Origin of the sequence: Chryseobacterium sp. SIMBA_029, assembly GCF_046535275.1 — a bacterium.
In the GTDB taxonomy this organism is placed as follows: domain Bacteria; phylum Bacteroidota; class Bacteroidia; order Flavobacteriales; family Weeksellaceae; genus Chryseobacterium.
In genome coordinates this window covers 518,105-575,775 of the sequence record NZ_JAWRXA010000001.1, presented here as the reverse complement: position 1 = coordinate 575,775, position 57,671 = coordinate 518,105, and the positions used below count along the sequence as shown (strand labels likewise).

53 protein-coding genes (2 of these 53 running past the window's edge) are annotated in these 57,671 nt (G+C 35.1%); 34 read left to right on the top strand and 19 right to left on the bottom strand.

Annotated features, from left to right (window positions below):
• The 7 genes from SB679_RS02760 to SB679_RS02730 form a co-directional block, all read right to left on the bottom strand.
• Nucleotides 1–590, bottom strand: the 5' portion of a protein-coding gene (locus SB679_RS02760; RefSeq protein WP_410700704.1) for a polysaccharide deacetylase family protein. The gene continues 277 nt to the left of window position 1, outside the view; only the first 590 of its 867 coding nucleotides appear in the window; it begins with the start codon at nucleotides 588–590; the stop codon falls past the left edge of the window.
• A gap of 346 nt (nucleotides 591–936) precedes the next feature.
• Complete coding sequence (locus tag SB679_RS02755; RefSeq protein WP_410700703.1) at nucleotides 937–1,665, bottom strand: DUF72 domain-containing protein; 729 nt, start codon at nucleotides 1,663–1,665, stop codon at nucleotides 937–939.
• 17 nt (nucleotides 1,666–1,682) lie between these two features.
• Nucleotides 1,683–4,736, bottom strand: a complete 3,054-nt coding sequence (locus SB679_RS02750) for a heavy metal translocating P-type ATPase (RefSeq protein ID WP_410700702.1) — start codon at nucleotides 4,734–4,736, stop codon at nucleotides 1,683–1,685.
• A 111-nt stretch (nucleotides 4,737–4,847) separates the two neighbouring features.
• Entirely contained in the window at nucleotides 4,848–5,408 is a 561-nt protein-coding gene (locus SB679_RS02745; RefSeq protein WP_410700701.1) for a helix-turn-helix domain-containing protein, read from the bottom strand.
• The gene (locus SB679_RS02740) at nucleotides 5,405–5,797 is read right to left on the bottom strand and encodes an acyl-CoA thioesterase (protein WP_410700700.1); all 393 of its coding nucleotides are present in this window, start codon (nucleotides 5,795–5,797) and stop codon (nucleotides 5,405–5,407) included. Before SB679_RS02740 ends, SB679_RS02745 begins: the two co-directional genes overlap by 4 nt.
• A gap of 95 nt (nucleotides 5,798–5,892) precedes the next feature.
• Complete coding sequence (locus SB679_RS02735) at nucleotides 5,893–6,303, bottom strand: DUF6157 family protein (RefSeq protein WP_410700699.1); 411 nt, start codon at nucleotides 6,301–6,303, stop codon at nucleotides 5,893–5,895.
• A 128-nt stretch (nucleotides 6,304–6,431) separates the two neighbouring features.
• Entirely contained in the window at nucleotides 6,432–6,653 is a 222-nt protein-coding gene (locus SB679_RS02730; RefSeq protein ID WP_410700698.1) for a helix-turn-helix domain-containing protein, read from the bottom strand.
• Between the two features lie 384 nt (nucleotides 6,654–7,037).
• Between SB679_RS02730 and SB679_RS02725 the strand changes: the two genes are divergently transcribed.
• Both SB679_RS02725 and SB679_RS02720 read left to right on the top strand, forming a co-directional pair.
• The gene (locus SB679_RS02725) at nucleotides 7,038–7,406 is read left to right on the top strand and encodes an RNA recognition motif domain-containing protein (RefSeq protein WP_034714529.1); all 369 of its coding nucleotides are present in this window, start codon (nucleotides 7,038–7,040) and stop codon (nucleotides 7,404–7,406) included.
• A 129-nt stretch (nucleotides 7,407–7,535) separates the two neighbouring features.
• Nucleotides 7,536–8,282, top strand: a complete 747-nt coding sequence (locus SB679_RS02720; protein WP_410700697.1) for a hypothetical protein — start codon at nucleotides 7,536–7,538, stop codon at nucleotides 8,280–8,282.
• A 57-nt stretch (nucleotides 8,283–8,339) separates the two neighbouring features.
• On the opposite strand, the gene SB679_RS02715 is transcribed toward SB679_RS02720, so the two are convergent.
• Complete coding sequence (locus SB679_RS02715) at nucleotides 8,340–8,825, bottom strand: BlaI/MecI/CopY family transcriptional regulator (protein ID WP_317739611.1); 486 nt, start codon at nucleotides 8,823–8,825, stop codon at nucleotides 8,340–8,342.
• A gap of 7 nt (nucleotides 8,826–8,832) precedes the next feature.
• Nucleotides 8,833–9,435, bottom strand: a complete 603-nt coding sequence (locus SB679_RS02710; RefSeq protein WP_410700696.1) for a phosphatase PAP2 family protein — start codon at nucleotides 9,433–9,435, stop codon at nucleotides 8,833–8,835.
• Between the two features lie 125 nt (nucleotides 9,436–9,560).
• Between SB679_RS02710 and pdhA the strand changes: the two genes are divergently transcribed.
• From pdhA to SB679_RS02665, 9 genes are all read left to right on the top strand, one after another.
• A complete protein-coding gene (gene pdhA / locus SB679_RS02705) occupies nucleotides 9,561–10,562 on the top strand; it encodes a pyruvate dehydrogenase (acetyl-transferring) E1 component subunit alpha (protein WP_317739613.1) in 1,002 nt (333 codons plus the stop codon).
• Nucleotides 10,563–10,678: 116 nt separating this feature from the next.
• Nucleotides 10,679–12,295, top strand: a complete 1,617-nt coding sequence (locus tag SB679_RS02700) for a 2-oxo acid dehydrogenase subunit E2 (protein ID WP_410700695.1) — start codon at nucleotides 10,679–10,681, stop codon at nucleotides 12,293–12,295.
• Between the two features lie 130 nt (nucleotides 12,296–12,425).
• A complete protein-coding gene (locus SB679_RS02695) occupies nucleotides 12,426–13,094 on the top strand; it encodes an ABC transporter ATP-binding protein (protein WP_410700694.1) in 669 nt (222 codons plus the stop codon).
• A gap of 14 nt (nucleotides 13,095–13,108) precedes the next feature.
• Nucleotides 13,109–13,687 carry a murein L,D-transpeptidase catalytic domain-containing protein gene (locus tag SB679_RS02690; RefSeq protein WP_410700693.1) on the top strand — a complete coding sequence of 193 codons (579 nt, stop codon included), beginning with the start codon at nucleotides 13,109–13,111 and terminating at the stop codon, nucleotides 13,685–13,687.
• 32 nt (nucleotides 13,688–13,719) lie between these two features.
• Nucleotides 13,720–14,397, top strand: a complete 678-nt coding sequence (radC, locus tag SB679_RS02685) for a RadC family protein (protein WP_410700692.1) — start codon at nucleotides 13,720–13,722, stop codon at nucleotides 14,395–14,397.
• Complete coding sequence (locus SB679_RS02680) at nucleotides 14,394–15,308, top strand: hypothetical protein (RefSeq protein ID WP_410700691.1); 915 nt, start codon at nucleotides 14,394–14,396, stop codon at nucleotides 15,306–15,308. The genes radC and SB679_RS02680 overlap by 4 nt, the downstream gene beginning before the upstream one ends.
• Before the next feature lie 23 nt (nucleotides 15,309–15,331).
• Nucleotides 15,332–16,264, top strand: coding sequence for a phytanoyl-CoA dioxygenase family protein (locus SB679_RS02675; protein ID WP_410700690.1), 933 nt, complete (start codon nucleotides 15,332–15,334; stop codon nucleotides 16,262–16,264).
• A gap of 34 nt (nucleotides 16,265–16,298) precedes the next feature.
• Nucleotides 16,299–16,811, top strand: a complete 513-nt coding sequence (locus tag SB679_RS02670) for a hypothetical protein (protein WP_034714541.1) — start codon at nucleotides 16,299–16,301, stop codon at nucleotides 16,809–16,811.
• Nucleotides 16,812–16,827: 16 nt separating this feature from the next.
• Entirely contained in the window at nucleotides 16,828–17,439 is a 612-nt protein-coding gene (locus SB679_RS02665; protein WP_410700689.1) for an inorganic pyrophosphatase, read from the top strand.
• A gap of 79 nt (nucleotides 17,440–17,518) precedes the next feature.
• Here SB679_RS02665 and SB679_RS02660 read toward each other — a convergent pair whose 3' ends face one another.
• Together SB679_RS02660 and SB679_RS02655 are read right to left on the bottom strand one after the other, a co-directional pair.
• On the bottom strand, nucleotides 17,519–18,478 hold the full coding sequence (locus SB679_RS02660; RefSeq protein WP_410700688.1) for a transporter: 960 nt from the start codon (nucleotides 18,476–18,478) through the stop codon (nucleotides 17,519–17,521).
• A 74-nt stretch (nucleotides 18,479–18,552) separates the two neighbouring features.
• Nucleotides 18,553–20,277: an amidohydrolase gene (locus SB679_RS02655; RefSeq protein ID WP_410700687.1), complete on the bottom strand. Its 1,725-nt coding sequence runs from the start codon at nucleotides 20,275–20,277 to the stop codon at nucleotides 18,553–18,555.
• 127 nt (nucleotides 20,278–20,404) lie between these two features.
• Here SB679_RS02655 and SB679_RS02650 point away from each other — a divergent pair, with 127 nt between their 5' ends.
• The gene (locus SB679_RS02650; protein WP_410700686.1) at nucleotides 20,405–23,131 is read left to right on the top strand and encodes a sodium-translocating pyrophosphatase; all 2,727 of its coding nucleotides are present in this window, start codon (nucleotides 20,405–20,407) and stop codon (nucleotides 23,129–23,131) included.
• A 66-nt stretch (nucleotides 23,132–23,197) separates the two neighbouring features.
• Here the strand turns inward: SB679_RS02650 and SB679_RS02645 are convergent, their stop codons facing one another.
• The gene (locus SB679_RS02645) at nucleotides 23,198–24,337 is read right to left on the bottom strand and encodes an aminotransferase class I/II-fold pyridoxal phosphate-dependent enzyme (protein WP_410700685.1); all 1,140 of its coding nucleotides are present in this window, start codon (nucleotides 24,335–24,337) and stop codon (nucleotides 23,198–23,200) included.
• Between the two features lie 88 nt (nucleotides 24,338–24,425).
• Here SB679_RS02645 and SB679_RS02640 point away from each other — a divergent pair, with 88 nt between their 5' ends.
• The 10 genes from SB679_RS02640 to SB679_RS02595 all read left to right on the top strand — a co-directional run bounded on the left by SB679_RS02640 (nucleotide 24,426) and on the right by SB679_RS02595 (nucleotide 34,152).
• Nucleotides 24,426–25,469 (top strand): M28 family metallopeptidase, encoded by a 1,044-nt coding sequence (locus tag SB679_RS02640; RefSeq protein ID WP_410700684.1) that lies wholly within the window; start codon nucleotides 24,426–24,428, stop codon nucleotides 25,467–25,469.
• A gap of 141 nt (nucleotides 25,470–25,610) precedes the next feature.
• The gene (locus SB679_RS02635) at nucleotides 25,611–26,054 is read left to right on the top strand and encodes a GNAT family N-acetyltransferase (RefSeq protein WP_410700683.1); all 444 of its coding nucleotides are present in this window, start codon (nucleotides 25,611–25,613) and stop codon (nucleotides 26,052–26,054) included.
• Nucleotides 26,051–26,419, top strand: a complete 369-nt coding sequence (locus SB679_RS02630) for a glyoxalase (protein WP_410700682.1) — start codon at nucleotides 26,051–26,053, stop codon at nucleotides 26,417–26,419. Before SB679_RS02635 ends, SB679_RS02630 begins: the two co-directional genes overlap by 4 nt.
• Nucleotides 26,420–26,479: 60 nt before the next feature.
• Nucleotides 26,480–26,926, top strand: coding sequence for an endonuclease V (locus SB679_RS02625; RefSeq protein ID WP_410700786.1), 447 nt, complete (start codon nucleotides 26,480–26,482; stop codon nucleotides 26,924–26,926).
• 186 nt (nucleotides 26,927–27,112) lie between these two features.
• Nucleotides 27,113–28,291, top strand: coding sequence for an acetyl-CoA C-acyltransferase (locus tag SB679_RS02620; protein WP_410700681.1), 1,179 nt, complete (start codon nucleotides 27,113–27,115; stop codon nucleotides 28,289–28,291).
• A gap of 20 nt (nucleotides 28,292–28,311) precedes the next feature.
• A complete protein-coding gene (gene lpdA, locus SB679_RS02615; RefSeq protein ID WP_410700680.1) occupies nucleotides 28,312–29,715 on the top strand; it encodes a dihydrolipoyl dehydrogenase in 1,404 nt (467 codons plus the stop codon).
• A gap of 101 nt (nucleotides 29,716–29,816) precedes the next feature.
• On the top strand, nucleotides 29,817–30,209 hold the full coding sequence (locus SB679_RS02610) for a VOC family protein (RefSeq protein WP_410700679.1): 393 nt from the start codon (nucleotides 29,817–29,819) through the stop codon (nucleotides 30,207–30,209).
• A gap of 363 nt (nucleotides 30,210–30,572) precedes the next feature.
• On the top strand, nucleotides 30,573–31,871 hold the full coding sequence (locus SB679_RS02605) for a GEVED domain-containing protein (RefSeq protein ID WP_410700678.1): 1,299 nt from the start codon (nucleotides 30,573–30,575) through the stop codon (nucleotides 31,869–31,871).
• A 273-nt stretch (nucleotides 31,872–32,144) separates the two neighbouring features.
• Nucleotides 32,145–33,317 carry a carboxypeptidase-like regulatory domain-containing protein gene (locus SB679_RS02600; protein ID WP_410700677.1) on the top strand — a complete coding sequence of 391 codons (1,173 nt, stop codon included), beginning with the start codon at nucleotides 32,145–32,147 and terminating at the stop codon, nucleotides 33,315–33,317.
• 4 nt (nucleotides 33,318–33,321) lie between these two features.
• Nucleotides 33,322–34,152 carry a GLPGLI family protein gene (locus SB679_RS02595; RefSeq protein ID WP_410700676.1) on the top strand — a complete coding sequence of 277 codons (831 nt, stop codon included), beginning with the start codon at nucleotides 33,322–33,324 and terminating at the stop codon, nucleotides 34,150–34,152.
• A 49-nt stretch (nucleotides 34,153–34,201) separates the two neighbouring features.
• Here the strand turns inward: SB679_RS02595 and SB679_RS02590 are convergent, their stop codons facing one another.
• A complete protein-coding gene (locus tag SB679_RS02590) occupies nucleotides 34,202–37,534 on the bottom strand; it encodes a DEAD/DEAH box helicase (RefSeq protein ID WP_410700675.1) in 3,333 nt (1,110 codons plus the stop codon).
• Nucleotides 37,535–37,714: 180 nt separating this feature from the next.
• Between SB679_RS02590 and SB679_RS02585 the strand changes: the two genes are divergently transcribed.
• The 3 genes from SB679_RS02585 to SB679_RS02575 all read left to right on the top strand — a co-directional run bounded on the left by SB679_RS02585 (nucleotide 37,715) and on the right by SB679_RS02575 (nucleotide 40,770).
• Entirely contained in the window at nucleotides 37,715–38,254 is a 540-nt protein-coding gene (locus SB679_RS02585; protein ID WP_410700674.1) for a helix-turn-helix domain-containing protein, read from the top strand.
• An 87-nt stretch (nucleotides 38,255–38,341) separates the two neighbouring features.
• The gene (locus SB679_RS02580; RefSeq protein ID WP_410700673.1) at nucleotides 38,342–39,256 is read left to right on the top strand and encodes a hypothetical protein; all 915 of its coding nucleotides are present in this window, start codon (nucleotides 38,342–38,344) and stop codon (nucleotides 39,254–39,256) included.
• A 623-nt stretch (nucleotides 39,257–39,879) separates the two neighbouring features.
• The gene (locus tag SB679_RS02575; RefSeq protein WP_410700672.1) at nucleotides 39,880–40,770 is read left to right on the top strand and encodes a GNAT family N-acetyltransferase; all 891 of its coding nucleotides are present in this window, start codon (nucleotides 39,880–39,882) and stop codon (nucleotides 40,768–40,770) included.
• A 195-nt stretch (nucleotides 40,771–40,965) separates the two neighbouring features.
• Here SB679_RS02575 and SB679_RS02570 read toward each other — a convergent pair whose 3' ends face one another.
• The 6 genes from SB679_RS02570 to SB679_RS02545 all read right to left on the bottom strand — a co-directional run bounded on the left by SB679_RS02570 (nucleotide 40,966) and on the right by SB679_RS02545 (nucleotide 48,079).
• Complete coding sequence (locus SB679_RS02570) at nucleotides 40,966–43,299, bottom strand: mechanosensitive ion channel domain-containing protein (RefSeq protein ID WP_410700671.1); 2,334 nt, start codon at nucleotides 43,297–43,299, stop codon at nucleotides 40,966–40,968.
• A 315-nt stretch (nucleotides 43,300–43,614) separates the two neighbouring features.
• On the bottom strand, nucleotides 43,615–43,833 hold the full coding sequence (locus SB679_RS02565; protein ID WP_410700670.1) for a hypothetical protein: 219 nt from the start codon (nucleotides 43,831–43,833) through the stop codon (nucleotides 43,615–43,617).
• Nucleotides 43,834–43,866: 33 nt separating this feature from the next.
• Nucleotides 43,867–44,217: a helix-turn-helix domain-containing protein gene (locus SB679_RS02560; RefSeq protein ID WP_410700669.1), complete on the bottom strand. Its 351-nt coding sequence runs from the start codon at nucleotides 44,215–44,217 to the stop codon at nucleotides 43,867–43,869.
• Between the two features lie 36 nt (nucleotides 44,218–44,253).
• Nucleotides 44,254–44,697, bottom strand: coding sequence for a transposase (locus SB679_RS02555; RefSeq protein ID WP_410700668.1), 444 nt, complete (start codon nucleotides 44,695–44,697; stop codon nucleotides 44,254–44,256).
• A gap of 173 nt (nucleotides 44,698–44,870) precedes the next feature.
• Nucleotides 44,871–46,391, bottom strand: a complete 1,521-nt coding sequence (locus tag SB679_RS02550) for a hypothetical protein (RefSeq protein ID WP_410700667.1) — start codon at nucleotides 46,389–46,391, stop codon at nucleotides 44,871–44,873.
• A gap of 188 nt (nucleotides 46,392–46,579) precedes the next feature.
• A complete protein-coding gene (locus SB679_RS02545; protein ID WP_410700666.1) occupies nucleotides 46,580–48,079 on the bottom strand; it encodes a tetratricopeptide repeat protein in 1,500 nt (499 codons plus the stop codon).
• A gap of 515 nt (nucleotides 48,080–48,594) precedes the next feature.
• On the opposite strand from SB679_RS02545, the gene SB679_RS02540 reads away from it, so the two are divergent.
• From SB679_RS02540 to SB679_RS02500, 9 genes are all read left to right on the top strand, one after another.
• Nucleotides 48,595–49,656 (top strand): sensor histidine kinase, encoded by a 1,062-nt coding sequence (locus SB679_RS02540; protein WP_410700665.1) that lies wholly within the window; start codon nucleotides 48,595–48,597, stop codon nucleotides 49,654–49,656.
• Complete coding sequence (locus SB679_RS02535; protein ID WP_410700664.1) at nucleotides 49,653–50,372, top strand: LytR/AlgR family response regulator transcription factor; 720 nt, start codon at nucleotides 49,653–49,655, stop codon at nucleotides 50,370–50,372. The genes SB679_RS02540 and SB679_RS02535 overlap by 4 nt, the downstream gene beginning before the upstream one ends.
• Nucleotides 50,373–50,399: 27 nt before the next feature.
• Nucleotides 50,400–52,145: a CocE/NonD family hydrolase gene (locus SB679_RS02530; RefSeq protein ID WP_410700663.1), complete on the top strand. Its 1,746-nt coding sequence runs from the start codon at nucleotides 50,400–50,402 to the stop codon at nucleotides 52,143–52,145.
• Nucleotides 52,146–52,336: 191 nt separating this feature from the next.
• A complete protein-coding gene (locus SB679_RS02525) occupies nucleotides 52,337–52,855 on the top strand; it encodes an SRPBCC family protein (protein ID WP_410700662.1) in 519 nt (172 codons plus the stop codon).
• Between the two features lie 155 nt (nucleotides 52,856–53,010).
• Nucleotides 53,011–53,475, top strand: a complete 465-nt coding sequence (locus SB679_RS02520) for a hypothetical protein (RefSeq protein WP_410700661.1) — start codon at nucleotides 53,011–53,013, stop codon at nucleotides 53,473–53,475.
• Between the two features lie 129 nt (nucleotides 53,476–53,604).
• Nucleotides 53,605–54,063: a carboxymuconolactone decarboxylase family protein gene (locus SB679_RS02515; protein ID WP_410700660.1), complete on the top strand. Its 459-nt coding sequence runs from the start codon at nucleotides 53,605–53,607 to the stop codon at nucleotides 54,061–54,063.
• Nucleotides 54,064–54,238: 175 nt separating this feature from the next.
• Complete coding sequence (locus tag SB679_RS02510) at nucleotides 54,239–54,853, top strand: hypothetical protein (RefSeq protein WP_410700659.1); 615 nt, start codon at nucleotides 54,239–54,241, stop codon at nucleotides 54,851–54,853.
• Between the two features lie 739 nt (nucleotides 54,854–55,592).
• Complete coding sequence (locus SB679_RS02505; RefSeq protein WP_410700658.1) at nucleotides 55,593–56,975, top strand: helix-turn-helix domain-containing protein; 1,383 nt, start codon at nucleotides 55,593–55,595, stop codon at nucleotides 56,973–56,975.
• Nucleotides 56,976–57,609: 634 nt separating this feature from the next.
• A protein-coding gene (locus SB679_RS02500; RefSeq protein ID WP_410700657.1) for a hypothetical protein crosses the window boundary here: on the top strand, nucleotides 57,610–57,671 show its start. It continues 2,281 nt past the right edge of the window; 62 of the gene's 2,343 nt are visible here — the first part of the coding sequence; its start codon is at nucleotides 57,610–57,612; its stop codon lies beyond the right edge, outside the window.

The window sequence follows — 57,671 nt, the reverse complement described above, 5'->3', positions numbered from 1 at the left end:
CCTGCTTTTTTAAGGCTGTTGGCTGCATTGGTAGAGCTTTTAATATCAGTTGCATTGATATTATTCAATCTCCAGATGTTTCTTCCGGGAGTTCTTGCGATTTTATCCGCCAATTTCAGGCTGTCTTTGGCAATATCAAAGTCACGGACTACCGCATTCGAATCTTTATAAAACTCTGTGTATTTATTGTGGGCGTGGGAAAAACTGTGGTTAGCCAGTTCAATCAGGGGATTTTGTCTTAAAAGCTCAAGATCATTTTTCTGCTTTTTACTTCCATAAACATGTTTTCCTACCAGGAAAGCAGTAGCGCAAACATTTTTTTTACTTAAAACTTTCATAAGATTTTCGGTACCTTGATTAGGGCCGTCATCGAATGTAAGATAAATAACTCTTTTATCTGTTTCTACATTTTCATTATCAATACTGGAGGCTGGTTTTGCGTCGGGATATTCTTGCGAAATCATCTTTTCAGATTCTTTCTTATCTTTTACATCATGGCAACTGTTGAATGAAATTGAAGCTGCACTCATCAATGCAAGCATCCCAAGAAAAGTCATGTTTTTTGACTTTCCCGCAAAATTTTTTCTCATAGTAAGGTAATGGGAATTTAAATAGTTAAAAATAGTTAAAATTTACGGATTAATGTTAACAAAATTTATGCCATTGCCTGATGTATTTTTGCTTTTTAAGGAGATTTTAATAAGCTTATTATTAGGCTTTTTTTCAAGTTGGTAAGGGTTGGTTAAATATGATTTTGATTTTTCATATCTTAACACTTATAAATGTAGAAAAATTCTTTTTTTAAGTTTTTCATTGCATTTATTTTTATTTTACAAAGCGGAATTTATTTTTAATTTTATTCCCGTCATATTGAAATATTTGTTATTTATTCTCCATGTAGGAGAATTATATGGCATTATATTGTAAATATTAATATCACTTCAAAATACTTTTTAAATACATTGCGTTTTTAATCGCTGCAGTTCCCCAGGTATTATTGAAGAATATAAAAGTTTTCTTGTGTGACGTCCTGATCTTTTCTGCCAATGCATTAATAAATTCCTCAGAATATTCTGATTTGTAAAGAACAGGTTTTCCGTGGAGTCTGTAATAGAGTATTTCCGAATGATTGATGATTACCTCTTCAGGGAGGTTTCCCGGAAAGCTGACTCCGGAGAAAACGATGTTATTAGGTTGTAAGACTTCAAAAATTTCACTGCGCCACCATGATTCATGACGGAACTCTACGACATTCAAAAAATTGAAATCCATATTGCTCAAAACCCGTTCAAGATTTTCGTCCGTATTTTTAAAAGATGGAGGCAGTTGGTATAAGAATCCGGCTAATTTTTTTTTGAGATGGGAATGAATATGCCCGCAAAATTCTGTGATTTCCTCTTTGCAGTTTTCAAGACGCTTTTCATGGGAAATCGCCTTCGGTATTTTAATGAAAAACTTAAAATCATCCGGAGTATCATCATGCCATTTTAAAAGGGTTTTGGCAGTAGGCTTCCTGTAAAATGTAGAATTGATTTCCACCGAGTTGAATTCCCGGGAATATAACGTAAGAAAGTCCTTACTCTGAGCTTCCGGAGGGTATAAAGACCCTTTCCAGTCAGTATTATAAAATCCCGAGCACCCAATGTAAAGACTTTCTTTTATCATAACTTTTGTTTATCTGATTATCGTATATTCAAATCCACAGAATTTAATCTGAGTGAATTTAAAATCACAGATAATGAGCTTACACTCATGGCAGCAGCTGCAATCATCGGTGATAATAAAATTCCAAAAAATGGATACAATAATCCTGCCGCAATAGGAATTCCCAGCACATTATAGATGAATGCGAAAAAGAGATTTTCCTTAATGTTTTTCAGCAGTTTTTCACTAAGAAGTTTTGCTTTGGCAACGCCTAAAATATCTCCTTTTAATAAAGTGATAGCAGCACTTTCAATGGCAACATCCGTTCCGGTTCCCATGGCAATTCCTACATTGGCTTGTGCCAGAGCAGGGGAGTCGTTGATTCCATCTCCGGTCATGGCTACAATTTTGCCTTCTTTCTGAAGTTTTTTTACTTCATTGAGTTTATCTTCCGGAAGACAGTTGGCTTTATAATGACGTATTCCTAATTCATCAGCTACGGCTTTTGCGGTATGCTCATTATCGCCGGTCATCATAACGATATCAATTCCGTCCGTCATCAGATGTTCAACTGCTTTTTTAGAACTTTCTTTAATTTTATCAGTAAAACTGATGAATCCTAAAACCGTATTATCCTGAGCGATATAAGAGATCGTATGGGCCTTAGATTGTACTTCAACTGCTTTTTGTTTTATATGGTCAGGGATTGATATCTGGTGGGAAGACAGCAGGCTTTCATTTCCTACATACACTGTTTTCCCATTAATATTTCCTTTAACACCTTTTCCTGAGATATTTTCAAAATCCGTGACTTTTTCACCGGATAGCTTCTGTTCTTTGGCTTTTTTGATCACCGCATTGGATAAAGGATGTTCAGAATTTTGGTTCAATGAAAAAGCTAACTGCAACATCAGGTTCTGGTCTGCTCCATCCACTGATTCTATGTGTTCCAGCGAAGTCTTTCCTTCTGTGAGGGTTCCTGTTTTGTCTGTAATCAGCACATTCACTTTGTGCATTTCTTCAAGCGCTTCTGCATTTTTAATAAGGATGCCGTTTTTGGCACCTTTTCCGATCCCAACCATTAATGACATTGGAGTCGCTAAGCCAAGGGCACAGGGACAGGCTACAATTAAAACAGCTACGGCATTGATGAAAGCAAATAATGATTTTTTACCTTCAGGACCGAATAGCTGCCATGAAATAAAGGTAAGAATGGCAATAACAATTACTGTAGGTACAAAAACTTTAGCAACTTTATCCGTTAACTTTTGAATCGGTGCTCTGCTTCGGCTGGCTTCATTCACCATCTTGATGATTTTCGAAAGCAGGGTTTCATCACCTACTTTTTCAGCCTTCATTATAAAGACCTGATTTCCGTTAATCGTTCCGGAAGAAACTTTATCATCAACATTTTTCTCCACCGGAATAGGTTCTCCGGTAATCATGCTTTCGTCTACGACTGAGTTTCCTTCAATAATCTTTCCGTCAACCGGAATTTTTTCGCCCGGTTTTACTTTTAATAGATCTCCGATTTTAACCTGGGAAAGCAGTACTTTTTTTTCTTCTCCATTGACGATAAGATTGGCTTCATCAGGAGAAAGGTTCATTAATTCCTTGATGGCATTCCCTGTTTTCTTATGAGCTGCAGCCTCCATAAGCTGTCCTAAAATGACAAGGGTCAAAATCACACATATGGCCTCAAAATACAGAGGTATTTCGTGGTTATGTCCTCTGATTTCATGCGGAATGAGATCAGGAAAAACCAGTGCGGTAAGGCTGAATATAAATGCAGCAGCAACTCCCAGAGCAATCAGACTAAACATATTCAGGTTCCATGTTTTGAATGAAATCCAGCCTCTTTTAAGCAAAAACCAGCCGGAAAAAAACAAAACAGGAAGGGTTAAAGCTAATTCAATGATTCCTTGTATGTTGTGAGAGAATGGGAAATTAATAAACATTCCTCCCATAGAAAGAATAAAAACAGGGATCGTAAACGCTAAGGAAATAATGAATTTTCGTTTTAAAATAGAGTATGTTTCATCTTCTTCTTCGCCTTCACTGTCGGGCATTCTTACCAGATCCATTCCACAGATCGGACAGTCTCCCGGTTCATCTCTAATGATTTCCGGATGCATGGGACAGCTGTATTTTGCGGTTTTCTTTTCGGGATATTTTACAAGATCCATTCCGCAGACAGGACAACCTACGTTGCTGTCATATGTTTTGTCGCCTTCGCAATACATAGGGCAGTAATATTTTCCGGCCATATCATCAGTAACTTTAGGCGCTTCATGATGATGGCTGTGGTCATGGGAATGATGTTGGTGTGTTGCAGCGTTTTTAGCCAGATCTTCGGTGATTTCTTCTAGGTGCATATGACAGACCGGACAATCTCCTTTTTCGTCATATACTGTATCTCCTTCACAGAACATCGGACAGTAATATTTTCCAATACTGTCTTTAAAATTTTCTGGAAGGTGGGTTGAAGAAAATGTGGGTTTGTGATTGGGATCTTTCGCCTGTTTTTCCTCAATCGGAACTAAATACATATTACAGACAGGGCATCTTTCGCCTTGCTTAAAATAGACTTTATCCCCTTCACACTCCATGGGACAATAATACACTGAAGACGGAGAAACACGGTCCTGAGGCTTTATGAAAGTTTTTTCGGGAGTATTAGGGTCTTCTAATCTGTATTTTCCAATTTCTTCTAACGCTTTATTAAGAACATTTATTTCTATTGCTTTATCTGAAGTGATTCTTGCCGTGTTGTGTTCCAGGTTTATATCGGCTTTTATCCCTTGAATGCTGTTCAGTTTTTCGGAAATTTTCTTTTGACAGCCAGAGCAGGTCATCCCCAGTACTTTAAAAGTTTTTTCATGGCTGTTGGGATCTTCCAATCTGTATTTCCCAATTTCTGATAAAGCTTTATTAAGAGCACTTACTTCTACTTCTTTGTCGGAGATGATTGTTGCAGTGCTGTTTTCCAGATTAATATCGGCTTTTAAACCTTCAATGCTATTCAGTTTCTCAGAAATTTTCTTCTGACAACCGGAGCAGGTCATTCCGAGTATATTATATTGACGTTCCATAATCCTAAATTTATACTACAAATTTCATCAATGAAAATGTAAGGCTGTTATAAATTTAAGGATAATAGTTATAGAATTTGGTTGGTAGGCTAATTGAACGCCAGAAAGGATTTAAAGACTGTCTAAAGGTTTTCTGTTGTGGATCTTCAGCTTTTTAAATTCAGTAGGAGTGAAGCCTGTGCTGTTTTTGAACTGTGAAGAAAGGTGCTGAACACTTTTATAACCTAATTTCCCTGCAATTTCAGTAAGGGTGAATTCATTATACAAAAGCAATTCTTTTACTTTTTCAATCTTTTGAAGGATGAAAAATTGTTCTAAAGTAATGTTTTCATTCTGTGAGAACAGTTTTGAAAGCGAGCTGTAATCTTTGTGAAGCTTTGACGTTAAAAATTCAGAAAGCAAAAAGTTTTCATCAATATCCTGTTCGGTTATTTTCAGGATGATCAGATTTTTAATTTTTTCAATAAGCTGATGGGAAGAATCTTTTATTCTTTCAAAACCGGTTTCTTCCAATTGTTTTTCGATGGCTAGAAGGTGATTTTCAGAAATTTCGGATTCGAGTTCTACTTCACCCAGACGGATGGATTTTACTTTGATATCAGCTTCGCTGAAAATATTTTCAACAGCCGAAATGCATCTGCCGCAGACCATATTTTTTATAAAGAGTTTCATAATTTATTGAGTCTGTCTTTCACAAATTCAACCTGTGTTTTCCCATGAGGAGCTGGGTTTCCTTCTTCATCTAGATTAACCATAACGATTTTATCAACCGTGATAATGCTTTGATGGGTCATTTTATTTCTGACGTCACATTGTAACGTAATAGAACTAGAACCAAACTTAGAGACTTCGATTCCTATCTCAATAATGTCGCCCTGTTTGGCTGAACTTACGAAATTGATTTCAGAAATAAATTTTGTAACCACTTTCGTGTTTTCCAGTTGAATAATAGCATAAAGCGCGGCTTCTTCGTCAATCCATTGTAAAAGTCTTCCTCCGAAAAGCGAATGGTTGGGATTTAAATCTTCTGGCTTTACCCATTTTCTAGTATGGTAATTCATGTGTTGATTATTTGTGATGCAAATTTAGCGTTTAAAACTGGCTTTATCAAAGGAATGCTATTTAGTTATTTGAAGAAGATTATTTATTTTCTCAATCATTTTCTTTTGGACCGCATGGCTTTTACTTTGGTTATAAAACTGTTTTTCAGAAATTTTTGATATTCTTCGCTTTCAACAGGAAAAACGGCCACTTTTCCTTCGGAATTATGATGAAATCCAAAACCATATCTTTTAGCAAGCGGGGAAGCACGGAAGCATGCCTGTCCTTTGGAAAAGAATTTTTCTCTCGCTTCTTGTTTCTCAGTTCCAGTAATATCATGTTTTATCGCAAACCATTCAAAAATAATATCATCGGATGAAAAAGCGTAAGGATTTTTAATGATCTTTTCATACTGAAAACCAGCTAATGTCTTTACCTCCTTTTCGGGTGGTATCTGTGCTTTGGAGACAGGGCAGTCTTCTGCTACTTCAATAAAAGTGTTGGTATAATTCGTGGTATGCTTCATGAAGTTGCTTTAGTGTTATATATTTATATTAAGGATAGGGATTTTGTGTTTGGTTTTTAGTTCTGCTATACCTTAATGCATTTGTTTTTAAAATTAATATTATTTTGGCAATTTCAGAATTAATCTCTTTACAGATTGTTGGCCTCTTCTTTTTTATATTCTAAGATATCACCAGGTTGGCAGTCTAAAGCTTTACATATAGCTTCAAGCGTACTGAAACGAACCGCTTTTGCTTTCCCTGTTTTCAATACGGAAAGATTGGAAAGGGTAAGATCCACTTTTTCGGAGAGTTGGTTCAGTGACATTTTTCTTTTTGCCATGATCACATCCAGATTTACTATAATTGGCATAATTGATAAGTTAGTGGGTTTTTCTTTGAAAAATAAGAGAACTGGAAAGCGGAAGGCCGAATACTAAGCTCTGTAAATATAATCCGGGATGAGTATTGGCTATGTTCAGGAGGTGTTGGGAGTATATTTGCATGTTAAATTTTTCTTAATTATTTTACAAATATCAGTAAATATTTACTGATAAACGATTAATATTTATTTTTTTCCAATTTAATCATTTAATAAGAGTTTAAAAGGTCGTAAATACTTAAAAAAAATATTTTGATTTGATATTTTTAATTGTATCTTGCATACGTTTATATTTGGAATCAATATTTGTTCATTAATTTATGTTGCTTTTCTTTTATATACCAAATTTTTATTAATTTTTTAATTTTATTCAAAATGAACATTTTTGTTTCAAACATCAATTACGCAACTAAAGAATATGAGTTGCATGATCTATTCGCAGAATTTGGAGACGTATCATCAGCTAAAATCGTTACAGACAGAGAGACTGGTCGTTCCAGAGGATTTGGTTTTGTAGAAATGGGTGATGAAGAAGGAAAACAAGCTATTGAAGCTCTTAACGAAAAAGAATTCAACGGTAAGACACTTAACGTTTCTGAGGCTAAGCCAAGAGAAGAAAAACCAAGAAGAAGCTTCGACAACAACAGAAGTGGAGGTGGAAGTTATGGAAACAACCGTGGTGGCAACAACGGTGGCGGAGGTTACGGTAACAACCGTGGAAACGGCGGTGGAAATCGTTGGTAGAAAATATGAAGCGGCTTTTAAGCCGCTTTTTTTATGTAGTTATATTTCATTGACTTGTAAGAAATGTTAAAAATGTACTGTATTTTGGCATACTTTTAGGAATAATTTTAATTGTTAAATTGAATTACAATGAGAAAACTTTTATTAGCAATATTTGCAGTATTTGGCGGAGTGTTTTTGTTTGCACAGAATATTTATACAGGCCAGAATTTAGAGCAAAACAGAAAATATTGGGCAAGTAACAGACAATATTATGTTACTTTTCAAAATGACGGAAACTTAGTCTTCAGCGACAGATCAGGAAGTTCATTATGGGATTCCCGTACCTCAAACAAAGGTTCTAGGGCAGTATTCCAGGATGACGGAAATTTGGTAGTATATGGATCCGGAAACAACGTGGTGTTCAGCACCAATACCAGTGGAAGAAGAGGTGATAAATTAACCGTTCAGGATGATGGTAATTTGGTAATCTATAGCGGTTCAAACCCGTTATGGTCTTCAAAAAGCAGTCCTTACAGCAATAACGGTTCATCTTCCAGAAGCGGTTCTGTAAATACCGGATATCAATTCAACAGAGGAAATAAAGTTTTCTCTTCTGATGGAAGATTTTACATTACATTCCAACGTGACGGAAACCTTGTTTTATGCAGAAGTAATGGTGATCCTATATGGAGCAGCAGAACAGATAATAAAGGAAGTAGAGCAGAATTCCAGAACGATGGTAATCTTGTTGTGTATGATTCTTACAACAGAGCATTATGGAGTTCAAACACTGTTAATAGAGGTGCTACAAAACTTACCGTTCAAAATGATGGAAATTTGGTAATTTATGACAGATATTCATCTGCAATTTGGAGCTCAAACAGTCAGCAATAATTTAAGCTTACTATAAAATACAAAAGCATTACAGAACGTAATGCTTTTTTTATATTGTTATTCTTTCTTCTTTTTCTTCTTCTTTTCTTTTTTCTCTTTGACTTCTTTAGGCTTTTTATCCTTTTTCGGATTTAGAATTTCTTCGGCAATTTCCAGCTTAGGAGCTTTTGCTTTTACAGGCTTTACTTCAATTTTGAGGTCAAAATAGCTTTTTAAATCATCCTGGGAAATTAATTTCTCATTGATTAAAAAAGTCAGAATCTCTTTACCCGAGTTGTCGAAAAAATTGTGGGAAAGTTCTCTCAATAAAAATTTTCTGTATTCCTGAAAGGGAACAATGACGGTATATTTAAAGATTCTTCCTTCTTTCTCAGTGGATAAATAACCTTTTTCAACAAGTATTTTCAGATAGGTAGATACGGTGTTCTGGTGTGGTTTCGGTTCGGGATGCTGCTCCATAATGTCCTTTAAATAAAAGGAATCCAGCTTCCAAAACAGCTTCATAAAATTTTCTTCCGCTGCGGTAAGATGATTAATTTTCATATAGTTCTTAATGTTGAAATTGTATATTGCAATAAAGATAGATAAAAGATACCAGAAAAGCTATTCCGGCGCCCATAAATACTTCTTTTACGGTATGTCTTTTTAAAATAATCCGGGTAATTCCTACTAAGGCTGCAATACCTAGCCAGATAAGTCCCATTTTCCAGTCTAGGGCAAAAAAGAGGGCAGCTACGAATACATTAAACGCAGTATGCATGGAACTTTTAATAAAAAAATTGCTGATCTGTAAGGCAAAGAGTAAAATTAATATAAACAGCATCACAAAATCAATGTATCCATTTTTGATATAATTAAAAGTAATGTAACCGATAACACAAGCGGCAATAAACAGGTACAAGGTCTTTCTCTGAATACGGTTGGAAACATCCATATTGGTATATCTTCCGGTTTTCACATTCCAAATCAGCCAGACTATAACAGGAACAATAACGATCAATAATATAGGCAGAAAATAGACCAGGGAATCTTTCAAGGAGTATTTCTGAACGCTCATATAAGCGAAAAATATAAATAAAGAAGTCAACGGATTAAAAAAGTCGGAGATGATTTTTGAAATTTTATGTATGATTGAAGGGTGTTTTTCTTCCATGTTTAAGTTTAAAATTCAAATATAACACTATAACCAAAAAAACAATTGGTATGTATACAATAAAAACGAAGTTTTTTTTATAATTTTGCTCAACTATTTCATAATAAATAAGCAAGAGCTAACACATGAAAGAATTTTCTAAAGAGGTATACCTGAAGTGGTATGAAGATATGACAATGTGGAGAAGGTTTGAAGATAAATGCCGTTCTCTTTATTTAAAACAAAAAATCAGAGGTTTTTTACATTTGTATAATGGACAGGAGGCTATACCTGCTGGTTTTACGCATGCAATGGATTTAACTAAGGACAGTATGATTACTGCTTACCGATGCCATATACATCCAATGGCAATGGGAGTAGACCCTAAGAGAATCATGGCAGAACTTTGCGGAAAAGCAACAGGAACATCTGGAGGTATGGGTGGTTCTATGCACATTTTCAGTAAAGAACACCGTTTCTATGGAGGTCATGGTATTGTAGGAGGACAAATTCCTTTAGGAGCTGGTATTGCTTTTGCAGATAAATTTTTCGACAGAAAAGCCGTAAATATCTGTTTCTTCGGAGATGGTGCAGCAAGACAAGGTTCTTTACATGAAACGTTTAACATGGCAATGAACTGGAAACTTCCGGTAGTATTTGTTGTAGAAAACAATCAGTATGCTATGGGAACTTCTGTAAAAAGAACTGCTAACCACGAAGATATCTATAAATTAGGATTAGGTTATGAAATGCCTTGTCTTGCAGTAGATGCAATGGATCCTGAAAAAGTGGCTGAAGCTGCTTATGAGGCTATTGAAAGAGCAAGAAGAGGAGATGGACCTACATTCATAGAAGCAAGAACGTACCGTTACAGAGGACACTCTATGTCTGATGCAGAACCGTACAGATCAAAAGAAGAAGTAGCTGTTCATAAAAATGATGACCCTATGGAATTGGTAAAATCAAGAATTTTAGCAAACAACTGGGCTACTGAACAAGAATTGGAAGCTATGGATAACAAATCAAGAGATTTCGTTGACGAATGTATTGAATTCATGGAAAACTCACCGTATCCAGATGCAGAGAAGGTATATGAGTATGTATATTCTCAGGAAAACTACCCATTCTTAGACAAATTAGAAAACTAAAAATAATATGAGATAGTGTGGTAATGTGCTAATTAGTTAATTAACATGTTCATTTCATTATCAGATTATCCAATTAATTCATTATCAAATTAACTCATTATCATATTAAATAAATTATGGCAGAAGTAATTACAATGCCTCGCCTTTCCGATACTATGACGGAAGGTAAAGTGGCGAAATGGCACAAGAAAATAGGAGATAAAGTAAAAGAAGGAGATATTTTAGCTGAAATTGAAACAGATAAAGCTGTTCAGGATTTCGAGTCTGAGATCGAAGGAACTCTTTTATACGTAGGTGTAGAAGAAGGCGCTGCAGCTGCTGTGGATTCTATTTTGGCAATCATTGGTAATGAAGGAGAAGATATTTCAGCATTGAAAGGAGGAAGTGCTCCGGCTGCTGGAGGTTCTGAAGAAAAAAAATCTGAAGAAGAATCCAAAACAGAAAATAATGCACCAAGTGCAGAACAAACAACTGCGGAAGTACCCGCAGGTGTAGAAGTGATTACAATGCCAAGACTTTCTGATACCATGACAGAAGGTAAAGTAGCAAAATGGCATAAAAATGTAGGCGATACCGTAAAAGAAGGGGATCTTCTTGCTGAGATCGAAACAGATAAAGCAGTTCAGGATTTCGAATCTGAATTTAATGGAGTATTATTGAAGCAAGGTGTTGAAGAGGGTGATGGTGCTCCGGTAGATTCAGTATTAGCTATCATAGGACCTGCAGGAACAGATGTTTCGGCGGTAGGTTCTGCAAAACCTGCGGCTCAGGCTGCAGAAAAACCGGCTGAACAAAAAGCTGAAGCTAAAACAGCAGAAAAGTCTGATGCTCAGGCAGTAAGTGCTTCATCTTCTGACAGAGTAGCAATTTCTCCTCTGGCTAAAAAAATAGCTCAGGAAAAAGGAGTTGATATTCATGGAATTCAAGGTTCTGGTGAAAACGGAAGAATTGTGAAGAAAGATATTGAAAACTATCAGCCTTCTCAAGCAACTCCTACCGCAGCTGCTCCGGCAGCAAGTGCAGCAGCACAGGTTGCCGTTAATTTCGTTCAGGGTCAGGATACAGAAAGCCAAAACTCTCAGGTAAGAAATATCATTGCAAAACGTCTTGCTGAAAGTAAATTCTCTGCTCCACATTACTACCTGATGGTAGAAATCAATATGGATAAAGCGATTGTGGCAAGAAAAGAAATCAATTCATTACCGGATACTAAAATTTCTTTTAATGATATGATTATTAAAGCGACAGCCGTTGCTTTAAGAAAACATCCACAGGTGAACTCTAGCTGGGCTGGAGACAAAATCATCCACAGAGGAAACATTAATGTTGGTGTAGCAGTAGCAATTCCTGACGGATTGGTAGTCCCTGTACTTAAAAATACAGATCAGATGAACTATACCCAGATCTCTGCTGCGGTTAAAGATATGGCTGGAAGAGCTAAATCTAAAGGCCTTAAAGCAAATGAAATGGAAGGTTCTACATTCTCAATCTCTAACCTGGGAATGTTCGGAATTGAAACTTTCACAAGTATCATCAATCAGCCGAACTCAGCTATCCTATCTGTAGGCGCTATTATTGAAAAGCCTATCGTGAAAGATGGACAGATTGTAGTTGGAAACATCATGAAGCTTTCATTAGCTTGTGACCATAGAGTAGTAGATGGAGCAACAGGAGCTCAGTTCTTACAAACTTTAAAAACATATCTGGAAAATCCTTTAACTTTGTTACTGTGATTATCTAGTATATAGAATATTAGAACCTCTCATTTTGAGAGGTTTTTTGTTTTTACAGCACTAAATTATATGCGAAATGTTTAGTTGGAAACATTTTGTATACATCATCTATATTCACTATTTTTGATTTATGATTAAAGCAAAAAATGTCCATAAGTTTTATGGGAATTTAGAAGTATTAAAAGGTGTTGATATCCATATCAAAACAGGAGAAGTTGTTTCAATTGTTGGAGAATCAGGAGCTGGTAAATCTACGCTTTTACAGATTTTGGGTACCCTGGATCTTCCCAGTAATTCCAATAAATATGGAACAGAGCTTGAAATAGCTGGAGAATCATTTATTAATATGAATGATAAACAGCTTTCTAAATTCAGAAACCAGAATATCGGTTTTGTATTTCAGTTTCACCAGCTGCTTCCGGAATTTACTGCGATGGAAAATGTATTGCTGCCTACCAAGATAGGTGGAGCCAACGAAAAAGAAGCGATTGAAAAAGCATATGCTTTGTTTGAGGATCTAAAGATTGAACAAAGACTTCACCATAAACCGAATCAGTTATCAGGAGGAGAGGCACAGCGTGTAGCAGTGGCAAGGGCATTGATTAATTCTCCGAAAATTATCTTTGCGGATGAACCGACAGGTAACCTTGATTCAAAAAATGCTGATGATCTTCACAGACTGTTTTTTGATTTAAGAGATAAATATGACCAGACTTTTGTCATTGTAACGCACAATCCAAATCTTGCAGAAATTACGGATAGAAAACTTATAATGAAAGACGGGATGATCGTTGAATAAACACAGCTTTACCCATGATGAAACAATGTATCCTTCTGTTCCTGTTTATTATATCCTGTACTAAAGTTGAGTCACAGAATATACTTGTTTTAGATATTCCTAAGACCAAAATTTTAGAAATTAAGGATTATTTAAAAGGAAAAAATTATAATCAGGATATAGCTGTTTTTATCAATTTTAAAGTACCATCAGGAAAGTACCGTTATTTTGTCTATGATTTAAAAAATGATAAAATTCTGCAAAAAGCAGTCGTTTCACATGGTTCAGGTTCGGTAATTCCCCATTCAAATGCACTTGCATTTAGCAATATTGAAGGCTCCTATCAATCTTCCTTAGGGAAATATGAAATCAGGGAAAGTTATGTGGGGAAATTTGGCAAATCATATCGGCTGAATGGGCTGGATCCGACCAATAACAATGCGATGGACCGAGCAATTATCCTTCATTCCTATAGCTGCATTCCAGATAAAGAAAGCGAAGCTCCGGCTTGTTTAAGTTTAGGATGTCCCATGCTTTCTACCAATGCTTTTACCCAAACGGCAAAATACATAGATCAGTCAAAGCTGCCTATTATTTTATATGCTTTTTATTAAAAAATCTATTTTCCAACCTATAATTCAAGAAAATGTCGATAAAATTTTTAGCAGAAGACGACCGGCCAAGAGAAAAATTTTTACAGAAAGGTAAGAATTCACTTTCTGATTCCGAATTATTGGCTATCATCATGGGAAGTGGAAACAAAGAAGAAACGGCAGTAGAATTAGCCAGAAAAATTTTGACTTCTGTAAATAACAGCTGGCATCATCTGAGCCTGCTTTCAGCAAAAGATCTTATGAAGTTTAAAGGAATAGGAGAGGTAAAAGCCATTTCTATTGCCGTTGCACTGGAAATTGGAAGAAGAAGGGCTAGCCAGGAAATTCCTGAAAAATCATTAATAGCAAATAGTAACGATGCCTATGCAATTCTTAAAAACCATTTATCCGACCTCAGAACGGAAGAATTTTGGGCTATTTTCCTGAACCAGAGCAATAAAGTGATTCATATTTCCCAATTGACTCATGGTGGTATAAGCCAATCTATCGTGGATGTAAGAATTCTCTTTAAAACAGCATTGGATCATTTTTCGACAGGAATTATCATTGCACATAATCATCCTTCGGGAGGTTTAAAACCAAGCAAAGAAGACCTGAGCATTACCCAAAAAATTAAAGAAGGAGGAAAAACATTGAGTATCCAGCTGCTAGATCATCTCATTGTTACACAGGACTCATATTTTAGTTTCTCAGATGAAGGATTATTATGATTAGAAGATTGAAATACCATGAAATTGATTTTCTTAAGTATCAAAAAACGTTGTCCGAGGCATGCCAGCTTTCAGATTTTGCTCAAAAAGAATTTTTGGACATTGTTTCAGGTAAAAACTGGGGACTACTTGTATATAGAGATTATGAAGCTGTAATGCCTGTTGCGTGGTCAAATAATTTTGGAATCAAGATTGTACAAATGCCAATTCTCTGTCACCAATTGGGAGTTTTTTCCAAAGAAGACAATATTGAAATCAATCATCAGTTTTATCTGTTCTTAATGAAGAATTTCGCGGTTTCATATTATGCTTTTAATAAAGATAATAGCTTCCCGATTGACCTTCAACAGAAAAAATCCTACAAAATTGGTAAGGATACTTATGAAAATGTTAAGAAAAACTATCATATCCACAGGCGAAGAAATGTAAGACATACAGCAGATATTAAAGAATATGCTGATTTTAAAAAAAATATAATTCCCGGGAAAAAGATAGAAGATTTTTTTCTTGAAAATATAAAGGGAATTAAAAGCTTATCACTAAGGAAAAAATATTGGGAAGTTATAAAAAAACTGATTGAAGCAGAGCTTTTAAGAACGTGCCAATTGACCTATAAAGATGAGCTAAAGTCTTTTGCTGCGATCTATAGTTCTGAACATGCCAATTACCTAAGCATTTTTATCAGTGCTGGAAAACTGGAGAATAAAAATATCCCTTCTATTATCGTAGATGATGAGTTGCAGCATTCCATAGCAGATAAAGATTTTGATTTTATGGGAAGTAACGTTCCCAATGTAGCAGCTTTTAATGAAAGATTTGGGGCAGAAGTATATTACTTTTCAATTTTTGCCAGTAAAAAACTGAATGTTATCAGTAAAGTCATTAGGCTATACTTCAGAAAAAACAGGTAATTTTATATCAAAAATAATCAATCATGCTAAAATTTATTAGAAATTACAAGCTTCCCTATATTGTTTATAATTACTTCCATAAAGATAAACTAAAGCACAATATTCCTCTTTATAAAAAATATGAGGTAGATAAAAAATATTATTCTCCCATTTCAAGTTCAGACTTTTCTCATCTTCCTGATTCTGAAAGAAAAATAGATCAAAATAAGCTCACTGATACAGAATTTTTTAAAAACTTATCAAAAGAAAATCAGGAAAGTACTCTTCATTATGATGAAAATGGATATTTGGTTCTCAGAAATTTTTTACGTCCTGAAGAAGCTGATAAAATCAATGAAGAAGTAGATAAATTAGTGAAAGACGGCATATTGAAGTTCCAGTACGGCGGAAAATTGATGTTTGCCATCCATCATTCCGAAATCATCAAAAGAATTGGAGCCGACAAAAAACTACTGGATTTTTTATCCGTTTTGCTGGATGGAAAGGCTAAACTTTTTCAAAGTATTAATTTCATTAATGGAAGCCAGCAAAAAACCCATTCAGACAGTATCCATATGACCACTTATCCTCTGGGAGGACTTTTAGGGGTGTGGATTGCTTTGGAAGATGTTGATGAAAATAATGGGGCTCTTCACTACATTCCTAAAAGCCATAAATTACCCTATTTTTTGAATTCTGATTATGATAATGAAGGAAATGCTTTTAGGATTGGAAAAAAGAGCTATAAAGCATACGAAGAATTTCTTGAGAATAAAGTAAAAGAGTTAGGACTTAAGAAAGAAATTTTTAAAGCCAAAAAAGGAGATTTGTTGATTTGGCATGCCAATATCTTACATGGAGGAGAACCTCATTTAGACAAGAACAGGACGAGAAAAAGCCTCGTATATCACATTTTCGATGAAAACAGTGTTTGTTATCATGAAGTAACACAAAGACCTGCTTTATTTGAGTTGTAATTCAGAAAATATTAGTAATTTTGCCACCTAAATTATGGCAAATTTTTCAGAATATCTACCGTATGCTTTTGCATTGATTATCGCAATCCCTTTCCTGGTTTTGCTGAGACAGTTTGTACATTCGTATATTACCCTTAAAAATCAGGAGATCAAGCTACTTTCGGTAAAATCAAATTCTGAAAATAAAACACATTCCTACGAAAGGATGACTCTTTTTCTGGAACGGATGAAACCATCCAACCTTATCCAGAATTTTGATAAAAAGCTGGCCGTACACGAATTTATTTTCTTAACCGAAAAGACGATCAATGAAGAATTTGATTACAATTCTTCACAACAGCTTTACATCACCAAAAATTCATGGAAAAATATTGTAGATTCTAAAAATGCCATCATAGATCTGCTTCATTCAACCTACGAAGAACTTAATAACAATCCTGATCTGGAGGAATTTAAGACTGTTTTTATCATGGGGTATATGAATGGAGATGATTATATTGCCGCAACGATAGAAGATTTAAGAAGAGAAATTTTAATAATAACATAAAAATAACAAATAAATAATGATTCCAAATTTTAAAGCACATCCATGGCATGGAGTTTCTGCAGGAGAAGATGCGCCAAATGTTGTTAACGTATTCGTGGAAATCGTTCCTTCTGATACTATCAAATATGAAGTAGATAAAGAAACAGGATATTTAAAGGTAGACAGACCACAAAAATTTTCAAATATTATTCCGGCATTATACGGTTTTGTTCCAAGAACATATTGTGATAATGAAGTAATGAAGCTGGCTGTTGAAAGTGGTGCAACTGATGTGACGACAGGAGATCATGATCCATTGGATATCTGTGTTTTAAGTTCTCACAATATTCACGGAGGAGGTTTGTTTATGGAAGCTATTCCAATCGGTGGTTTCAAAATGATCGATGGTGGTGAAGCAGATGATAAGATCGTTGCCGTTATGGTAGGAGATCACGCTTTTGGACACTTCAGAGATATCGCTGAATTACCAGATGCTGAAGTAAAAAGATTGATGCACTATTTCTTAACATACAAAAACTTACCGGATGAGCCTGCAAAATGCAGAATTCAGGAAGTGTACGGAGTAGAACATGCTAAGAAAGTAATCAAAGCATCTCAGAAAGATTACGCAGACAAGTTCGGAGGATAAAATCCCCGTATACAGATAATAAAAAGACAGATGAAATTCATCTGTCTTTTTTGTCTTTAAGTTTTTTGATAATAAGATTTTAATGGCCACCGGAAGGAATTAAAAAATTTACACCTACCTGAATAGCAATTCCTGCAAATCGGTTTTCAGCGGCGAAGTTTTGGGTAATTCTGCCCATAAGACCAATTTTCATGGGAATGATCCAGTAAGAGCCAAAGGCTCCGATTCCTGCAATCTGATCAGAGACAAAGCCTCCGTTTGTACCTTTATCGTCACTCACCTGGGTGCTGTAATGCCCGAACATTCCTATTTCATCACCTCGTGTGTCCAATACATAAGATCCGCCGGCATCCACTGTGAAATGGCTGCCTTCTTTAAAATCAGTATCTTTCTGCCATTGGTTGATTTCCAGAGTGGTAGCAATGCTAATATTGGTCTTAGAAGTGGGCTTTACTTTACCTGCAATCCGGATATTATGCGACCAATAGCCATGTCCGCCATTGTCCAGATCATTGGGTTTGTACTTTCCGGTAGGCGCCCAAACCCCATAATTTAAAGCATAACTGAATTTTCCTTTTGTCCAGGACAGCCATACAGGCTGAATGTACATATCACCGATTCCAATGCTTTTATTGGTAAAAACATAGCTTCCGGAACCTGTTTGGCTAGAATAATAATCTAAAGCAATATCGGCGGTTGGACTGTTTAGGGTTGGAATAATCATCATGCCCCAATTGGCTCCTAAAATTTTGCCCTTACCGCCATAAATAGCCATAAGGATGAAAGAATGGGTTTTCACATTTTGTTTAAGGGTAAGCTCGGTAGGATTTCCGGGAGTAGGATTGATCAGCTGATCTGATTTTTTACCCGAAGCATTATGATAATTCATATCTGCATATCCATACCAGACAGGAATAATCCATCCTGGATGGGGTGCAAAATAATCATTGGGATTAAATGAGGAACCGTTATAATGCCCCTGGGCAGAAATAGCTGTTCCCAGCAATAGCCCTGCCAATAAAGTAATCTTTTTTTTCATATTGTATGTTTTTGTGTGGTGTATAAATAGACTAAGGGTTCATTTCTGGTGTTCATGTCAACAAAAAAGTATGTTTATTTTCTTTTGTAGACAGAGACTCCTTCTTTTATCGTTTCCAAAACAACAATGCTCCTGATTTGTTCAGGATCTATCGTTAATGGATTTTTATCAAGAATAACAAGATCAGCAAGCTTTCCGGCTTTAATAGATCCTTTTGTTTTTTCCTCTTGCAGCTGATAAGCTGCATTAATTGTTATTGCTTTTAAAGCTTCAAGAGGTGATATTCTTTCATTAGGTCCCAAAATCATTCCCGAACGTGTTTTTCGGTTAACAGCTGCATAGATGGCTGTAATTAAATCTGGCGGAGTTACTGGAGCATCATGATGGATAGTGAAAATGATTCCGGCTTGCAGTGCAGAATGGGCAGGACTGATAAATGAAGCTCTTTCCGGACCGAAAACACTTGAATAATGCCAATCTCCCCATAAGTAAGCATGTGTTGAAAAATAAGAAGGAATAAGCCCCAGTTTTTTTATTTTCTGAATATGATCGGGACGGCTGTTTTGAACATGAATAAGGGTAACCCTGAGTTCAGGTCTATAGATTTTTTCATCCTTTAGTTTTTCAATCACCCGTAATGCCTGATCAATAGCAGCATCGCCGTTAACATGAAGTTGTGCCGTAATATTATTTTGAAACAACGTTTTCAGGTCATCATATAAAACTTCATCTGTAAAAATAGGAAAGCCTTTATAATCAGCCGACTGACCTTCCGGTGGAACCAAATAAGGCTGGGTAAGCCAGGCTGTTTTTCCTTGCGGAGAACCGTCATCAGAAAACTTGAACCCTCCAAGTTTAAGATGATTATTGTACTTCATATATTTTGGCTTAAAAGTATTCAGATCTTTTTTGAAATATTCATAATCGGGAAAATAGACTACATCTGCTTTGAAGAGATGTTCAGAAGCTGCTTTTTCTAACAGGTGAACACTTTCTCCCATGGTTCGGCCATCACAAATAGTGGTTTGTCCGTAGCTGAGCCATTCATCCTGAGCTTTCATAAGATTCTTTAAAGCCAAAGTCTGGGGATCTGCAATTTCCTTATTCATTTTTTCAGTAAGAGCTAATAGAGCTAAAAAACTGGCATTTTCCTCTAATTTTCCGGTGAGTTTTCCTGTTTTTTTATCACGTCCGTAATGTCCGCCATCAGGATCTTTTGAAGAATCAGATATCCCAAGCAGTTGCAGCATAGCAGTATTGGCAACACTTGCGTGCCCTGAAGTGTGGATAACAATAATAGGATTGGTTGTACTGACAGCATCCAGTTCTTCTTTAGTCGGATGCCTGTGCTCTTTCATAATGGCATCATCATAGCCGTTCCCAATAACCGATTGATTGTTGGATATTTTATAATCTTTAATGAAATTTTTCAGGGTGTTTTGAAGCTCCTGGATCGAATTCACGGCCCCATAAGGTTCCGGGAAAAGATCAACCGCCTGCATCATGCCTGCGCGGGAGGTAAGGTGGCTATGAACATCAATAAATCCGGGTAATAAAACATTTCCTTTAAGATCAATCATTTTCGTATGAGAATCGGTATAATGATCAGCCTCGGATTTTTTTCCTGTAAAAAGGATCTTACCATTTTTTATAACAAGAGCTTCAGCTTGTGGTGCCTGGTCTTCCATGGTTAAAATGGGGCCTCCAAAATATAGGATTTCAGCTTTTTCTGTGGGAATTCTGGTTTGACAGCTATTAAAGAATAATGCTGAGAGAATTAAATAAATTAATGCTTTCATGATTTGTGATTTTGTGGTGTCAATAAATATACAATAAAATATAATATTCTCACCTCTATAAAGCATTTGGAAATTTTGTTATATTTATAAAACTAATTACAATTCATTAATATAAAAATAATAAACTATGGGTTTGTTCTATTTAATTCCAATATTTGGTGTTGTTGCTTTGCTGTATACTTTTTTTCAAAGTAAATGGGTAAGCAGGCAAAATGCCGGAAACGAGAGAATGAAAGTAATCAGCGGACATATCGCTGACGGTGCTATGGCTTTTCTAAAAGCCGAGTACAAAATTTTGACGTATTTCGTAGTGATCGTAGCCGTTCTGTTAATTATAATGGGAATGAGCAATGCTAATTCACACTGGAGCATAGGAATTGCTTTTATTGTAGGCGCTATATTTTCCGCGTTGGCTGGTTTTATCGGAATGAAAATAGCCACTAAGGCCAATGTAAGAACCGCAGAAGCAGCACGAACTTCCCTTGCCAAAGCATTAAAAGTTTCTTTTAACGGAGGAACCGTAATGGGAATGGGAGTTGCCGGATTAGCTGTTTTAGGATTGGGAACCCTGTTTTTGGTGATTAAGCAGATTTTTGCCCCGAATGCTACAGTGGATTCCCTTGAAATGGAAAGGACTATTGAAATCCTTACCGGATTTTCCTTAGGTGCTGAATCTATCGCTCTTTTTGCAAGGGTAGGCGGCGGAATTTACACCAAAGCAGCAGATGTAGGAGCCGATCTGGTAGGAAAAGTAGAAGCCGGAATTCCTGAAGATGATCCGCGAAACCCTGCAACCATTGCAGATAACGTGGGAGATAACGTAGGCGATGTGGCAGGAATGGGAGCGGATTTATTCGGTTCTTATGTGGCCACTGTTCTTGCCACAATGGTTTTGGGAAGAGAAACAATTTCTGTAGATTCTTTCGGAGGCTTTGCACCGATCCTTCTGCCGATGCTTATTGCCGGAACAGGAATTATCTTTTCAATGATAGGAACCTTATTTGTAAGGATTAATGATAGTGAAGGACCATCAACGTCAAGCGTTCAGAATGCTTTAAATCTGGGAAATTGGGGAAGCATTGTCATTACTGCAGTAGCTTCTTATTTCCTTGTAAATTATATTCTTCCCGATAAAATGATTCTCAGGGGGCTTGAATTCACGAAAATGGGCGTATTTGGAGCAATTATGGTAGGTTTGCTTGTGGGAACGTTAATGAGCATCATCACAGAATATTATACGGCAATGGGTAAAAGACCTGTTTCCAGTATTGTAAGACAGTCTTCCACCGGCCATGCAACCAATATTATTGGCGGACTTTCTGTAGGAATGGAATCTACATTTCTTCCCATCCTTGTGTTAGCGGGAGGGATTTACGGGTCTTATTTATGTGCCGGGTTATATGGGGTTGCGATTGCCGCTGCCGGAATGATGGCAACCACTGCAATGCAGCTTGCTATTGATGCTTTTGGACCTATTGCAGACAATGCGGGAGGAATTGCAGAAATGAGTGAACTGCCAAAAGAAGTTCGCGAAAAAACAGACATTCTGGATGCTGTAGGAAACACTACTGCAGCCACAGGGAAAGGTTTTGCGATTGCTTCTGCAGCTTTAACAGCTTTGGCCTTATTTGCAGCCTTCGTGGGCATTGCAGGCATCGACGGAATTGATATTTACAGAGCTGATGTCCTTGCAGGATTATTTGTAGGAGGAATGATTCCATTTATCTTTTCATCATTAGCCATCACCGCTGTAGGACAGGCTGCCATGGCGATGGTAGAAGAAGTAAGAAGACAGTTCCGTGAGATTCCAGGGATTTTAGAAGGAAAAGCAGAACCGGAATATGAAAAATGTGTAGCCATTTCTACCGATGCATCCATTAGAAAAATGATGTTGCCGGGTGCTATTGCGATTATTTCACCGTTACTGATGGGATTTATTTTTGGCCCTGAAGTATTAGGAGGGTTTTTAGCAGGAGCTACAGTAACCGGAGTGTTAATGGGGATGTTCCAGAATAACGCAGGAGGCGCCTGGGATAATGCCAAAAAATCTTTTGAAAAAGGAGTTAATATTAACGGACAGACTTATTATAAAGGTTCAGAACCTCATAAAGCTTCCGTGACAGGAGATACCGTGGGAGATCCGTTTAAAGATACATCAGGGCCGTCCATGAATATTCTGATTAAGCTTATGTCTATTGTTTCACTGGTTATTGCGCCTACACTGGCGGTTTTACATAAAGATAAAATTGAAGCCAACAGAAAAGCTAAAATCGAAAGCCTGATGGGTAAAACTATTGCAGTAGGTTCAGGTACAGAACTTAAAAAGATTTCAGGCTCAAAAGAAGTGGTAGGACATCTGAATGAAAGTGGAGATTTCGTGTATGAAACAGGAACTGTTGAAGAAATACAGTTAAATTCCGGAAAGATAATTTCTTTAGGTCAGGGAAGTCACCTTTATCAGATGTATGAAGCTGTGAAGAAAAAAGATCAGGCGTTATTGGATTCCAATAATTGGTTTACCATTCAGAATCTGTACTTTGAAACGGGATCAAGTGATCTGAAAGCAGGTTCGGAAATACAACTGAATAACCTGGCGGAAATTTTAAATGCTTATCCGGATCTAAAAATAAAATTAGGCGGATACACTGACAATACAGGCAGCGAAGAAACCAATCAGAAACTATCCAATCTTAGAGCACAAACTGCTAAACTGAAACTGTTGGAAATGGGAATTGCCTCAGACAGAGTAGAAGCAGAAGGCTATGGTTCACAATATCCGGTGTGTCCGGCGAATGACACGGATGAATGTAAAGCCGAAAACAGAAGGATTGATGTAAGGGTTCTTTCTTTATAGAACTCAATTACAATAAACATATAAAAAGCACTGCAGAACGCAGTGCTTTTGTTTTATACAGAGTAATTATAAATGCTTTTTCAAATGCTCCATAGCTTGAATAATCACATCATCCTTTTTAGCAAAACTAAACCGGATATAATCAGAATTATGTCGTGAATTGTAAAATGCGGAAAGGGGCAGACAAGCTGTCTTTTTTTCAATAGTCAGCCATTTGGAAAATTCAACGTCGGTCATTGTTTTGGAAACATTTCTGAAATTAACTGTTTGAAATACACTTCCTTCCGCTTTCTTTTCCACCTGTAGCGGCGTGTCTTTTATTAATTCATTGAAAATATTCCGCTTGTGTTCCATGATCTTCTGACTTTCAGTTGGATCGAACACTTCAAGATATTTTGCAATGGCATATTGAGCAGGTGCATTAGCGCTGTAAGAAATGTACTGCTGATGACATCTGAATCGTGCCGTAAGGTTTTCAGAAGCAAGCATGTAGCTTACTTTCCAGCCTGTAGTGTGAAACATTTTACCGAAAGAAAAAATGCAGAATGTTCTCTTCCTTAACTCAGGATGCAGGAATGAGCTGTAATGCTCAACTCCGTCATAGCAATAGGTATCATAGATTTCTTCAGAAATTACATAGACTTCCTGGTCTTTAATCATGTCGTACAGTTGTTCCCATTCTGTCTGAGTCCATATTTTTCCTGTTGGATTCTGGGGAGAATTCACAATAATCGCCTTTGTTTTTTCGGAAAGACATTCTTGAAGTTTTTCCCAGTCAATGGCGAAATCATTATCAAGATCATAATATACCGGAGTTCCTCCATTTAGTACAACGGATGGTCCATAAGTATAATAAGATGGCTGAATAATAATCACCTCATCATGTTGATTTAAAATAGATTTAAGGGCAGTATGTAAAGCAAAGGTTGCACAAGGAACAATGCTTACTTCATTTTGAGTAATATGTATCGGATTTTTTCGCTTTCGATTGTAATTGATAATATTTTCAATGAGAAAAGGATTTCCCGCAAGAGGCTCATAATTATGGCAGTTAAGGTCTGCAGATTCCCTTAAAAAGCTTCTTAGCCGCTCATCAATATCAAAATCAGGAATGCCTAAAGAGAGGTCAAAGCTCTTATGCTGTACCGCAAGCTCAGACATCTCCGTGAAAAAAGAGTAATGGGTAAATCCGTAAATATTTTCCATCAATTTTGCATTTATATCAAATATAAGAAAAAATGCAATCCGGTAAAGATTAAATAAAAATTGTTATTTTTAGGCAAATTATTAAAGCATGAAAAAATTACTCATTCCACTATTTTTTATCGCTGTGCTGGCAAGCTGCGGAACCTCTAAAGTATCTGAGAATGCCCCAAAATCTTCTTCTGTAGCTAAAGGAGATAAAGCATTTCTGGCTGCATATAAAACAATTACAGCAGATGATCTAAAGAAAAACTTATACGTAATCGCCTCTGATGAAATGGAAGGAAGAGATACCGGAAGCCCGGGACAGAAAAAAGCGGGAGAGTACATGATTAACTATTATAAAAGCTTAGGAATTTCCTATCCAAAGTTCCTTGGATCTTACTATCAGAAGGTTCCTGCAGATTTTATGAAAAAAAGAGGTGGTGGAAACCTGCCGGATTCTGAAAATATTCTGGCCTTTATAGAAGGATCGGAAAAACCGGAAGAAATTGTGGTTGTTTCTGCTCATTACGACCATGTAGGTGTTAAAAATGGGGTGGTATATAACGGGGCGGACGATGATGGAAGTGGCACGGTAGCAGTAATGGAAATTGCAAAAGCATTTCAAAGTGCTAAAAAAGCCGGAAACGGCCCAAAAAGATCCATTCTATTCCTGCATGTAACTGGAGAGGAACACGGCTTGTTTGGCTCGGAATACTACACGGAAAACCCGGTATTTCCGCTTGCCAACACTGTAGTGGACTTGAATATTGACATGATAGGACGTGATGACCTCGCCAACAGAGGAAAACAATATGTATACGTTATCGGATCTGAAATGCTGAGTTCCCAGCTCAAAGTCATCAATGAAGCGGCTAATAAGAGAACTAACAATCTGGAACTGAATTACAAATATGACGATCCAAGCGATCCGGACAGATTATATTACAGATCTGACCACTATAATTTTGCTAAAAATAATGTGCCGGTAGCATTCTTCTTTGATGGAATTCATGAAGATTATCATAAACCTACAGATGATGTAGAGAAAATTGATTATCCATTACTGCAAAAAAGAGCACAGCTTGTCTTTGCAACGGCCTGGGAAATTGCCAATAGAGCTGAGAGAATTGTAGTAGATAAAAAGCAATAATATTGAATTCAAAGAAAGATGCTGTAAAACTTTTGAAGTGAAATTGGCATCTTTGTAATTATAAGTAATTATAAAAATAAGCACATAACAGTTTTAAAAATAAATTGTTATGTGTTTTTACTAAAGTTTTAATTAAAGATCATGATTATTCGTGAAGCCAGACCGGAAGATATTCCGGGCATCCAGTTCGTAAGAAATTCGGTAAAAGAAAATACCTTATCCGACCCTAATCTTGTGACCGATAAAGACTGTGAAGAGTTTTTGTTTGAAAGAGGAAAAGGCTGGGTATGTGAAATTGATGATAAGGTGGTTGGCTTCTCCATTGTAGATCTGGCAGAAAATAATATATGGGCGCTCTTCCTGCATCCGGATTTTGAAAAACGGGGAATTGGAAGAAAACTTCATGATGTTATGCTCAACTGGTATTTTGAGCAAACAAAAGAAAAGGTATGGCTGGGAACTTCTCCCGGTACAAGAGCGGAAATGTTCTATAAACAATCAGGCTGGAAAGAAATCGGAACTCATGGAAAGAATGAGATCAAATTTGAAATGACTTTTGATGACTGGAAAAATAAACATTCATGAAACAACCAATGAAATCAATCAGACCCTTTATTGGCTCTAAAGACTTTGAAATCAGCAGAAATTTTTATAAAGATTTAGGATTCGAAGAAGTGATTCTTGAGCCTAAACTGTCCTTGTTTAGAAAACAGGAAATCGGGTTTTATCTTCAGGATTATTATGCAAAAGACTGGATTGATAATACCATGATTTTTATCGAAGTCAGCAGTGCCGATGACTGCTGGGAAGAACTTCTATCTTTGCACCTTACTGAAAAATATAAAGAGGTGAGGCTCGTTCCTGTGAGAACAATGGATTGGGGAAAAGAATGCTTTGTGCATGATCCCTCCGGGATTCTATGGCATTTTGGAGAATTTTACACCCGATAATTGAAGATGATTTACGCTTTTGATACCTATTATTACTAAGATTACGCCAATACAGTCTGTATTGCATTCGAAGACTGGACTTCTGAAAAGGAATCTGAGATCTTTACCGAAAAAACAGCAATAACTTCTGCCTATGAAAGCGGTGCCTTTTACAAAAGAGAACTGCCGTGCATCATAAGTTTGTTACAGAAAATCCCTCTGAAAAATGGGGATCTTATTATTGTAGATGGTTATGTGACGCTTAATGATGAAGGTAAAGCAGGACTTGGAGGCTATTTGTATGAAGCCCTTGATCAGAAATATCCTGTCGTAGGAATTGCTAAAAATGAATTTAATGCTCCGGATTCCCAAAGAAGGAGTGTATATCGCGGAGAAAGTAAAACAGCTCTTTTTCTTACGGCTAAAGGCGCTGATGTAGATGATATACACCTAAAAGTAGAGCAGATGCATGGATCTTTCAGAATGCCGGCACTACTGAAGAAACTGGATCAGCTAAGCAGAGCATAAGTCCATCAATCTCACTTAAAACCTTCAATTTTTAATTAAAATAAAAATATAGAAAATTCATTGTAATGAATATACCGATTGGTATTTTTTAAGTATCTTTGTCAGAAATACTTTTGGAAATTAAAGTAAGGGAATAAAATTTTTTAAACAATAATATACCGATCGGTATATAAAAACATATAGAATATGAAAGACGTATTTATTGTTGCAGCAAAACGTACTCCCATCGGTGGATTTATGGGAAGTCTGTCAGAATTTACCGCAACACAGCTTGGCGCAATTGCTATTCAGAGTGCATATGAAAGCTTATCACTTTCTCCTGAATATGTTGACAGCGTTTACATGGGTAATGTATTAAGTGCCGGAATAGGACAATCGCCGGCAAGGCAGGCTGCTATTTTTTCAAAAATTCCGGTTGATAAAGATGCTACCACCATCAATAAGGTTTGTGCTTCAGGAATGAAAGCTGCAATGTTGGGAGCGCAGCAGATCCAGCTGGGACAGGAACATATTGTCGTTACAGGAGGCATGGAGAGTATGAGTAATGTTCCTCATCATACCCATCTCCGGAATGGTAAAAAGCTTGGAGATACCGTTCTTACAGACGGACTGATAAAAGACGGTTTATGGGATGTTTATCATGATTTCCATATGGGAAGTGCTGCTGAACTGGGAGTGAAGAAATATGGTCATACCAGAAAGGAATTAGATGATTATGCCTTGTTTTCTTACAAAAAGGCGCAGGAAGCTTCAGCTAATGATAAGTTTATAAATGAAATCATCCCGATACGAATAGAAGGGAAAAAAGGAACAGTAGTTATTGATAAAGATGAAGATATCGACAAGCTTATTCCTGGAAAAGTATCCCAATTAAAACCTGCTTTTGAAAAAGACGGCTTTTTGACAGCTGCCAATTCGAGTAACCTTAACGACGGAGCTGCAGCAATTATTCTGGCATCTGAAGAAGCGATTCGCAAACACCAGCTGCAACCTTTAGCTAAAATCATTTCCTACGCAGATGCAGCCCAAGCTCCTGAATGGTTCACCACCTCTCCGGCTATTGCTATCAACAAAGCATTGGAGCAGGCTGGCCTCAAGATCAGTGATATTGATTATTTTGAAATTAATGAGGCGTATTCTTCTGTTATTCTCTCCAACCAGCAGATTTTGGGATACGATCTGGAAAAAGTGAATATTTATGGCGGGGCAGTGGCAATGGGACATCCGATAGGAGCTTCAGGCGCAAGAATACTAGTAACGCTGTTAAGTGTATTACAACAGGAAAAAGGCAGATACGGAATCGCAGCGATTTGCAATGGAGGTGGTGGTGCTTCTGCTATCATTATCGAAAATATAAATGTATAAAAAATAGTAAGATTTAAACAATGGAACAATATGATTTAGCCGTTATCGGCTCAGGTCCAGGCGGATATGTTGCCGCTATAAGAAGTGCACAGCTGGGATATAAAACCGTAATTATTGAAAAATACAACACCCTGGGCGGCACCTGTACCAATGTAGGTTGCATTCCTACCAAAGCCCTTTTGGACAGCACTCATCATTATCACGACGCACTCCATAAATTCGGGGCTCATGGGATTGATGTAGGATCTGTACAACTGAATTTCGATCAGCTCTATAAAAGAAAAACAGAAGTGGTGCTAAAGAATACGCAGGGACTCGACTTCCTGATGAAAAAGAACAACATAACCCATCTGCAGGGAACCGCTTCTTTTGCTGATCATTCAATTCTTAGGGTAACCGATGAAGATGGATCGGTGATGACGATTAAAGCGGATCAGTATATTATCGCAACCGGCTCAAAACCTGCTACCATTCCCGGTGTTGTGATCGATAAAAAAAGAATTATCACCTCAACAGAAGCCTTATCGCTTAAAGAACAGCCCAAATCATTAGTGATTGTTGGCGGGGGAGTAATAGGAGTGGAAATGGCGTCTATTTTCAACAGAATAGGAACAAAAGTGACCATCCTTGAATATACGGATAACCTGATCGCAACTATGGACTGTGATCTGGGAAAATCGCTTAAAAAAATAATGAGCAAAGAAGGAATTGATGTGTGTCTTCAACAATCTGTCTACAAAGCAGAAAACCTGGGCAATACAGCTAAAGTCTGGTTTAAAGATCAGCAAGGAAAAGAACAGGAGATGGAAGCAGACTATATTCTGGTTGCTGTAGGGCGAAAACCGTATACTGAAAATCTTGGTCTTGAAAATACCAATGTACAACTAAGTACTAAAGGTACCATTGTGGTCAATGAAAATCTTCAGACCTCAGTTCCGGGGATCTATGCCATTGGTGATGTCATAGGAGGGGCAATGCTGGCTCATAAGGCAGAAAAGGAAGGAGTATTTGTGGTAGAAAGAATAAATGGTCAGAAACACCATATTCACTATGACAGAATTCCATCGGTAGTATATACATGGCCGGAAGTATCATCGGTTGGGGCTACAGAAGAAGAATTGAAGCAGAAAGGACTCGAATACACCATTGGGAAATTTCCTTTTTCAGCGAATGCAAGGGCAAGAGCCGGAATGGATACCGAAGGCTTTGTTAAAGTGCTCGCAGATCCGAAATATGGCGAATTACTGGGAGTACATATTATCGGGGCGAGGGCCGCAGACCTTATTGCCCAGGCGGTCGTAGGTCTGGAGTATGAAGTCACTGTTGAGGATATGGCCAGAATATCTTATGCACATCCTACCTATGCAGAAGTCCTTAAAGAATCCTATACTATTGCTTCCGGGCTTCCATCCATTAATATTTAAAAACGGTTATTTTAACCGTTTTTGTTATCTTAGGCTTTTCCTTTATTCATGAGCTTATTCAAAAAATGGAAAAAGATATTATTCAACCTAAAAATTAAAGCATGATCAAATTTAAATATGTCATTCTCTATGTAGCAGATGTAGAAAAATCAATGAATTTTTATAAAGACACTTTCAACTTTGAAATTAAGTTCATCACACCCGAAAAAGATTATGGAGAACTGACGACAGGAGAAACGTCTCTGTCTTTTGCCTCACTGGAACTTGCTTCATTCAATATAAAAGAAGGTTTTTTACAATCAGAGGGCCAGCAGAAACCTTTCGGGATAGAGTTGGGCTTTATAACGGACGATGTAGAATCGCTAGTTCAGACTTCTATTGCCAATGGGGCATCGCTGTACGAAGAAATTAGTGTAAAACCTTGGGGACAGAAAGTTGCTTACATCAGAGATGTGGATCATTATTTAGTGGAAATTTGCACCGAAATTAAGTAATACTGTACATGAATTGTAGGTACGTATTTCATGTAAAATGTATTTATTATTTTGAAAAGTTGAATGCTTTTTAGTAAAATAGAAGGGTAGTGATGTATTCATTATCCAGTAGAATCATGATGAAATCTTTTGAATTTGATGAATACCACAAAAATAGTCTGGATTTAAAAAAAGAACAGAAGATAATTGTTTATCATCATGACCATGAAAATACGCTGATATTCTGTGACTTCTGGTAGATACTAGGTTAACCAAATTTTAGGATTATCGGGAAATCCCCATAAACTGATAAATGTCATCAGGTTTGTTATTTTTATTAAGTCTAAATAAATATAAATTTGTCTCAATAAAAATAAAGAATAAATGAAAAAGATTTCTATCCTTTTTGCGGTTGCTGTTACTGCGTTGTTCAATGCACAATACTGCTTACCGGTTTTTCAGTATGGAAGCGACAGTAACATGATCACGAATGTTACCTTCGGGAACATCAACAATACATCTCCCTTTCAGGCTGGAAATGCTCTTGTTTATGAAAATTTCACGACGATGTCTACCGATATTCAGGTAGGGGGAAGTTATGCAATCTCAGTGAAAGGTCCTTCCAGTACTTTTCCAAGTGATGTCGTTGTCTTTATTGATTTCAATCAGAACGGAAATTTTGATGATGCGGGAGAAAGCTTTTATATTGGACGTTTAACTGCTGCAAATCCTGCCAATGCATCTACCGTTTCCACTATTATCACCGTTCCTGCCAATGCTGTAGCCGGAGCTACAAGAATGCGTGTCCTTAAAAATACAAATACCGTAGCCTACTCAAACCCTGCTGCACCCAATTCAATCAGTACAGCATGCGATACTGCTTTAAGAGCAGGCCAGACGGAAGATTATACAGTGATGATCCAATCTACTACAGCCGGTTTTCCTTCACCTTATTGCGGAGATGAGAATATTACAACCCTTACGGTAAGTGAAATAAGCAAAGTAGAGTTTGCAGGTATGACCAACGACAGCAATATTGACGGATCATCCACAACCATTGAGGACTTTACCAATACAGTCTTTGATGTAACCAGAGGAATTTCGTATCCCATTTCTGTAACAGGAGGTACTCAGGGACAGGCTAGTGTTTCAGCCTATGCTTATATAGATTTCAATCATAACCATATTTTTGATGATAATGAAAAATTCAATCTAGGCTATTTAGATAATTCTAACCCTGTTTCTCATGCACAGTCAGGAATTACTACAGGTACTATCCAGATTCCTGCTGATGCTCTATTGGGACAAACGCGTTTTAGAATTGTAAAAGCATACGAGTCTAGTTCATGGATGGGAACTCTGGAAAATCTATCATGTCCGTCAGGATGGTTTATCGGGCAGGTGGAAGATTATACATTGAATGTTCAGGCATCTAACCTTGCAACGAGGGAGATTTCAAAAGATACATCCATCAAAATATATCCTAATCCAACTACCGGATTGGTAACGATTCAAAACACAGATCGTCTGGAAAAGTATGAAGTATACAGCATGTCAGGACAGAAGGTAATGGAAGGAAATACCCATTCATTTACTTTGGAAAAACTGGTACCGGGAACTTATCTGATCAAAATCCAAATGAAAGACAAGAAAATCATCACTGAAAAAATCATTAAAGAATAAAGAACACATATCTAATCATATCCATATCAATTTTTGTTTTTTTCTAACCGGCAGGTCATATCTGCCGGTTTTTTTTGAAATTATATCTGCCCTCAATTGCTGTATTTAAGAGACTTTTAACTAAAATCTTACTATTGATTTAAATTGTTAAAGTCTTGTTTTAAATCTTAACAATTTCCCTTCAAAAATTAATAAAATTTTATCAAATTTAATTCTCATACTCTTGATAAAATGGATTTATTTTACAAAAAATTCTAATACCAATAGAAACTTATGATTAAACAGCTTTATACAAAGTACTGTGCATTCTGCTTTGTATTATTGTCGGGGATCTTCTTTTCCCAGACTTTGAAAAAAATAAAAATTACCGATCTCCAAGGTGGAAAACCTATTGCCAATGCCAGGGTAATCCTTTCTAATGAAGTGGTATATACCAATGATGATGGAATCGTTTTAGTCCCAGAAAATGCAGGTCCCATTGAAATCTCAAAATCGGGTTATAAAACAGAAACTCTAAAATCAATTACTTCCACAATCTCATTAAGCCCGTTGTACAAAAATATTGACGAGGTAAAGATTACCGTGGTCGATATAAGAGAGATTTTTACTGATGTACTGCGCCATTACAGCAAAAGATATTATTCCAAACCTTCACTGTATGATATCATTTATAAAGAGAAAAGCATTTACGACGGAACACTTCAGCTGCTTTTAATCGCTGATGCCAAATTCTGGTCGGTTTCTAATGCCTACAATTATAAAAATAGTATCAATCATGATAATGATGCCTTTTTCCAGGTAGACCTGAATAATATTAAATATTATAAAGCTGCTAAGTCCCAGGATTCCGTATTTCTTCAGAAACAAGAAAGATCTACTGACCATGCGGGATTTATGTTTATGAATTACACGCTTAGGAGACTGGTACAGCATATCGATTTGAAGGGAACAAAATATTCAGGAAAAATTGTGGATGATACGGGAGGAGAGCAGACGATGGTATTTAATATCACAACAAAATCTTTGGTCAAAATTTCCGGTAAGCTGCTGTATAACACAAATGATAAAGTAATCTCCCATCTGGAAATAGTATATGATCAAAGTGGTTTTAAACCTTATGAAGGGAAACTCAGGAATGGAGAAATGGCAGAGTTTCAGCCCGGGAATGGGACTATGTCACTTGATTTTTATAAAAAAGATAAAAAATACATTCCTTCAAGAGCAAGTGTGAAAAGCGATTCTTTTGTTACCCATAAAGGTATCGCTCATACAGGAATTTACGAACGGGACATCATTTTTCAGACATTTCATGAAGCTCAGGAAGACGGATTAAAAAACAGGATTGATTTCAACAAAAATATGTGGGAGAATATACCGAATCATGAACAAAAAGAAACGAAGATATTGCTTTCCAAAGAAGAACAGGAATTTATAAATGAAAATTAAATATATGAGAAAAATAGTACTTATTGCCATCGCAGGCATTAGTTTTTGGGCAAAAGCACAGACCCAGCGTTTTATTTATGATTTAGTATACAAAAAAGATGCAGGTACCGATCTGCTGACCAAAGAAAATTTCCATTTGGATATTGATTCAAAAAGTGCAACCTATTATCAGAGAGATTTCTTTGTGGCAGACTCTCTGATCAATAATAATATTCCATTTCCAAAGGGAGTAAAACTAAATACGTCCACCATCGTCTATCATAAAACAGGAGATGACAACTATGAAGAATATGATCTGATGGAAAATACAGTCCTTAAGCTTCAGACCCAGGAATCTCAACAGTGGAACCTGGAGAATGAAAGTAAAAAAGTGAAAGACCTAACCCTTCAAAAAGCAACCACAACCTTTGGAGGAAGAAACTGGACAGCCTGGTTTGCGAAAGAAATCCCTTTTCAGGAAGGACCCTATGTATTTCACGGGCTTCCGGGATTGATCATAGAATTGTATGATGATAAAAAGAATTACAAATTTGAACTGGTAAAATCTGTAAAACTGGAAAAAGCACCCAATAACCAGTTTATTGTGATGGCCAGACAGATGAGCGTTCCTGTAACCTGGGACAAATACAAAAGTACGAAACTTACCTTTTATGAATCACCGGTAAATTTCATCAAAAGCGGAATGGGATCATCCAATACAGACGGACAGTTTTTCCTGAATGACGGAACAAAAGTGAATCCTACCAATATGCGGGAAATCAATGAAAGAATGAAACAAGCAATCAAAAAATATAATAATCCGATCAACCTGGACCGAAAGATTGCGTATCCTTAAGACTCAATAATAAAAGGCATTTCAACAGAGAAATGCCTTTTTGCTATATTTATTCCAAAATTTCCAGCAGATCGTGCCTGGAAAATCCTTTCAGCTTGGACTGGTCTGTAGAAAGCAGATCCTGAGCCAGTTTATTTTTCTTTTTCTGGAGATTCAGTATTTTTTCTTCGACTGTATTAGAGCAGATCAAACGGACAGCAATAACATTTTTCGTCTGTCCTATACGATAACTTCGGTCTATAGCCTGGTTTTCTACAGCGGGGTTCCACCAGGGATCTACCAGATAGATATAATCAGCTTCTGTTAGGTTGAGACCAATACCGCCGGCTTTCAGGCTGATCAAAAATACACGGATGTTTTCATCTGTCTGGAAATTCTTTACTTTCGATCCTCTGTCCTTAGTCTGTCCTGTGAGATATTCAAATGGAATGTCTCTGGTTTCCAGTTCCGCTTTTATCAGATCAAGCATCCCTACAAATTGTGAAAATATAAGGATCTTATGTTCTTTGGATTTATTATATATCTGCTCTACTAATACATTAATCTTAGCGGAATGCTCTGCCGAGTGTCCTTCTTTAAGCAATACCGGAGAGTTGCAGATCTGGCGGAGCTTGGTAAGCCCGGTCAAAACATGCATGCTGCTTTTATTCACTTCATCCTCATCGGCTGCGGAGATGAATTCCCGGAGTTCTTTTTCGTAGGCATCGTATATCTTTCGCTGTACAGCATCCATTTCGCAGTAAATTACCATTTCCGTTTTTTCGGGAAGCTCTTTGGCAACCTGCTTTTTTGTTCTGCGGAGAATGAAAGGCTGTATTTTCTGCTGCAACTCGACAGCCCGTTTGGTATATTCAAATTTATCAATGGGAATAGCATAGGTATCTTTAAAATACTGCTTACTTCCCAATAATCCGGGGCAGGCAAAAGAAAGCTGGCTGTAAAGATCAAAAGTGCTGTTCTCTACAGGAGTTCCGGTGAGTACGATCCTGTTCCGGGACTGTAAAAGACGGGCTGCTTTATATCTTTCTGAATTGGGATTTTTAATCGTTTGAGATTCATCAAGAAAAGTATAATTGAAATGAAATGTTTTAAAAATCCGGATATCGGAAAGAAGCATACCGTAGCTGGTAAGTACAACTTCATACTGTTCCATACCCGCTGCTGTTTTCTCTCTTTCTGCTCCGTAATATAACAGTACTTTTATAGAAGGAGCAAATTTAATGATCTCTTCCTGCCAGTTAAAAAGCAGGGAAGTAGGAACGACAATCAGGTTGGTGGTATGGCCTCTCTTTTCTCTTTGCGAAAGAATAAAAGCAATGATCTGCAGGGTTTTTCCTAATCCCATGTCATCGGCAAGACAGCCTCCGAAATTGAACCCATCCAGAAAGTTGAGCCAGTTGAGCCCATCATGCTGATAATCCCTAAGTTTGGCATTCAATCCGGCGGGAATAAGTACCGCAGGAATGTTTTTCAGAGATAAAAATTGATCCGTATACGCTGCTATCTCTGTTTGTACTTCCTGACTTTGCACCTCTTTTTCAAACAGTGTTGAAACTTCACTGAAATTGGTTTTTGGGATCTTTAGCAGCTCCCCGTCAATTTCTCCGGCCTGGAAATAAGCCGCTATTTTATGAATCCATTCATCAGGCAGAATCCCTTGGGTGCCATCATCCAGCTGAACAAATTTACTTTTATTCCGGATGGCTTTATAAAGCTGTTTTAAGGCTGCTTCTTTCTTTCCAAAACCTACTTTCAGTTTTGCATTAAACCAATCGATACCGCTGGTGATCTGAATATTGATCTTAGCCCGGTTGGGGTTGATGGTATTGTTTTTTAATTCGTTAAAGCCGAGTATTGTTAACCCTTCATTCTGCCAGACTTCAAAAGCATCGAGGAACCAGTCTTCATCCAGGAATTTATTTTTATGAAGATAAAAATATTCATGTCCATCCATCTGATCCTTAAAATCCGGATGCTGTCTCATAATGATAGACGTGAAAAGAGATTCCAGGCTGTCGTTACGCTCTACTTTAAACAGATTCCCATTCTGATCGGTATCAAAAAGCTGTTTTCTGGAATATACTGGGATTTCGGCTTCGCCATATTTCATCACTGGAGTGATGGAAACAAAATTTTCCTGCTGGCGAAGATAGATGATCCTTTCTATCTGATAATTTTTCTCTTCAAGCTGTACCGGTGTTGCCGGCTGTATGTAGCTGTAATTGATTTGGATAATGGATTCTAAAGAAGAAAGGATATTCTGCATCAGTTCTTCATATTTTGAAGAATGAACGAGCAGAATTTCATTATTAGCTTTAAAGAATTTAATGACTCGGAGCACGTCCGGATTATCTACAAAATGGTAGGTGTCGCGGCTGAAAACAAAATAATCATTTCGGATCACTACATTTTTAAAAGGTAATGAAGTATCACTAAATAAGAGCTCTCCCGTAATTTCATAAAAAGGATTTTTTTTGAAAACGTGAAGCTGTATTTCAGCATTTAAGGTTGTCAATTTTACAGGAATCAGGGATTTGGCAGCCATTGTTTCTGCAATTTCCCGGTCATGATAATAGACGTCAAGGTCCAGCGGGTTACGGACAATCAGTTGTAAAGCTTCCAGTTCTGCTTCATTGTGATCTTCAGTGTATTTATTCTGAAAAGCCACAATACCTGTGTAGAATTTGATTTCCAGGGGTTGGTCTGTCTTCCAGATCAAATGCATGGCATCAACCGGATTCACAGGGTTTTTAATTTTCCCGTTTTGCGTTACAGGGGCTTCCATCAGAAAAAACATCAGATGGTTGTAATATCGGTGCCTGCCAATGACCAGGATTTGTTTTTTATCTGTATTCCGGACATTCAATTCTTTGAAAATAGAAGTCCGCTGAGGTAGCAGCTCCCGCTGAAGAGATTGTGAATCGATCGGAAACAGTTCTTTGATTTTGGATTTTACCCTGAGCTTTCCATCTTCATATTCAAGTTCAAAATAAGCATCCAGATCCGGTTCATTTTCTAATCCATAACTTTTAGCGTGAGCAGTAAGAAACTGTTTGCGTAAAAGAGGATCAAAAAAAATCCTGAAATTTTTATACTCTATGATAGAATGAAGGATTTCAGCCTGATGGCTGCATAATTTATGTTCAGTATTATCACACGAACATGCACAAACCAATGAATGACCAATCTGATTAACTGAAACTTCTGGAAACGTCAGCAGATCTGTTTTTTTAGTAAAAACACCTGCATTATTTTCTATAGCAATAGGATAGATGGTATGAAAATCCCTGTTTTCCATAAACGCACCGTTAGCGGTATGCTTCAGGAGATCATATACCGAAAGAGTAGTGATAGAAATATTGTCAAGGATGTACTCAGCCATAAAATTGATAGGAGGCAAACTTACAAAAAAGCAGGGAAAGGAAGGCGAAAAATCGAATGATCTGGATGGACCGAATTCAATAAATGATGAACCTGTAAGATTCACCAACTGATTTTTTTCTTAAGTTTACAGCTGCGGAATCTAATAAGATCAAGTTATACAATTTGTAACCTATACCATATGAAATCAACCGTTCAATTATTAAGAGAAGAAAAACATCTTACTCAAACTGAACTTGCTGAAAAGGCAGGACTTTCGTTACGGACTATACAACGGATGGAGGCGGGAAATACTCCTAGAGGTTTTACTTTAAAAGCATTGGCCGCTGCATTGGAGGTTGATCCTCAAAAGCTTATTGAAAATAAGGAAAGTGCGGAGGTTGACAGAGCGAAATTAATTAACCTTTCTGCTTTGGCAGGTGTTGTTATTCCATTTGGTGGCATCATATTTCCGTTATTGCTGACGTATAAAACAAAGGATTCGAAAAGTAAAGAACTTGGAAAAAATATTATTGGAATACAGATTATTTTGGCATTTATTGTCTCTGTTGTAATGATCATCAGCCCGTTTATCCAGAAAGTATATCCTGTACGATTTCCATTATTTATCATTCCACTGATAGGATTTATTTGTGTAAAGATAAGCGTAATCATTCTGAATGGTATTAGTTTAAACACGAAAGGTGATCTTCGCATAGGTTTGAAAACCAGTTTTTTATAAATGCAGTCATAGGATTGACGTAATAATGACGTATTGTTTTTGCAGGAATATTGATTTTTAACATCGAATCTTGCAGAAAAATAGATCATGAAATTAATAAAAAAAATTACAGTAGCTTTTTTAATTGTTTTGGTGTTGATAATTACAGTTGGATATTTCTATTTCGACAGAAAATTTACTCCAGAATCTAATTATTTAGAGATAAAAAATGAAAGCGGAAATATTCCTGTAACGTGGTTAGGAAATGATAAGAATGTTTTGCTTTTACCTGTTCGTGTTACAGGAGATACTGTGACTTATTATCTGCAGTTTGATACAGGACATTCTTATACCGTATTGTATGCGGAAGCAATAAAAAATATAAAAGGAATTTCAGTTCATGAAGGATTGGCTACAGTTTCATTGACTATAGGAAAGACAAAAATTTTCTCAGACCAATTCAAAATTGTTAATAATGGGAGAGAAGATGATAAAAATACATCAACAAAAATAATAGGAACACTGGGGGCGGACATGCTTGAAAACAGGAAAACCCTGATTAATTTTAAAGAAAACCATATTGTTTTTAATATCTCTGAAACACCGGAACGTTTCAAAAATAATCTTATTGATTTTTCATTTAAAAAAAGACATATCATAATTCCTGCCTTGTTAAAAGGAAAAACAGAGAAATTTCTGTATGATTCCGGAACAAGTGCTTATGAATTACTGACCTATCAGGAAGTTTGGGAAGATTTAAAATTACCCCATGCAAAAGTAACCAAGGAAAATGTACGTTCATGGAACAATACATTGACTGCTTTTTCTACAACGTGCAATCAAACAATACAATTCAAAAAGACAAGAGTTCCGTTGAGTGAAATTACGTATGTCAAAGGGTTTTCCAATACTCAATACCTACTTATGAAATTCTCAGGCATGACCGGAATGCTAGGGAATAAAATATTTCTAAAAAACAGTATTTATATTGATTGTATAAGCCGCAAAATATCAATTGAATAAAGTTGCTGTTAAAAAGGTAGCGGTCTGTATGATTTATTTTATGTTAGGAGACATATAAAAAGTGATCATATTGCATGATGAAGTATATAGGAACGGGAATGCAAATTATTCAAAACATACATAAAGTTTTACAGAATTTATTTTAGAAAATTTAACTACATTTAGGCTTGAAATACAAAGGCTAAAGTATTGTATTTCAATTTAATTTTAGGGCAAGGTTGAGCTGACTCATCCTTTTTTACAGTATCAGGCTCTGAACCATTGGTTATAATCTTCAGATCGACCTATTAAACATAGTATTGCAGATTCTGTAAGATCATTATTAATAATTTACAAAAATAAGTATGAATGAAAATCAAGCAGACTCAATTAAAATGCGCTCCTTAAAAGTAGGTTTGCCAATAATGAAGGCTAAAGTTTAAAATTCTATAGTAGTAATTCGAAGGCCTAAGTACGGTTTTACATCACATGGATTTATTGCTAAAATGGCAGCTTTTTCAATTGAATTTTAGTAATAAATTAGAGTTTTGTGCCTCAATTTTCCGTATAAAAGCAGAGCTTATAAATCTTAATAGTCATTGTAGAAAGACAGTTTACAAACTTTATACACAAATAATTTAAAAATGGAAATACAATATAAGACAGAAAGGCTCTTACTAAATGAATTGTCCTTAAACGATACTGAATTTATAAATGAATTAGTCAATACCCACGAGTGGGTACAATTTATTGGCGATAGAAATATAAGAACAGAAGAGGATGCAAAAAATTATGTTCAAAGAATAATCGACAGTCCCAATATTAATTATTGGGTAGTGAAATTAAAAAATGATAATCTTCGCATTGGAATTATCACTTTTATTAAACGAGATTATTTAGAACATCACGATATTGGTTTTGCTTTTCTACCAAAATATGCTAAAAACGGGTATGCCTTTGAAGCTACTGTCACTGTTTTAAATGATGCAATAAATAATAATCATGAGCAAATTCTTGCAACGACTGTAACGGAAAATATAAACTCAATAAAATTATTAGAAAAATTAGGTCTTAGGTTTGAAAAAGAAATGGAAGTAGGAAAAGATTTACTGCTGATATATTCTATTAAAGCGGATAATTTTTTGATTAATCAAATCACAAAAGTTTTTTTTAATTTGTTTACCAACATAAAGCAAAGTAAACCTGAATTAGAAAAAATAAATGATATATGTTTTCCCGAGACCATTATTATTAAAAAGAGTAAAGACAACGAAGAAACTTTTAACATTGAAACTTTTATTAGCCCAAGAAAAAAAATCCTTTCTGACGGAACACTTACAGAATTTGAAGAATATGAAGTAGCTGAAGAAACAAAAGTGGTTAATAATTTGGCGCAGCGTTTTTCTAAATATCAAAAGAAGGGATATCTTAATGGTGAATATTTTGAAGGAAACGGAAATAAGTTTTTTCAGTACATTAAAACTACAAAAGGCTGGAAAATAAATGCCGTAATTTGGGAAGATGAAAATAATTAGACAGATGCAGAGTAACTGATGCCGTTGCTCAATCCAAAATAGCCTGAAAGGTTTTCTTTTTACGAATGGACAAGAAAAGCCGTTACATCAGTTGCAGATTAGGCTTTATCACTTTGACTCTGGATCCGGTGGCCCATTTTTAGTGAAATTTCAATACGTTTTAAGTGTCTTTTTTCTATATCATTTTTTATCAATTTATATTCCGGTCTCCAGTAAGATACCGGCTTGAGCTAAAGCCTTTTTAGTACCAATCATAGCAGTGGTACGGGCTTCCGAAGCTAATGACAAATCATCTACCCAAATATGGATTTTAAGGCGGACAGAGCTTTCCCCGAAATCATTAATATTTATACCTGGCGCAGAACTTTTAGAAATATTTGGATTTGTAGACAATTCCTCAGCAATTACTGCTCTCGCTACCTCCAAATCGGAGTCATAAGGTACACCAATTATAAATTCAATACGCTTACGTCTATCCTGCATCGTCCAGTTGATCAAATGTTGAGAAAGCAAATCTCCATTGGGAACAATAATATCTGCGCCATCTGCACTGTGAATTTTACTGGAACGAATACCAATTTCTTTCACCAGCCCGGCTTTTGTTCCGATTTCAATCTGATCTCCAATTTGTATTGGTCTTTCAAAAGCGATGATTACACCAGAAACCAGATTGTTGATAATATTTTGCAACCCAAACCCAATACCAACACCTAATGCTCCCAGCATAATTGATATACGATCCAAAGGAATTCCCGCTGCTGCAATGGCAACAAGAAATCCTACTGAATAAATAGCTAATCTCACCAATAACATCATGGAATTTAAGCCATTTCGTTTACCTTCAGTTACCGATTTCTCATATCCGAAAAAGAAATTAATAAACCCTGAGATCAGTGATGAAATCCAAAGGATGATAAAAAAGATAAGGACGCTGGCTAATGTGAATTTGTAACTGCCAATGGCTCTTTCTTCATAAAAGAAATTGGTCGAAAATTTTGTCAGCAAATCATAATATCCTAAACTTCTTACAAAGGCAACAAAGAATGCCAAACAGGCAAGTATCCATAAATTACGTTGTATACGGTGCTGAATTTCTTTAAAATTAATGTATTCCGAAATTCTACTCGATTGAAAAGTTTCTGTCTGTAAATAAATAGCCTCAATAACAATTCTACAAAATACCTTTAAAACAACGCCATATACTAAACATTGTACGGCAGTAATTCCAAATGTTTTAGCAAGAGTTAAGCGGCCTGTTATATTAAATAGAACTGATAAAATAATTTGAAAAAGTACGAAAATAATTAATGCTCTTGCTACCGGAGATTCTTCCAAAATCCTGAAAAATTTCTCCTTCGATTTTAAAAGGAACACACAAATAGAAATCATAATAATCCCTAGAAATAATAAAATCAGGCGCTCTCCGTAAGCTGATTCTAATAATAAATCGTCAATAGCATATCCTGTCCAAATGATTACAATACCTGTCCAAATTATTTTAAAAGGTTGATTGATAAAAGGCGCAATTAAAAAATATAAAACAACAATTCTAAAAAACTCACAGAAATGCAAAAATGACATTGGAGGGTTTCCAAAAAACAGAGGCATATAGGTTAAGAAACAGAATATTGAAGAAAGCCACATGCTTCTTCTAATCAAATTACTAAGACTTAAAATGGCAACGCTGTCTTCTTGTTTTTTTATTCGTCTAAGGTTATAAGCAAGCCAAAAGGTAAGCCCGATAAAGATGAACAAAGTAAAGATAATGACCCCTGTTCTGCTCTTCAAATAAATGGTGATGATCTTAAATGAACTTGTTAAAGTATTGGTAACAACAGTATATAAGCTATTTTTGTAAGATTTTGCTTTCAAATTAAAAAGACTCGCTTCTTCAGCAGAAAACATATCCATTTTCTTAGCGATCGCCATATAAGTCATATCAGAAACCAAATCGTTGGTTTGATACGTGCATACAGAAACCTTACTGTTCCATAAATTTATACTTGCTAAAATTTTCTTTTGTTGGTATTGTAATTTTTTAGCGTTGGTAAGAAGTTCATTAACTTGTTGATTTAAAACAGGATCATTACTGCTAATATGCAACTCTTTATCACCCAGTATTTTATCAATTTCAGTATTACTCTGATTAAGCCTTTTTTGATAATCCGATAGTTTCTTTTGGTAGGCATCTAATTTTTCTGTAGCCTCTTCCAATAAAATAATAATGGTATTTAAACTTCTGACATTCATATTCTTACTTAAAGAATCAAATTTATTTTTGAAGCCAGAAATGCCTTTTTCAATGGGGGGTACTTCTCTTTCGATACTTGTTAAATCGTAATTTTTCTTTAACAGGAAGCTATTTCTATCAATTAAGAGACTATAGTTTTCTATCTTATTTACTAAATTAGGTATCTCTAAATCGGTAAGGGTATCTTGTACCACTTTTACATCTATCTTTTTCTGAGCCATTGCTAATTGAAAGGTAAACAGCACAACAAGGGAAAGAAATATTTTTTTTAACATCATAAACTTTTTTGAAAGTTATTATTGTGTAATTGTGTAAATATTTGTGTAAGGAAAATTGTGCCAAAAGTATTCTTAAAGACTTCAATGTACATTTCTTACTATATTAATGGTTCAACGTATCATAGATGTATACCATTTTTGACCGATTTACATTAGAGATTGGCAGCTATTGATAGAACAGAAAACATCATAAAACTGAGGTGTTTTGAATTTTTTTGAAACATAATTTATAATTGGAAATCCATTTTTCGAAAAAAAGGACAAATCTATAAAAGATAGATTTGTCCCAATACACAGCCCTTAGCAGGCATATTTTCAAATTTTTTTATTCCAGCAGTTTTTGAAAACAGCTCTTGATAATATTACTTTTTCTTCTTCAAAAAAAAGATGCAGGAATTCTTTCTGCCAAAAATGAACTTTTCCCAGATAAAAAATCCATCTGTTGGAATTGAAATAATTAATATTATCTTCTTGTATAATTTCTAAAACCTCTTTTTTTGTTTTACCAGTAAGATTTTTGTATTTATTTGACATAATCTAAAATGAAAAATAGACTTTTTGATGTATTTATAGAATTATACTGAATTTCTCGTGGTGAGTAAATGTTTTCTTCCATTTTGCAATCGTATTCCGGCTTATATTAAATTCCTTTGCTACTTGTGAGTTGTTATATTTTCTCTCTTTTTGATGTCTTAAAATTTTAAAAATCGTAGATTGATCGTATGATCTGTGTTTTTGATTGAATTCAAATGTTTTCTTGTCTTCATGAGTAAAAACTAGCTGATTTAATTTAATAATATCTAATTGTGACAAGGTATTCTTTTCTAATAAAGAGCTGCAAAGATTATATTTTTCGGGATACTTTCTTAGAATAATATCATGGTAGATTTTTTTATAATCAGGTGTTCTTGTAGTCATGTGTTTTTTTGATGATGTTTTTAGAAAAATAAAACTTTACTTTTCATTATTACTGTACTTAGAAATCCATTTATAAAGGGTGGTTTTTGGGATTTTATATTCTTCGGCTATCTGAAGTTTTGTTTTTTCACCAGTGTTTATTAATTCCAAAATGAATTCCACTACCTGTTTGGTATATATATTTTTACGGAACTTTGGAAGATGAATGGCTTCAGTTTTTATTCTGGTATTAGAATCTGATCGGATCTCTGGCGAAAACAGAATAAGATGCTGGCTGTACATTCTGAAAAAGTCATATTTCAAGAGCTTACACCATTGAAGAAGAACTTCTGCATCCATACTTTCCTCCTCGTACATTTTATATATTTCATTTACAGAAGTTTTATGGAAATTACAAATGCGGCTAATAGAAATTTCTTCTTCTTCAACTCTATTTTTAATGCATTTGCCAATATGGATATTTTTAAAATCAAATTTCATTGCATATTTAATTTAAAAGAGGAAAGAAGAGCTTTTTGCAGTTCTCCTTTCCAATTTTTTTTATGGGTAAAGTTTTTATTTTCTGTTTACCATGATGAATCAGTGATATTAAGTATTTTATAACACTGTTTTTGGGTATGTATCAGATGATTCCCCGGAGTTACAAGTTTAATTTATCTTAATCTCTGTATTAAAATCAAACTTCTGTAAGAGTTACCTGTACCTGGAGAAGCTGATGATGAAACAGTAAAATTACTATTTCCTGGCTGTACTGAGAAATCTAATGTCTGTGAAGTAGCTCCTGTAATGTTAATATAATCATCAAAATAATATACTGAGGTTTGGCTGGAATTGTTGGAACCATTTATTATAGAGTATTCATTATTGTTAACTATCGCTTTTATAAAAATATTGTTATTAGCAGATGCTAATGCAAAACTTCCAACAAGCCTTACCTGTACTTTATATACTCCAGGCGGAAGATTTATTTGATCTGTTGTTCTGGTGAAAGAACCATTTGTGCCTGCTCCTGGAGAAACCCCTTCCGATATTGTCGCTCCAACAATTGTATTGATAAAGTTAGGAGCTGCATTTGGGGCATTCCCCATTTCTGTCGCATCATCGTTTGCATTAAATCTAAGAGCAGCTTGTGTCCCCGACGAATATGTTGTACCATTAAGTCCTATCCTTAGAATCTGTCCTTCAACGGATACACTATTATTTTTGTAAATATCTCCATTGCCATCAATAACTAATCCGGAAGCAGATGTACCTGCAGCCAGCGTTGCAAGGTTTTCAAATCGTACAGGTCCTGTATTTGCATTAACGTGCAGTGGTCTTTGCGGTAGAGAAGTACCTATCCCGACATTTCCGGCAGAATTAATTCTGAAGCGTTCATTTAGAGATCCTCCTAAAGAGTTACCGATATAAAAATCTTCTTCAGAACCAGTTGTTGAAGATGCTCCTGTACGTATACTTCCCACACCCCAGTTGGCGCCTCCTGATGTAGGTCCGTCATTTGTAAAGCCTAATAAAGAATAATTACCTGTAGCTAAAGGTGAAGTATTTCTTAAAGCAACCAATGCATATTGATTGGTTGAAGAGGGAGCATCTATTAAGTTGTACCTATTAGCCTGCACAGTCGGTGCAACAACATGCAGTTTTGTAAGTGGTGCAGTGGTTCCTATTCCTATTCGATCATTCAATGCATCTACAGACAAGCTTGAACCATTTACAGAAAATGAATTAGTAGTGGTTCCTCCGGTAAAGGCTAATGTTAAACCTCCCTGGTTAACAGTTCTGTTCGCTGATAAAGTACCATTATTTGTATAGATACTTGTATCAACAGTCGATGCACCACCACCGATTGCCTTCCATATAGTTCCATTAAAGTAATAATATCCGAGTGCAGTAACTTCTATTACTTGAGCCAAACTAGGGATTGTTCCGGTGGGAGTAGTAATATCGTTTACAAAAACGACAGCAGCTGTCTGAGGTGTGTCATAGGTACCAGCTGTTTTAGCTGCTAATTGCTGCTTACTGATTCTTGGAGCAATAATTCCGTCAGGAATTGTTGTAGTACTTGCTTTGCCTTGCACATCTAATGTTGAATTGGGAGTTTGGGTATTAATTCCTACTTGTGCCTGTGTACTTACCGCTGCCAGCAATACAATGGAAATAAATATTTTTTTCATAGATTTTGCATTAAAATTCTGAGGCGAAATTAGCGTAGAAATCCTGAAAAATATTAAACCGGCAAGTAGCAATATTTGTTAATACTTGTCAATATTTGTCAACTGGTTTAAGGTATTGAATATGAATGTTTTGTGGTGCTTTTTTTTTGTTAAATTCGTCATTTATAAAGGGCCTAAATATGTGTTTTTTATAGATTCATAAACCAAACGTACATATTTTCATGAGTAGCGATACCCAGTTTTTTCCGTATTCTGTATTTTCTACTTTCAACAGAATTTACAGATGTATTTTTGAACCTTGCAATTTCCTTGGTATCAAAATTCAATTTGATTAGTGCGCAGTATTCCAGGTCGAGATGAGTCAACTGTGGATTTATTACCAATAGATGCTGATTGAATTTGGGATACAATTCTAAAAATTTCAGATGAAATGATTTATCATTATTTTTAACCCGTTCAATAATAGTGCTTAGATCTTGAAGCTCTGTATTGTCATGTTGTTCTAAAGAATGAAGTGTATCAAATTCATTGGGGATTAATTTTTCTTCTTTGAGTTCAACAGTTGCAGCTTCTTTTTCTCCTGTTTTTTTCTTTTGAAAGAAAAATAACCAACAAACTAATATTGTGACAAACACTGTGAAAACAATTATAATAAAGATATTATTGACAGGCTGTTCTTTTTTTTTCGGCTCTGATGGTACTTTTTCTACAGTTTTCTTGTCGGCAAGTAAAAGACTGTCTTTTATTCTGCTGGATTCTGCAAGATAAAATGCTTCATTTTTATAATCTCCACTGCCTTGATACGCTTTTGAAATACCTGAGTAAGATGCTGCTAATTCTGATGGAAGCAGCTTATATTCTTTAAAAAGTGCTATGCTCTGATTAAAATACTCAATCGCTTTGGGATAATTTTTCTTTTCAATTTCAATTTGTCCCCTGATTCTATAATAGGGTATAAAACTGGCTTTATTTTTTTCATCTTTCATAAGCAGCGGAAATTCATCTAAATATCTTTCCGCCTGAGGAATATTATTTTGATCTAAATATTCTGCTCCTAAAATTGCAGCATATTTAGCAATATAAATCTTTCTCATAGGATAAATGCTACTTATTTTTTTAGATTCCTCGTAAGCTTTATGAAAATAAAATAGAGCACTGTCATTTTTTACTGCACCTACACCTACACCTTCACTATCGCTAATGTTGCCTATTTGATAATAGATAGCTGATTTACTAGCATATTTTTTATCATTTGCCAGAACTTTGTCAGTAATTAATAACGCTTTTTTAAAGCTTTTTCTTGCCTTTTGAAAATACCCCAATTCAGTATTGATGTCTCCCTGAATGATCAGCAAATTAGACCAGTTTAAATAGCTGTTAGATTTTTCTGCCAGTTCAATGCCTTCAGGTATTTTCTTTAGGGCTTCGCTATAATTGCGTTCATCCAGATAAATTCCCGCTAACTTTACGATAGAGTTAAGCTGTCCTTTATCATAACCTATATCTTTAGACTGATAATACATTTCAGTACATAACCTCAGCATTTCTTTACTGCCTTTTTCTGCGTAAGCATTTTTATCGCTAACTATTGTCCATAAACTGTCAATAGAGGATATCTCTTTACTATTTTGAGCAAAAGAAAGAGCAAAATGGAAGAAAAGAAGAAATAATATGAATTTATATCGCATAAATTTTCAATGTATTAAAAGGGCCGAAAGATACGCGAATGGCTTTAATTAGCTGTTAAACTAACTTAACACTATGATAGCAATACCTGTCAATAAGTATCAAATAATATTATTAGTTAAAAATAAGAAATAATATATTGTAATTTATAAAATGTTGATGTGTTGGTTCATATATTCAGCATTATATAATAATTAGTTAAGTGATAATTATAAAATCATAAACTATCATGGGGTAAAAATGAGGCTGAATTAAAAGTACATAAATTCAATTATTTGTATTACAGGATATTGTAAAAGTCACAAAGTTTAAAACTAATATATTAGGCAAGATTAAATGAAAAAGGAATTAATAATTAAATATTAAAAACGTTCTTCTAACTAAACATATTATTCCGCCACATTTTTTTTCAAAAAAGCATTCTGCGTTCATCTGCTATTATTCTTCGTTCATGTACTTTTATTTGCTCAGTCTGCATCAGAGGAATATCTTTACTAAAGCATTAAAAATTTGTGTATTGAAAATAATTAGAAGAATATCAACCTATTGGAAGATTCAGCTTATTGGATGGTTTTCGGTTTCATTTTATTGGGGATTCTCAGCATTTTTTACAGGTAATTTTAGTTGGAAAATAGGAATATTAGATTTCATATTGGATGTATTTATAGGTATTTCATTGACACATATGTACAGGAATTTTGCGATAAGAAAGGGTTGGAATAAATTAAATCTGAAAAAGCTGGTTCCAAAAATTGCAATCAGTGTTTTGATACTTTCTTTACTATATATGTTTTTGATTGTCGGTAAACTCTATCTGGTACGGCTGTTTATTTTAAAAAGTACTATGATTTCGTTCATCGAGTTTTTCAAATCTATGGAATTACAGATTTTTATTACAGGTACCAGATTAATGTCTATTTGGTTATTGGCTTACCATCTTTTCCATTATTCAAGACTTGAAATTGCAACGGTGAAGGAAAATGCACAGTTATCACTTAAAATAAAAGAAGCACAATTGAATAATCTGAGTGCACAGCTTAATCCGCATTTCTTTTTTAACTCATTAAATAATATAAAATTTCTCGTATTAGAGAACCCAAATTCTGCAAGAAGGGCAATCGATCTTTTGTCTGAACTGCTTAGGAATTCCTTAAACAGCAATGTAGAGAGATTAGTGCCCTTAGAGGATGAAATTAATCTTGTTAAGGATTATCTTGAATTAGAAAAAATACGATTTGAAGAACGGTTGCAAATAAGAATGGAGATCAATGCAGAGATATCAAAACACCAGATTCTGCCTTTGAGTATTCAGTCCCTGGTTGAAAATGCAATAAAACATGGAATTGGAAAAAGGAAAAATGGCGGATTTATTATGATAAAAATTGAAGAAGAAAGCAATTATATAAACATCAGTGTCCAAAATCCAGGAAAACTGAGTGATGAGATTAAAGATTCGGGTATTGGATTGAAGAATCTCAAAGAGAGGCTATTATTACAATACAATGGAAATGCCTTTTTTGAGATTAAAGAGAACACAGATGAAACGGTTTTGGCAACTATTTTACTCCCAGTCAAATGAAAAAAATAAAAGTTATAATAGTAGATGATGAACGTTTATCACGGGAAGAACTGAAAAATACATTAAAAGGGTATGAAGACTTTGTTCTGATCGGTGAGGCTGAAAATGCTGATGACGCTAAGAATTTGATTGAAACAGAAATGCCTGATTTGCTGTTTTTAGATATTCAGATGCCGGAAAAATCCGGTTTCGATTTATTGGAATCCTTAGATCATGTACCTGCAGTACTTTTTATTACAGCTTATGACCAATATGCCGTAAAAGCATTTGAGGTAAATGCGTTAGACTATCTTATGAAACCTATAAGAGAGGAACGCTTTGCAAAAGCAATTACAAAAATAAGAGATTCTATACACCAGAAATTTTCTTTAAATAATGTGGCAGCCAAAGACCGGAAGATTTTTATTAAAGATGGGGAAAAACGATTCTTTATCCAATTAGATGAAATTTATTTAATTGAATCACTTGAAAATTATACCAGACTTTTTTTTCAAGGTAAAAAGGCACTTCAAAGACGTTCACTTCGCCAATGGGAAGAAATGCTGGATGAAAATATCTTTTTTAGAATAAACAGGACTGAGATTATTAATATTGAATATATCCAAGAAGTAAAACAAATAACTGGAGGTCGCTTAGTGGTAAAATTAAAAACAGGAGAGCTATTGGAAGTTTCAAACCGCCAATCTGTTAAGCTCAAAAATATAAATAAAATCTAATAAAAACGACCTAAATAAAACTAACCAATGAAAATATTCTTGAATTTCATCATACTATTTCTGGCATTTTTCTATTGTCCGGCCCAACAAACAAAAAAAGCAAAAACGGAAGACTTAAAAAGTATTTATAATATTCAGGATAGTGTTACTGTAAGAACCAGAGATGGAGCAACCTTATCTTTAATAGTGGTGCGTAAAAAAGGAGACGAAACACCTGCACCTGTCATACTTCAATCAACAATTTATGTTAGGGACGCAGGCAGGGATATGGTATCATTAAAGAGATCTGTAGATAACGGCTATATAGGAGTTATGGCATATGCAAGAGGAAAAAGATTCAGTCAAGACGAAATACTTCCATATGAGAATGATGCCAATGACACCTATGATGTCATAGATTGGATCAGTAAACAAAAATGGTCTAATGGAAAAGTTGGAATGTATGGAGGAAGTTATAATGGATTTACACAATGGGCAGCATGTAAAAACTTACACCCGGCCCTTAAAACAATTGTACCTTATGTAGCGGCCCGACCGGGGCAGGGTTTACCTGTAGAAAATAATATTTTTGTTAACCCCAATTATGAATGGGCATTGTATGTTGGAAATAATAAATACCTGGATACCATAGCCGGAAATGACAGGCAGCGTTTTAGAAAAATGCAAAATAAATGGTGGGAGACAGGAGTTGCCTATAAAAAATTAGATAGTATAGACGGTGTACCTAATAAATGGTTTCAGCGATGGATCAGCCATCCTTCTTTTGATCAGTATTGGCAAAAAATGGCTCCCTATGAAAAAGATTTCGCACAAATAAAAATACCCGTTTTGGCATTTGACGGTTACTACAATGACGGCCAGAGTTCGGGCTTATATTATTTGAGGGAACTCCAAAAGTATAGCCCTCAGACACCTGCTTATTTAATTATAGGACCTTATGGGCATTTTGGGACTCAAAGTGGAGGAGAAGCTATTCTGTACGAATATCAAGTAGACCCTGTTGCGTTATTTGATATTAATACAATTACTTATCAATGGTTTGATTATATTTTAAAGAATGGGACTAAACCCGAAATTTTAAAAGACAGAATTAACTATCAGGTAATGGGCGCCAATGAATGGCGAAGTGCACCATCTATTGATAAAATGAGTAATGGTTTTTTAACCCTTTATCTGACGGATAAAAAGTCAGATAAATTCTACTCTTTAAGCTCACAAAAACCGGGTAAGAAGGGGTATTTAGCACAGCAGGTAGATTTTGCAAACAGAGAAATAACAAATAATGATTATTATCCGGAACCTATTATTCGAAAGGAAATTGACACCTCTAACGGATTTAATTTTGTTAGTGAACCCTTGGAAGAGCCCCTGTTAATAAACGGTTCCTTTTTAGGGGAAATTAAAGCCAGCATCAATAAAAAGGATATGGATATCGGAGTGACCTTATATGAATTAATGCCCAATGGAGAATATTTTCATCTGTCTTATTTTATTGGGCGGGCAAGTTACTCAACGGATAGTGCAAAAAGGAAATTGCTGAAACCAAATAAAATTGAAACCATTCCATTCTCCAATACCCATTTGGTAAGTAAACAGTTAAGCAAGGGAAGCCGGCTGGTCGTCTATCTGAATGTAAATAAAAATCCATTTTCTGAACTCAACTACGGAACAGGAAAAACCGTAAGTGAAGAAACCATTAAAGATGCTAAAGAACCCTTACGGGTGAAATGGTACAACGACAGTTTTGTGAAAATTCCGATATTAAGACATTGAGTTGGTGTATTCCTTCAGAAGTATTTCGGCTTCTTCTATTATTTTCGGCTTTAGGTAACCAAGGAAGAAAATGCCGGATTAATGTCGCTATTCATAGAATAAAAGACAACTTCCGTAATTTCTTGATTTTTGTCAAGAGCAGAATAATTGTTCTGTTAGATCTTTGTAATGTATCTCAAAAGCGAAACCAAATGAAATATTTAAAGACAATTATTTTAACAACCATTATTTTAACAACTGTTATTTTAATCACATTATTAAATACAACAGTAATGGAAAAAGAAATAAAAACAGAAATTTTAATCAATTCGACTCCTGAAAAAAGTTGGTCAATTCTCACCAACTTTGACAACTATCCGAATTGGAATCCATTCATAAAATCAATAAAAGGCGAAGTAAAAGTAGGAAACAAAATTACAGTAACTATAGAACCACCAGAATCAAAAGGAATGACTTTTAACCCAAAAATTCTTACATTTAAAACGGATAAAGAATTAAGCTGGCTTGGTCATTTACTGTTTGCTGGACTTTTTGATGGCGAACATAAATTTGAACTTATTGACAACAGAAACGGGACAATAACTTTTAGGCAAAGTGAAAAATTTAAAGGAATACTTGTCCCATTATTTAAAAAACAACTTGACAACAACACAAAAAGAGGATTTGAAGAAATGAATAAAAAGCTGAAAAAATTGGCAGAACAGAAATAAACATTCCCAACAAGGGGTTTGCATCAAACGGGCAGAAATGCAAAATTCAATGGCAGTTTTCAATTGAATTTAGTATAAATTGAACATTTATGATTCGATTTACTCTACATCACCAAGCCGTAAAACATTGCATGCTATAATATAAAGACAGAATGATGAAGAAATACGTATTAATTATTTGTGTATTAACTGCAATTTCTTGCGAGAAAAAAGAAACTGCTAATGAAATAAATATTGAGAATTCAATACGACCAAAAAAAGAAAATAAAATTGTAGAAATCGTTTCCAAAAAAAACAAAGATATTGAAAGTATACAAGATGTTGACCGTCCGAATGAGAGTAAAATAATCAAATCGAAATTTGATATAAAATTACTTTTCGGAATTTGGGCAAGTGATCCTGAAGGACCTCACGCTGACTTTGACTTAAATAAAAAATCCTTTTATGTTGTAGATTATGATGGAGATGGAGATATGCCATACATCATAAACGAAGATTCTCTCAAAGTATACTATAATGATTTTGTAAATGTTGGAATCATTAAAAAAGTGACAAAAGATACTTTGAAAATAGATTGGAACGAAAACGGAACAACTAATTACGTTAAATGGAAAGAATAAATAGCATGTAACCCGGTTGATTGGTTCCAAATGCTTCACCATCTAATTGCCAGGTAAGACCCATATGAACTAAAGGAAGTGATTATGCAAATGTCGGTTTATTCGGGTTTTCCAAGTTGTATAAATGCAATGAACACCTTGAAAGGAGTTTTAGAAGAAAGAAAAAAGAATGGAATAAAAGACGAAGTGGGAAAGACGGCCGACAAAATAACAATGGACAGGTTAAAATTAGGAGAACAAGAATTAACAAAACTAGACAGTCTTCAGGTAGAGAAGTTAAAATCTGCATATAATGACTTTTCACCCGATTTGGTAAAATTCATGTTGAGTATGGGTACGCAGATATATTTTCAAGAAACAAATTTGGGTGAGAGATACCGACAAATTGCCACAATTTCAGCTTTAACAGCTTTGGGAACCGCAAAACCGCAACTGAAATTTCATATCAACGCAGGTTTAAACATCGGTCTTACCGAAATCGAAATAAAAGAAATTATGATTTTGATGAGTATTTATTCAGGATTTACTTCGGCTATTAACGGAACCAATATGTTAAAAGAAGTTTTAACCGAACGGACAAAAAAATGAAAACGAAAACCATTTTGTTTCTGTTTCTCAAAGTAAAAAACGAGGCAGAAATGTAGTTTTATCTCGAAATTATAATTGCATAAATTAGCTGAAAGCAGGGATTTTATACAGTAGTAGTTTTACATACTTTTGTATTGACGATATTGAACAGTACGCTTTATTAAATCATTATCAAATGAGCTTAAACAAAATATATTTTTTATTGCTGTTGGCTGTAACTATTTTAAGCTGCAGCCCCAATGAAAAGGGAAGTCAGCAAAATAAGAAGGTTACTGATACCATTATTACCAAGGAAACAGCCATAAAAGAAAAAGATACTCTTGTAACGAATGCTAAAATTCCTGTTATTGACACTATTGCAGTGCTTACTGCTTTTAAGAAAACGATAACAACTGACCAATTTATTAAAGAGTTAGGCATTGAGGCGGATGGTTTGGGTGGTTCAATTTTTGATTCGGAACGGCCAATTCTGATTGGTGACCTGAATGATGATCATCAGGATGATGCTATTATGCCTTTTTCTATAGAAGGACGCCAGGGTGGGAATAATTGGGATGCACATTATGCTATTTTCATCAATAATAATGGTGTTCTTGATTATAAATATTCATTTGATAGAGGAGGTGATCTTGCAGAAAGGCAGATTAATTTTAAAAGTATAAAAAACGGTATTATAAAAGGTATGGTAGTGCCAGGATTTCATTCTGAAGAAGGAAATAGTACTCCGGTAGATTATTTGTACCGTACTACTGACCTTTCAGAAGTAGCTACTGCTTCTGAGGCAAAATGAGAAAAGGAATGGAAAAAATAAACGATCTGCCTTATTTTAATAAATTCATCAAAAAGAAATTTTGGGTACATCGAAAATAAACCGGTTAACTTACCATAGAAGTACTAATCATAATATTCTGCAACTGATAACTGAGGGTGTTGGTATCAGTGGAGTAGGGAGATTACTTAGTATAAGCAAAACGACAATACTCAAAAAATTCCTAAAATAGCTTCAAATATTGTCAAACCTCCAATTCCTAAAGGCTTTACTATCGAATGATGAATTAAAGACTTACACTATACATTTTTTTGTGCGGTGGGGTCGATACTTTGTGGTTTTTCCACACCTATGACAAATTTTATAAGTAATAGATGTAATACTTCGGTAAATATAATTTGATACATAAAGGTGTTAATATTAATTTACAAAGCAAGTGAGTAATTTTTTAGTTTCAAATGATAAGTGCTTTAACTATTCAACAATTTAAAAAATATGTATAATAAATGCGTGGTTTTGGATTTGAGAGTTAGTTGCGAGGGAATGAAGAAAAGTAATCGTATATTTGATATACACAATGGAATTAACGAGTAAAGCAGTGCATAAAACTATAAAAATTTTTTTCAATATTGGCTTTTTTTTCTTGTTCGCACAAGGCTTTTCTCAAGTTAAGATTGATGCAAATAAGAGAAAATTATTCTATCAACAATACAATGATAAATTATATAATCCAGATAAGCTTTTAATAAGAGCAAAAAACATGGCCAAATATGCACAGAATGACTATGAAAAAGCTCTTGCTTACTCTAATTTGGGTGACTGCTTGTATGGACAAGGAAATTATTTGGAATCTGTAAAAATTTTGCAAAAAGCAGATTCTCTTATTAAGAAGAGCGACTCTACCCAAAATCGAATAACGATATTATATTCACTTATAAATTCATACCGTAGAGCAGGACTAATAGTAGAATCTGAGGAAACGTGGGAATTGGTAAAAGAGCTTGATAAGGAATCAAGCCCATTTATTAAGACTGCAAATTTATTATATACTCAGGCAAAAATTTTTGATATTGATGACAATTTTTGTAAAGCAGCAGATAGCAGAAAAAAATATATTCAGCATATCAGAAAAATACCAAACACAGAGTATAAGAATATGTTCGATTTTGCAATGCTGGTGCAATTGTGTTATGAACAAATTAGATGTGGTAGAATTGATGAAGCTAAAGAAACTTTAGAAAAAACTGAAATTGCTCTCAAAAGAATTAAAGATAAATCTCCTATAAACTTATATGAGTTTTATTTATTGGATAAAGCACTTATTAATGTCAAAGATAATCATTTGTCCGAGGCGAGAAAAAACTTCGACTTGGCTTATTCTCATCCAAATGTAGATAAAATTGTCATTAAGCAAATCTTACAGGATAGATTAGAAGCAAATATAGATACTCCCGCAGATCAGCTTAAATTTTCAAAAATTGTTTCTGATATTACCAATTCTCAAATTACAGTTACAAGAGATTTAACAGTAAAAGAAACGATTAAGAATACGATAAAAGAAAAAAGAGAAAATATAAAATTAAGTCTTATTATTTTTACCTGTATCATCATTGTATTGATCATCTGTAGCCTCTTTATTTATAAAATAAGAAATAAAAAAATAAAATTACGATATCAGAAAATCATTCAGGAACTTAAAAATCCAGTTGTGAAATCTAGTATTTTTCCGGAATCTCAAACAAACAATTCTCCAAAGGAAAAAATTTCAATAAGCGAAGAAACGGAAAAGGAAATTCTGAAAAATCTGGAGGCTTTTGAAAAGAAAAGGCTTTATACCACTAAAGGAATTTCTGCTGCACAAATGTCTGTAATGCTGAAGACCAATACAAAATATCTTAACTATATTATCAAAAAATACAGGAATTCAGATTTTTACAATTACATTAATACTCAGCGAATCAATTATATTGTGAAAGAACTTCATGATCATCCTCATTTATTACAATACAAAATCTCTGCATTAGCTGATATGTGTGGATACCATTCGCATAGTCAGTTTGGGAGTATTTTTAAATCCATTAAGAATATCTCTCCCAGCCAGTATATCAGTTTTTTAACCGACGAATATAAAAATAGATATTAAAAGCCTCACGGCTAATGTTTTTAATAAAAATCTCTAAATACACATTTTCAGCTCGGCTGTTGAGGTGATGTTTTTTCATGCTGTTTTGTCTTCATCGATATTCATTATCCATAAATTTCGCTGGTAATTAAAATGTACATATGCTCATTATCACCATCGTATTTTTTATTTTTATGAAGGGCTGCTTTAAATTAATCGGCTAGGTAAACGCATTTATATTTCTAACTACCCAAAAATTTACATTTTCCATTTGTACTCTTAAAAAACTATTTTACAATTAATCGTTATTGATTATGAGTGTTTTAGGGTTTATTTAGGCTATCTTGATTCCTGCCATTTTATAATGGTTTTGTTTCCATTCTCTTATATCCAACCTAGTTTTGCACTGTGAAATTTTTTATAGTACTACTGTTTTGTATTGTAGAATTTCTTGTTGAAACTTGGAATATCCCAACTAGCTATGAGGAAAAAATATTCTGACCAAATAAAAATAAGCAATATTCATATGAAGCTTACAATGATCAGTTAACTACGAATATCTTGATGATACGAATATTAAAAATACTCTTTGATAATTAAATGAATGATTAATTAACAAACAATCGCAATCAAAAAAAATACAACTCTAAGAAAAATGAAAAAAAAGATTTACGGACTAATTATTCTCTGCCTTTTTACTAAAAATATGAGGGCACA

Coding starts and splice junctions, on each gene's coding strand:
- SB679_RS02550 (WP_410700667.1), bottom strand. CDS start 46,391: ATGAAAAAAATATTTATTTCCATTGTATTGCTGGCAGCGGTAAGTACA.
- SB679_RS02730 (WP_410700698.1), bottom strand. CDS start 6,653: ATGCCAATTATAGTAAATCTGGATGTGATCATGGCAAAAAGAAAAATG.
- radC (WP_410700692.1), top strand. CDS start 13,720: ATGTCGATAAAATTTTTAGCAGAAGACGACCGGCCAAGAGAAAAATTT.
- SB679_RS02610 (WP_410700679.1), top strand. CDS start 29,817: ATGATCAAATTTAAATATGTCATTCTCTATGTAGCAGATGTAGAAAAA.
- SB679_RS02520 (WP_410700661.1), top strand. CDS start 53,011: ATGAAGAAATACGTATTAATTATTTGTGTATTAACTGCAATTTCTTGC.
- SB679_RS02710 (WP_410700696.1), bottom strand. CDS start 9,435: ATGGAAGAAAAACACCCTTCAATCATACATAAAATTTCAAAAATCATC.
- SB679_RS02560 (WP_410700669.1), bottom strand. CDS start 44,217: ATGACTACAAGAACACCTGATTATAAAAAAATCTACCATGATATTATT.
- SB679_RS02660 (WP_410700688.1), bottom strand. CDS start 18,478: ATGAAAAAAAAGATTACTTTATTGGCAGGGCTATTGCTGGGAACAGCT.
- SB679_RS02645 (WP_410700685.1), bottom strand. CDS start 24,337: ATGGAAAATATTTACGGATTTACCCATTACTCTTTTTTCACGGAGATG.
- SB679_RS02755 (WP_410700703.1), bottom strand. CDS start 1,665: ATGATAAAAGAAAGTCTTTACATTGGGTGCTCGGGATTTTATAATACT.
- SB679_RS02545 (WP_410700666.1), bottom strand. CDS start 48,079: ATGCGATATAAATTCATATTATTTCTTCTTTTCTTCCATTTTGCTCTT.
- SB679_RS02650 (WP_410700686.1), top strand. CDS start 20,405: ATGGGTTTGTTCTATTTAATTCCAATATTTGGTGTTGTTGCTTTGCTG.
- SB679_RS02720 (WP_410700697.1), top strand. CDS start 7,536: ATGAGAAAACTTTTATTAGCAATATTTGCAGTATTTGGCGGAGTGTTT.
- SB679_RS02715 (WP_317739611.1), bottom strand. CDS start 8,825: ATGAAAATTAATCATCTTACCGCAGCGGAAGAAAATTTTATGAAGCTG.
- SB679_RS02600 (WP_410700677.1), top strand. CDS start 32,145: ATGATTAAACAGCTTTATACAAAGTACTGTGCATTCTGCTTTGTATTA.
- SB679_RS02725 (WP_034714529.1), top strand. CDS start 7,038: ATGAACATTTTTGTTTCAAACATCAATTACGCAACTAAAGAATATGAG.
- SB679_RS02630 (WP_410700682.1), top strand. CDS start 26,051: ATGAAACAACCAATGAAATCAATCAGACCCTTTATTGGCTCTAAAGAC.
- SB679_RS02525 (WP_410700662.1), top strand. CDS start 52,337: ATGAAATATTTAAAGACAATTATTTTAACAACCATTATTTTAACAACT.
- SB679_RS02580 (WP_410700673.1), top strand. CDS start 38,342: ATGAAATTAATAAAAAAAATTACAGTAGCTTTTTTAATTGTTTTGGTG.
- lpdA (WP_410700680.1), top strand. CDS start 28,312: ATGGAACAATATGATTTAGCCGTTATCGGCTCAGGTCCAGGCGGATAT.
- SB679_RS02530 (WP_410700663.1), top strand. CDS start 50,400: ATGAAAATATTCTTGAATTTCATCATACTATTTCTGGCATTTTTCTAT.
- SB679_RS02620 (WP_410700681.1), top strand. CDS start 27,113: ATGAAAGACGTATTTATTGTTGCAGCAAAACGTACTCCCATCGGTGGA.
- SB679_RS02535 (WP_410700664.1), top strand. CDS start 49,653: ATGAAAAAAATAAAAGTTATAATAGTAGATGATGAACGTTTATCACGG.
- pdhA (WP_317739613.1), top strand. CDS start 9,561: ATGAAAGAATTTTCTAAAGAGGTATACCTGAAGTGGTATGAAGATATG.
- SB679_RS02595 (WP_410700676.1), top strand. CDS start 33,322: ATGAGAAAAATAGTACTTATTGCCATCGCAGGCATTAGTTTTTGGGCA.
- SB679_RS02585 (WP_410700674.1), top strand. CDS start 37,715: ATGAAATCAACCGTTCAATTATTAAGAGAAGAAAAACATCTTACTCAA.
- SB679_RS02655 (WP_410700687.1), bottom strand. CDS start 20,277: ATGAAAGCATTAATTTATTTAATTCTCTCAGCATTATTCTTTAATAGC.
- SB679_RS02575 (WP_410700672.1), top strand. CDS start 39,880: ATGGAAATACAATATAAGACAGAAAGGCTCTTACTAAATGAATTGTCC.
- SB679_RS02740 (WP_410700700.1), bottom strand. CDS start 5,797: ATGAATTACCATACTAGAAAATGGGTAAAGCCAGAAGATTTAAATCCC.
- SB679_RS02510 (WP_410700659.1), top strand. CDS start 54,239: ATGAGCTTAAACAAAATATATTTTTTATTGCTGTTGGCTGTAACTATT.
- SB679_RS02695 (WP_410700694.1), top strand. CDS start 12,426: ATGATTAAAGCAAAAAATGTCCATAAGTTTTATGGGAATTTAGAAGTA.
- SB679_RS02515 (WP_410700660.1), top strand. CDS start 53,605: ATGAACACCTTGAAAGGAGTTTTAGAAGAAAGAAAAAAGAATGGAATA.
- SB679_RS02745 (WP_410700701.1), bottom strand. CDS start 5,408: ATGAAACTCTTTATAAAAAATATGGTCTGCGGCAGATGCATTTCGGCT.
- SB679_RS02700 (WP_410700695.1), top strand. CDS start 10,679: ATGGCAGAAGTAATTACAATGCCTCGCCTTTCCGATACTATGACGGAA.
- SB679_RS02750 (WP_410700702.1), bottom strand. CDS start 4,736: ATGGAACGTCAATATAATATACTCGGAATGACCTGCTCCGGTTGTCAG.
- SB679_RS02665 (WP_410700689.1), top strand. CDS start 16,828: ATGATTCCAAATTTTAAAGCACATCCATGGCATGGAGTTTCTGCAGGA.
- SB679_RS02555 (WP_410700668.1), bottom strand. CDS start 44,697: ATGAAATTTGATTTTAAAAATATCCATATTGGCAAATGCATTAAAAAT.
- SB679_RS02565 (WP_410700670.1), bottom strand. CDS start 43,833: ATGTCAAATAAATACAAAAATCTTACTGGTAAAACAAAAAAAGAGGTT.
- SB679_RS02680 (WP_410700691.1), top strand. CDS start 14,394: ATGATTAGAAGATTGAAATACCATGAAATTGATTTTCTTAAGTATCAA.
- SB679_RS02675 (WP_410700690.1), top strand. CDS start 15,332: ATGCTAAAATTTATTAGAAATTACAAGCTTCCCTATATTGTTTATAAT.
- SB679_RS02640 (WP_410700684.1), top strand. CDS start 24,426: ATGAAAAAATTACTCATTCCACTATTTTTTATCGCTGTGCTGGCAAGC.
- SB679_RS02635 (WP_410700683.1), top strand. CDS start 25,611: ATGATTATTCGTGAAGCCAGACCGGAAGATATTCCGGGCATCCAGTTC.
- SB679_RS02670 (WP_034714541.1), top strand. CDS start 16,299: ATGGCAAATTTTTCAGAATATCTACCGTATGCTTTTGCATTGATTATC.
- SB679_RS02605 (WP_410700678.1), top strand. CDS start 30,573: ATGAAAAAGATTTCTATCCTTTTTGCGGTTGCTGTTACTGCGTTGTTC.
- SB679_RS02590 (WP_410700675.1), bottom strand. CDS start 37,534: ATGGCTGAGTACATCCTTGACAATATTTCTATCACTACTCTTTCGGTA.
- SB679_RS02570 (WP_410700671.1), bottom strand. CDS start 43,299: ATGATGTTAAAAAAAATATTTCTTTCCCTTGTTGTGCTGTTTACCTTT.
- SB679_RS02690 (WP_410700693.1), top strand. CDS start 13,109: ATGATGAAACAATGTATCCTTCTGTTCCTGTTTATTATATCCTGTACT.
- SB679_RS02735 (WP_410700699.1), bottom strand. CDS start 6,303: ATGAAGCATACCACGAATTATACCAACACTTTTATTGAAGTAGCAGAA.
- SB679_RS02505 (WP_410700658.1), top strand. CDS start 55,593: ATGGCCAAATATGCACAGAATGACTATGAAAAAGCTCTTGCTTACTCT.